We start from the raw sequence: 57,671 nt of genomic DNA, 5'->3' as shown, positions 1-57,671 counted from the left end.
GCTTGTAAGTACGATTTCTTGTTTAACCAATGCTTCATAGCGATCTCTGCTGTACAAGCCGAGGCCTTCAAGGATGGCGAACAGATTAAGATCATTCTTTACCCTCATCTGGGTGATTTGCACATATCCAAAATGAGTAATACCTGCCGCAAGTGCAGCTAACAATAACACAATGATGACCGCGATGTACATTAAGAATGCTCCTCCTCTTCATCCGTTAGATTCAGCGGGGACGAGGGATCTAATATTGACGGGAACGTTCCGTGTGACTCAATATAGAAGCGACTGCCCCGGTGACTTGACTAATGACTCATTGTAATACACAGACTAGTATCACCGAAAAGTTAAAGGACAAGTCAAGTTTTTTTAACATAAGATGATTAGATTGAACTGTACATAATTCAGGGGCGGCTTGAGATAGTTAAGTTCATCTGGATTGGACTAAAGGAGTGTCTATTGAATGTATCGATGCCATGGGAGCATACCGGAGCTTCGGGGGAGCAGACTACGTCTGAGAAGGTTATCCGTGCGTGATGCGGAATATTTGTATCCGTGCTGGGCTGACGAAAGAACAGCGCGGTACTTGTATCTGCCCCCCATAGTTGAGCAAAAAGATGCAGAGGCTCTGATACTGCTGCTTAATGAGCTATCGGAGTCCGATGATTCCATTCGCTGGGGGATCGAACTGAAAGACAGCGGAGTGATTATCGGGAGTTGCGGGTTTAACGGATGGCAGCTCGAAGGCGCCTATCGAGGAGAATTTGGCTGTGAGTTGGCAAGTTCATATTGGGGCAGAGGGTATATGCAAGAGGCGGCTTCCTTGGCAATTGAATACGGATTTCAAGTCATGGGACTGAATCGAATTGAAGCCTTGTCGGATGTCCGTAATGAACAGGCAAGTGGATTCTTTGGAAGATTCGGTTTTGCACATGAAGGCATTCTTCGGCAATATAGGCATACAAGTTCAGGATATGTAGATGTTAATGTTTTCTCGCTGCTTCGCATGGAGTGGGAGCGTGCATTATGGAGTCCTGATCTTTAGTCCATCCTAATGTTTGAAAAATGATGTCTGTCCTTCTCCCGTTCAAACCACTATAATAGTAATATTGCGCAAAATACAGGTGAAGGCGCTCCTGCTCACAGGAAGCGTCTTTTACATGATAAATATATACACTTTGGCATCATTGGGATAGCCAATTCTTACATTTCCTAAGAGGGGCTGTCTTTAAGTAAAGGAGAATTATGAGTGAATACTTTAAATCAAACCAAACGCGGCTTCATTCTTGCAGGAATACTGCTATCGACTTTTCTTGCAGCTATTGAAGGTACGGTTGTTGGCCCAGCAGGGCCCGCAATCATCGGGAATTTCGGCAGCGTTAGCCTGATGAGCTGGATCTTCACTTCCTATCTGTTGACGATGGCGGTAACAACACCGATCTTCGGGAAAATTAGTGACCTATACGGACGTAAGCCCGTGTTCTTGTACGGATCTGTACTATTTCTTATTGGTTCGTTATTATGTGGATTTTCACAAAGCATGACCCAGCTTATTATATTCCGTGCCATACAAGGTATTGGTGCAGGTGCAGTTATCCCTGTTACGTTTACGATCATTGGGGACATCTATAAATTAGAGGAACGCGGGAAGGTTCAAGGCATGCTTAGTTCCGTATGGGGAATTTCTTCGTTAGTGGGTCCGCTACTTGGCGGCTATTTCGTTGATTACTTGTCTTGGCGCTGGATCTTTGGATTCAACGTTCCATTCGGTCTAGTCTCGATCTGGCTGATCTATCGTTATCTCGATGAGAAAAGAGAAAAGCGCCACGTATCCATTGACTTCGCTGGAGCTGGGCTGTTTACGGTAGGCATGACACTGCTATTGTTCGCTCTGGCGGCAGGTGGACAGGCCTATCCATGGTCATCACCAATGATGCTAGGCATTCTGATCACATCGGTTGTTCTGTTGGTTGCCTTTTTATTCGTTGAGGCTAAGGCAGTGGAGCCTATGGTTCCCCTCAAACTATTTCGTATCCGGGATATTTCAGTGTCCACCATTGCCAATTTGTTAGTTAGCGCATTGTTAATTGGACTAACTACCTATCTTCCTCTTTGGATTCAAGGGGTAAGGGGTGGTAATGCAACATTATCTGGTCTTACACTCGCTCCGATGTCTATCGGCTGGTTGTTCGGATCTGTTGCAAGCGGAAGATTGATTATGAAGACGGGTTCACGAAAAACGGCGCTGATCGGTGTTATTGGATTAGCTGCTGGAGCGGTAGGACTTGCCTTTACACATGAAGGAACTCCGCTCATCTTGCTGTTCCTATTTACATTTGTATACGGTTTGGGCTTTGGTTATATATCTACACTTTTCTCCATCATCGCGCAATCTTCTGTTAGCTATCAGCTGCGCGGTGCATCTACTGCGCTAAACACATTCATTCGGACTTTAGGACAGACCGTAGGGGTTGCTGTATTTGGTACGTGGCTTAATAGTGGTATAGCAAGAAGGATTGCCGCAGAGCCATCCGGATCTGAGATTAGCGGAGATGATATCAACAAGCTGCTTACACCGCATGGTGACGTAAATCTTCCGGCTGAATCCAGCGGGCTACTGAAACAGGTGCTTGAGAGCAGTCTGAACTCTTTGTTTATTTTCATGGCAGTCATTGCATTGGTCTGCTTTATCATTGTTGCTCGTTATAATAATCGGCCACCTATGCCAGAGGACGAAGCGGCAGATGGACCAGATGAGCTCCATACTTCTCCAGCTCAACATTAACATCCAAAAAAAGGCTGATCTTAAATACTCCTAAACAGGAGTTCTAGGATCAGCCTTTTGATATATAATCCTGTAATCCAAGTACATTTCAGATAAAGCAGGACAAAGACCGGCGAGAATAGACCCGCCGGTAAGTTTGTGCTATATTTCACTTTCTCATCAATGGTGAGAGCTTCTCAGCTTGTTTTCCTAGTCTTTTTAGAAGATGGATCATCTGATCTTTCTCTTCTTCCGATAATCCGCTGAGAGCAAAATGAATCCGTTCCGCATACTGCGGGTATTGCTCGTTCATCAGCGCTTCTCCTTCAGGAGTTAGCTCAGCGTAAATCACTCTACGATCTTTCGGACAAGGTCTGCGAAGCAGGTATCCCTTGCTTTCTAGTTTGTCGATAACGTAAGTGACATTTCCGCTTTGGAGCAGCAGTTTGGCACCAATTTGTTGAATGGGTTGAGGCCCTTTGTAATAGAGAACTTCCATAACCGCAAAAGCTGTAGGGTTGAACCCTTCGATTTTGCTACCGGCTACAGCATGTTCACTTACACTCTTGAATGATTTGGCAAAAACCCGATATAGGTGCAATGACAACTGTGTATCGCGTTCATGTGACAGAATCATGCTTCTTCCCGCCTTTTTGGTCATGCCATAGATTTTCAGATTGCTTGAGTATAGATTACTCTAATCTGTTTAATAGGAACATGTGATTTATCACAATTAGACTTATTTTTTATATTTAAAAATAAAAAGGCCTGCTCATTTCATCCCCATGGTCAGGGGTAAACCCCTTCTTGAGACCGATACGTCATCAGATTCCGAATTCTATACTAAACTTACCAATAATTCGTAATGGTTAAGGGGATGGAATGATGGATCAGAATGTACACAAGAATAGGAGTAACAGTCTTACCCGCAATCGAAATTTCATGATGCTGCTTGCTGCACAATTCGTTTCCAATCTTGGGGAGTGGCTATACTTGGTCGCTCTTCTGACAATGGTCGGACTAAAGTGGAATGCGACCCCTTGGGAAATCACGGCGGTAACGTTAAGCATGGCTCTTCCTGTTCTGGTCGGTGGTCCAATAGCGGGCGTGATCGGGGATCGTTTTGATCGAAAAATGCTCATGATTGTATCGGATTTGGTTAGAGCGTTAATACTGGTAGGCATCTTGTTCTCAGGAAGCTTATGGCAGGTGTATATATTACTCGTCTTAAAAGGACTGATGGATGTTCTGTTTTCCCCGGCGAAGAGCGGAAAAGTGAAAGAGGTTGTTCAGCCGCAGCATCTCGATCAGGCTGTTACTTTTAGCTCATCTGTGGAGCAGATGATGAAGATCATTGGACCAGCATTAGGCGGGCTTGTGATGGCGTTATTTGGAATACGGATGTGCTTTGTGGTGACATCCATTACTTTTCTGATATCAGCGCTTCTATTGATCGGTGTTCAAGGAAGACCAAAAAGCGCTTCTGTGGGAGGAGTGGGGAACGGTATCCCTACTGAGGCTTCCAAGTCGGATACAAAATCATTTTGGCAAGACATCAGTACTGGACTATCTGTTATTTACAGTATGCCTCTTCTTCTGAGCGGTCTCGTGACTTTATGCTCCGTGCTTCTAGTACTGCAGATGGCAGATACTCAAACCGTAACGCTGTTCCGGATGATTCCTGGAGTTGCAGACAACATGCTAGGATACTGTATTTCTGCAAGTGGCTTTGGTACTTTGTTAGCCGTTCTGATTGTTCGCAAAATAGGATGGAGCACGCTTAGCAAAATGGGTGTCGGTGCAGCTGCAACGGGGATTGTATTTGCCATTTCTGCAGTCGCTGTCGTATCTCCATTGCCTGAGGCAATGGTTTACGTGATTCTCTTTACTGCCTTCTTTTTAGCGGGAGCAGGGGGCGGATTTGTATTCATACCGTTCCAAATGCTGCTGATGAAACGAACTCCAGAGCATATGACAGGTCGTGTCTTTGGGACGGTGGGAAGTTTGACGAGCGCGGCGGTTATCGTTGGACCGATGCTTGGAGGATTCTTAGTCACTGCTTGGGGTCCTGTTATGACCTTTATCATTTCTGGTATGGGCACAGCTATGCTCGGATTCATTCTGATTGCACTTAAAGGCAAGATTGAGCGGAAGGACAATAATACCTTGGACGAAAGCTTACCAGTTCAAGCTGTGAGGGAGTCAGCGCTCTAAACAATCGGTTGTAACAATTCTACTTCCCCTGCGTAATGATTAGAGATGCTTTATTATGAAGTTATATATAAACACATGAATGGCAGGGGAGAAGCGTTATGATGGAATTAGGTAAACAATACGGTCCGCTCGTGCTGGAGGTCAATATTGAAGAAGCTGGTTATGAACCAGGACGTCCACGTATTCATAATATACATTTCAACGTTTCAGCGGGGGAACTACTTGGCCTGATCGGACCGAACGGAGCTGGCAAGAGCACGACAATTAAGACGGTGATGGGGCTTCTTAAAGACGCTAAGGCCGAAGTGAAGATTGCGGGTAATCCACCGAGATATGCATATGTACCAGAGCAGCCTGTCTTTTATGATGATCTCACACTGTGGGAGCATCTCGATCTAGCAGCAGCTGCCTTTGGTCTAGACGATGACTATTTTGAGAAGCAGGCTTCCCGTCTACTTCAGCAATTCGGTATGGAACATGTCCGGGACGAACTGCCGGGCGGATTCTCCAAAGGGATGAAGCAGAAAATGATGCTTATGATCGGGTTTTTGTCTGAGCCGGACATATACATTGTGGACGAACCCTTTATTGGACTAGATCCGCGTGCGACGAAGGATTTCCTGGCGCTGCTGGACCAAGAGAGGCAGCGTGGAGCTGGAATATTGATGTCTACACATGTACTGGATACAGCGGAGAAGATTTGTGACTCCTTTGTACTTATCTCCGGAGGTCGTGTAACGACGAAGGGGAATTTAGAGGATATTCGCAGCGCCGCCGGGCTGTCAGGAGCTTCACTCTTTGATTGTTTTGATGCGCTTATATGAGAACTCCAATACATAACCCAGGGCGGCTTTTTAGACGGCGGATGCTCAGCCACTGGAAATATCAAATCTCGGTGATGAAATCGATGGTCGATTGGACCGTCATGCTATACATCTTAATCCCTTTTCTATTTATTGGCGGGGGGTTATATATGGAGCTGTGGACCTCGCCACTTCCGGCTTGGCTTCCATGGATACCTCCTCAGATAGCAGCTGTTCTTCTATTATATATGTTCTCGGGCAACACTCTCTTGTTCGTTGAAGAAGGGGATGTGCTTTTTCTGAGACAGCATCCTGATTGGATGAAGGGCCTCATGGTAAGAGGCATATCCTATAGTCTAATCATTACTGGGTTAAAGGGAATGTTGTTCTTTCTAATAGTGCTGCCCTTTCTGTACCGAGGTTTTGAACTGGATGCTGGAACATTGACAGTGTGGGTCATGCTTGCCTCGGCAGCGGCATGGTGTACCAATCTAATTGTTCATCGAATACGAGTTTCTTGCTCCGGGTTGAAACAATGGATCTACTCGATGATACTGCGAGTCGCTTCTTTTTCCTTCTATTTGTTACTGGTTGAATGGCTGCAGAATATACCGGTTGTAAGCTTTATTGCAGTATGGCTGCTCTTGATCGTTGTCATTCTATTTCTAATACAACGTAAGATTTCCATGAAGGGCAGCTTTATGGCTGATGTTAGAGAGGATGCCCGCACGCGGATGTGGTTTACGAGTAAATTACTTGTACAGGCTGTAGGTCAAGTGCCACGGGTCAAGAGTAAGACATGGATATTCCGAAAGTCAGGCCGGATTTACCGATCCAGCAGTCCAAATAAGCGTTTTGCTGAAGCGGGGGTCAAAGCATTTCTTCGAAGTTCAGAGAATCTGCTGCTCTATGCACAGTTCTCTGTGGTGAGTATTCCGGCTGTATTATTTCCACCGGCGGTCGTAAAAATAATTATATTCCCTGCTCTGATGTTCCTAATGGCTTACTTGCTATATCTGCGCTGGAACGCGTTTGCAGAAGATGAATTCTCATTAGTTCTCCCCTTCACGGGAGTACAGCAGAAAGCTGCAGGTACACTAGCGGTTCGCACATTAATGATCCCTCCTGCGTTTGTGATCTCGCTCGTGCTCGGGTTGTCTTTATGGCCTGGCCTTATAGGAGTGCTCGCGGCAGTACCGCTAACAATGTTATGTGCCATCGTCATTCCTGCATTTTTTTCATTCCCAGTCGTGAAGCGAAAATATGACTAGACCAAATAACAAAACGCGCCATTCTTCCTTAGCAGAGGAAGTAAGGCGCGTTTTATTATTAAAACCATGATACTAGGCTCGCAGCAGAGGGGCTGATTCAGCTGCATGTTTCCCCGCCGTGTAGCCGGTAGAGAAAGCGGCTGTAATATTGTATCCACCTGTATATCCATGGATATCAAGTACTTCGCCACAGAAGAATAGGCCTGGCATTAATTTCGATTCCATCGTTTTGGGTTGAATTTCTTTTAGACTCACACCGCCTCCGGTTACGAAGGCTTCTTTCAGGGAGCGTGTTCCACAGGCTCGGAATAAGAATTTCTTCAGAATCGTTGCAAATGCTGTGATGGACGCTTTAGAGACACCACTGCAGACTGTGTCACCGTCTATTCCTGCCTTAGAGAGAAGAAGAGGGATCATTCTTTCCGGTATCCATCCCTTTATAGCATTTTTGACAGCTTTTTTAGGTTCCTGCTCCAGTCGATCTTTGAATGCTGATTCCACCTCGGCAAGAGAAAGATCTGGGAATAGGTCGATGGCCATATCTACATTTACGGTATCGAATTTGCGCTGGACCTGCCTGATAAACTGGCTGCATCGCAGCGCAATTGGACCGGAAACACCGAAGTGTGTAAACAGCATGTCTCCTCGGTGGGCGATAACCCGTTTGCCTTTTGGGTTCCAGACAGATAGCTCAACATCTCTTAGTGATAGTCCTTGGAGTTCTTTCGAAGCAATCCAGGTTTCAGTTGATACAATGGGCACCTCGGTTGGATAAAGTTCGGTAATTGTGTGACCTGCGGAAGCGGCCCAAGGATAGCCGTCACCTGTAGAGCCAGTCTGGGGAACCGATTGACCTCCAGTAGCAATAATAACGCAGGGGGATTTATACGTTTTTCCTGATTTCAATTCTAAACCGGCTACCTGTCCGTTTTTATAAAGAATCCGCTCAACAGGACTATTCGTTTTTATATCGGTACCAAGCTCTTTCACTTTACCAACCAAAGCATTAACCACACTTGAAGCTTTATCTGAGACAGGGAACATACGACCGTTGTCTTCTTCCTTTAATGGAATTCCAAGTCCTTCAAAAAAGGACATAATGTCACGGTTATTCCAGTGCTGGAAAGCGCTATATAAAAAACGTCCATTTCCAGGTATATGCTGAATGAGTTCATCGGTATCTTTGGCATTGGTTACATTACAGCGTCCACCACCTGAAATACCTAACTTACGTCCAAGTTTATCTCCTTTATCGATCAGTAGGACAGATGCTCCCCGTTCGGCTGCAGCAACGCAAGCCATTAATCCAGAGGGCCCTCCTCCTACAACAATAACATCATATTGTGACATGTTTTCTCATAGCTCCTTTAGGGGTAATTCACGTATACATAACTTCTATTATAAACACAATCTGCACATATCCCAACCTATGAGGTAAGAAAGGAGGTTTGAGGATTATTTTCTTTTTCGCATAATTTTACAAGTATTGTAATCTTATGTCGCCTGTGATTTAATCAACATTATCAGAGGCTTTAAGCAATTGGGGTGATGAAGCGTTGTGTTAGTTGCATTTAAAGACATACTACTACAGATCATGCTGTCCGGTGTGTTCACCTTTCAGATTTTACTGCTCTTTAGTAAGCAATATAATGCTTCATCAAGAAATACGGTAGAGGATAGACAGAACTATCAAAGTCTCATTGTTATAACTTGTGCGGTAAGTATTCTGCTCTGCTTCGGATTATCGACTCCATATAATGGGTTGTTTCCGATTAACTTAGGGATTCTACCACTGTTTGTCGGCATTTTATATGGTAATAGAATGTCCGGCTTGTTGTTGTCGCTGCTGTATGTTGGCTGTCATGAGCTTATATTCGGATTCTCTTTAACAGGAATTTTGCTTCATACGGGACTGCCAATGTATCTCCTCTTATTCTTTTTCTCACCTCAGTTTAAACAGAGGACCGTCATGGAGAAGATTGGATGTCTTTGGATTGGACTGATTCCAGCCTTAATTATTGTTGTAGCTTCACCTATTTTGGAAGGTAGGGTTATTGCTTCGGGTCACACCTCAGAGATGATCTTGGTGACATTTTTATATGTTCTTTTGAGCATTTTTAACGGAGCACTTCTTATTTATTATATTGAAAAAGTGTATAGTCGCATTTTCCCTGATGTTCCTTGTCGAGCCGAATCGGATAAGACACTACTTAAGCAGCTTTTGGATATGATTCCTTTGGGTATGGCGGTAGTGGATCGAAAAGGCGATATAGTGATGTTAAACGAGCATTTGGTTTTGAATTACAAGCAGAACTATCCCCATTTACGCGGTGAGGATTTTATCGGCAGAGCCTTTTATGAAACGTTTGAGGGAGTAGAGCAACGAGATTTCTTGAAACAACGAATTAATAAGTCGATGCAAGGAACTCGTTCTAGCTGGGATTCGATCCGTACAGGCGGCTCTATTTACTCGGTAGGAGCTTTTCCACTATATGATTCAGTTACTCAGTATATTGAGCATTCGGTGATTGTGGTACAAGATATCTCCGAGATAGAAAAGCTTAAGAGTGAGCTTATCAATATTGAGCGTCTAAGCATGGTCGGTCAAATGGCTGCCAGTATTACACATGAAATTCGAAATCCGATGGCAGTTGTACGTGGGTTTCTTCAACTGATGAAAGAGAAGAGTCCAGAAACCTTGGATCATTACTACCGGATCGTGATGGATGAGTTGGACCGGGCAAATGGAATAATTAATGACTTCCTGTCACTCGCACAGAATCGTATTGCTGAAAAAGAAGAGTGTCATATTCATGACATCATCCATGAGCTCAGTCCTCTGCTGTGGGCAGATGCCAATCTTCGCGGACAGAGCATTGATCTGAGACTGGGTAACTATGTCCCACGCCTTCATCTTAATGCCAAGGAAATGAAACAATTGATACTTAACTTATGCCGGAATGCAATGGAAGCCATGGATGACAAAGGAAACCTGACAATCGAGACTCGTATGGCGGGGGAACGTGTAGAGCTTCGGGTTAAAGATACAGGGTTCGGTATTCCAAAAGATAAACTGGATCGTTTATTTGAACCGTTTTATACGACGAAGAGTAAAGGCACAGGGCTTGGGCTTGCTCTATGTATGAGTATCGTTCAACGTCATCATGGAACCATCACGGTTCAATCCGAAGAGGGCGTAGGGACTACGTTTACAATTTCGTTTCCTCTAGTGGACAGGGATAAAGAATTGCTGCTGAAGCCATAATAAGTTCAGAATTAAGTTAAAGGAGGCTTTCAGCATGAGTAAAAGTAATAACTCTAAACAGCAGGAGCAACAAAAACAACAGAACAAACAGCGTCAAGGTGAAACGATTCAAGACAAAAAGCTAGACGGCGTCGACCGTCCTTCAACCTAGAACCTTAGTAGTCTAGATGTTTGGAATAGGGCGGAATTCCTTTTAGGAATCCGCCCTGCTTGTCTTGCTTTCACCCTTAGGCATTGTATAATATAGAATAGCGTAAGATGTTATTATACTTAACAAGATGTTTATATAAGGAGTGAGAGCAGCATGGGTATGTCTTTTGACCGATATATGCGTGATATGGTTCAACCGATGCGGGATGAGCTGACAAGTCTAGGTATTCAAGAACTGACAACACCTGAAGAGGTAGAGGAGCAGTTGCAGGCAGCGAAAGGAACAACCCTTGTTGTTATCAATTCGGTCTGCGGATGTGCAGCCGGTCAAGCACGTCCAGGTGTAGCGCATGCGCTGCAGCACGAAGTGAAACCTGATCATTTGTTCACTGTTTTTGCAGGTCAGGATAAGGAAGCTACGGCGAAAGCTCGTGAGTATTTCGCACCCTATCCGCCATCTTCACCTTCCATCGCGTTGTTGAAGGATGGGGAACTGGTTCACTTTATCGAACGTCATCAAGTAGAGAATCGTTCTGCAGAAGAGATTGCAGCTGATCTCACAGATGCATTCGATCGTTACTGCCGATAAATCGCCAGTAAAGTATTAGGCCCCGGAGCATTCGGCGTTTTCCGAAGCCTCGGGGCTTTTTTGTTCCATCCCACCGTTGTTCAAATACGAAAGGAGTCCTCAGGATGAGTTTACAAGAACAAATCATTGCTGAATTAGGTGTGAAACCGACCATTAATGTGGAGCAGGAAGTAAGGAAACGGGTCGACTTTTTGAAATCTTACGTAAAAGATTCTGGAACATCCGGTTTGCTGATTGCGATCAGTGGTGGATTGGATAGTGCTGTGGCAGCCGGGCTTTGCAAACGGGCTACCGATGAGCTAACAGAAGAACTTGGTAAAGAATTTAAAACGCTGGGCGTATTTCAACCCTACGGAACACAATCCGATATTGAGCATAGCTATGAGACAGCGAAGGCATTTGATCTCAAGTATGTTGTAGAGACAAATATCGAAGATACGGTAAATGAGATTGCTCTTGAGGTAGAACATGCATTAAAGAATATCGGTGTTCATCAGCATATTAGCATTCCTGGCAAAGGCAATGTGAAGGCAAGAACTCGAATGGTTATGCAGTATGCACTTGCCTTTGAACAACAACTCCTCGTGGTGGGAACTGATCACGCTTCAGAAGCAATCACGGGCTTTTATACGAAGTGGGGAGATGGCGCAGTAGACATTACGCCACTTAGCACATTGAACAAACGTCAAGTTCGTCAACTAGGCGCTTATTTGGGAGTTCCACAGTCTATTTTAGACAAGGCACCAACAGCGGGACTTTGGGAAGGACAGACGGATGAGAAGGAATTAGGAATTACTTATGAAGACAACAGTGACTATCTTGAGGGTAAGGATATTTCTCCAGCATCCCGTGAGAGACTGGAAGGTCTTTACCGGAAAACAGCACATAAACGCAACGCAATTCCAGGAATTTAAGTATATTTCCTGAATGGTCCCCCGGAAGCAAGCTATCCGGGGGTTTTTGTGTATATATCCACCATTAAATATAAGCTGTCTCTCTCTTTCGCATGCAGCAAGTCACTGATACAATAGGGACATGTGTGCAATGAAGATCGGATTTCCAGAAGGAAGGAGCGGGAATACTTGATTTATGGAATCGGACATGATGTGCTTGAGATCAGGCGTGTTGAACTGTTAATGGGAGGACCCCACGGTCAAAAGTTTATGGAGAGGGTTCTCACTAAGGCAGAGCGGGCTCTAGCTGTTAACAAAGGTGGAAGCCTGACCGAGTTCGTCTCTGGGCGATTTGCTGCTAAGGAAGCAGTGAGCAAAGCTTTTGGATGTGGTATTGGTAGGACGATCGGCTTTTGGGACATAGAGATACTACCAGATAAGCAAGGAAAACCGATAGTCACGTTATCATCTTCCGCTTGGTCCCGATTAGGGATTGGTGAACCGGATCATTATGCACTGCATTTGACCATCTCGCATCAGACAGAGCTGGCATCAGCATTTTCAATCGTTGAGAAGCTAGGATGAAGTAAGGCTACAGAAGGGAAATACAGAAATGAATAACATAGAGCAACAACGATTTTTTAGCCGTGAGCTACTGGATTGGTATGGTAGGAACAAGAGGGATTTACCTTGGAGGAGACACCGAAATCCTTATTATATTTGGATCTCGGAGATTATGCTCCAGCAGACCCGTGTCGATACGGTCATTCCGTACTTCAATCGGTTTATCGAGAAGTTTCCGACGGTTGAGTCACTGGCAGATGCGCCAGAGGATGAAGTCCTTAAATGCTGGGAAGGGTTAGGATATTACTCCCGTGCTCGTAATCTACAGCATGCAGCCCGTCAAGTGAAAGAGTTATATGGTGGCGTTATGCCAAGCGGCAAGGAAGAAGTATTCGGACTCAAAGGAGTAGGCCCCTATACGGCTGGTGCGATCCGAAGTATTGCATTTAATATTCCTGCTCCAGCTGTTGATGGCAACGTAATGAGAGTCTTGTCGCGCTACTTTCTAATTGAAGAAGATATTATGAAGGGCAGCACCCGTTCACATATGGAGGAACTGGTTATGCAACTGATCCCCGAAGGAAGGGCATCGGATTTTAACCAGGCATTGATGGAACTCGGAGCACTCGTATGTACACCGAAATCACCGAAGTGTCTCACTTGTCCAGTGATGGAACACTGTGCAGCAAGATTGGAAGGTAAGGAAGAATCACTTCCGATTAAGACGAAAGCGAAGCCTCCTCGTCCAGAATACCGAGTCACCGCACTCGTAGAAGGGACGGGTGAATATGCAGGGAAAGTGCTGATTCGTAAACGTCCAAGCACAGGTCTGCTGGCTAGCATGTGGGAACTTCCACATATATCGGTAGCTCAGGATGGTGGAGCGGCGGTTGTGTCACTTCCGGATGAAGCGGCGATGGACAAGCTTGCAGGAGACTTGAAGGAAGAAGGAATCCCGATTCAACCTGTAGGTCATTTCATGAATGCGGAGCATACGTTCAGCCATATTCACTGGAATATGCGTGTGTTTAAGTGTGAGTGGCGTGATGCTACTAGTAATAACTTATATGCTGCAGAGAGTGCTGCTGCTTACGATTTGAGTTCAAATGTGGTTGGAGCTGGTGAAGTAAAGTCCGCTTCTGATGTTCAATTCCGCTGGATTTCTCCCAAGGATATGGAATTATACGCATTTCCGAATGTATTCCTGCGTATTCTAAATCATTATTTTTCTTCCAAATGAATTAAAGTTTTAGACTTTTAGTGATAAACACAAAAAAGAGCCTCCGGTTGCCCGGTGGCTCTTTCTTGTTATACATAGGCGAAATTACTTCGCGTTGTCGTAACGTTTGCCAACTTCTTCCCAGTTTACAACATTCCAGAAAGCGGAGATGTAATCAGGGCGTTTGTTTTGATATTTCAGGTAGTAAGCATGCTCCCAAACGTCCAGACCGAGGAGAGGTGTTTGACCTTCCATGATCGGGCTGTCTTGGTTAGGTGTGCTAGTTACAGCCAATTTGCCGTCTTTCAGCACGAGCCATGCCCAGCCGCTACCGAAACGAGTTGTAGCTGCTTTAGCGAAATCTTCTTTGAATTTATCGAAGCCGCCAAGCTCACTGTCGATTGCTTCAGCCAAAGAGCCGGTAGGATTGCCGCCACCGTTTGGTCCGATGATTTCCCAGAAGAGGGAGTGGTTCGCATGGCCGCCGCCGTTGTTACGAACCGCTGTACGGATGCTTTCTGGAACAGCGTCAAGGTTGCCGATGATCTCTTCCAGGGATTTGTTCTGCAGTTCAGGAGCGCTCTCAAGAGCTGCGTTCAAGTTTGTTACATAAGTGTTATGGTGGCGATCATGGTGAATCTCCATTGTTTGTGCGTCGATGTGTGGCTCGAGCGCGTTGTTTGCGTAAGGAAGTGCTGGTAATTGAAATGCCATAATGAAAATACCTCCTGTAAATTGGTTTTTTTGAATATATGAATAAAGGCCGCCAACATATGGGGAAGCCGTTATCATCCATAAGAGAAATATGTAATTCGCTTACTCTTCATATATTAAACCTTTCCGGGGGATTAAATCAACTTTTATGTTTGAAAAGTCAGAATCGTGCGGATTATATTCAAACACTCATGTTCATATGAATAACGTTCTAACTGGATTTAATGGTGAATGGTGGTTTTTTTTCCATGGCTAAAAATGTAACCGCTTAATATAAAGCGTTTTCATAAGAAAACTCGTGAATTCTAGAGTAATATGTGGTTTAATGGACAAGAAAGCAGGATTTTCGCATTTTTTGTAGTAATTATAAATGTTAGGTTTGCATTAACGGAATACTAATGTTGTAAGCCGCGTAAACCGCATCATGCTAACGAAAAGGGAGATTTTGAGATGCATGTTCGTTCCTTTCAGTTGAGTGACTGTAACCAAGTAACTGAGCTATTACAGATTGCTTTGTCGGAAGAATGCTACGAAAATACGATGGAACCTTTCTCCAGACAACTTGCCTGGGATTCTGACTTGATTATGATAGCAGAAGAGAATGGCGAAATTGTCGGTGCCTTGATTGGGACCATTGAACGTAATCACGGTTGCTATTTCCGGATTGCGATCCATCCAGATTACCGCAGACAGGGTATTGGAAAAGCTCTTATTGAAGCGATGGAGCAGCGGTTCCAATCTCGTAAAGTCAGCCGGATTCTTGTTGCCGGAGACGAGCATAATGCAGCAGCGATGCCACTTTATGAAGCTATGGGCTACGGTGCTAATAAAATCCTGACATCATTCCAGAAGCTGAGTATCGTAAGTCAGCCGTAATGATCAGATCGGATTAAACGGGTTCTTTCGGCCTTTATCGAAATTATACGCTTGAGCCGGGAAACGACATTTATTTCTATATGAAGCATATCTATCGACCGTTGCAAATGGGAGAAAGATATGCTTTTCTATTAATGTACCATTTATGTATTTGGTGCCTCTAACAGAGGTAAACTTGATAGTAAAGAAGGTGTAGCATGGGACAGATCATTCCTCCGGGTTCCGGTGATCATGAAGATGTACCGAATCCCCAAGAGACAGGTGCCGAGAAGAACAGCTGGGTGACAGAACTATGGGATTGGGTCAAGACGATTGCCATCGCATTTTGTATTATGGTTCTTCTGAACATGTTTGTCTTTAATCTGTCTATGGTTAAAGGGGAATCAATGCAGCCGACACTGGAGGCGTCCGAACGTCTATTTATTAATAAATTGGTTTATCGGTTTGCTGATCCGGACCGTGGTGATGTGATCGTGCTGAAGGATCCAAGCAATGGTCCTGACAAGAAAGAATTTCTTGTAAAGCGAATAGTTGGCCTGCCAGGCGACACGATTGAAGTCAAGGGACATATCCTTTATGTGAATGGAGAAGCGCAGGAAGAATCATATACGGATGTTCCTATCGAAGATCCTGATTTTGCTCCTGTTACCATTGAGGAAGGTCACTATTTCGTTATGGGGGACAATCGTCATCATCGTAAGAGTAAAGACAGCAGGGAGTTCGGTAGTGTAAAGGAATCAGACATTGTAGGGCGAGCCGAATTCATTCTATGGCCACTATCCAAAATAAAAGGACTATAAGTTTTAATAGGAAAGGAGGCGCTGGAGATGACTTCACGACTTGGAGCCTATGCTCCTTCTGCCTCTGTGTGGGAGGATCTGAAAGAAGAACTGAAGCAGGCCGCACCTAGTCTAGGTATTGATGACATTGGGTTTACTTCAGCAGATCCGTTTGTTTCATTGAAATCGATTTTGCAGAATCATAGGGATAAGGGATATGAGTCAGGGTTCGAAGAGCCTGATCTAGATAAAAGAGTTACGCCGTCTCTTCCGGGAACCAAACCAGCGTCCATTATCGCTATTGCGGTTGCTTATCCGTCCAAGATGAGTAACCCACCTAAATCCGAACCGGGGAAATATCGCGGCATTATGGCCCGTTCAGCTTGGGGAAAGGACTATCACCAAGTACTGCGGGATGCGATGTCGAGGCTTGAGGCGTTCATTCGTGAACGAGTTCCAGATGCAGTTCTTGAGAGCATGGTGGATACAGGAGCCCTGGTAGATCGAGCTGTTTCTGAACGTGCTGGCATCGGTTTTAGCGCCAAAAACTGTGCGATTATTTCTCCGAAGTTTGGCTCGTGGATTTATCTTGGTGAGATGGTTACGAATATTCCTTTTCCCTCTGATTCACCTGTAACGGAGGACTGTGGAGAATGCACGAAGTGTATTGATGCATGTCCTACGGGGGCACTAGTGGGACCGGGACAGCTAAATGCGCAGCGTTGCGTTTCTTTTTTAACCCAGACAAAAGGATTTCTAGACGAAGAGGTTATGCGTAAGATTGGTAACCGGCTTTATGGCTGTGATACCTGCCAAATCGTCTGCCCTAAGAACAAAGGCCTGAACTGGACACATCATGAAGTATTGCAGCCGGATCCGGAAAAGGCGAAGCCTCTTCTTCTTCCGATTCTTGATATGAGCAACCGTGAATTTAAGGAAACATTCGGCGATACATCGGCAGCGTGGCGGGGAAGAAAACCGATCCAACGTAATGCTGTTATCGCGCTGGGTAACTTTAAAGACGTTTCGGCCGTACCAAAGCTTAGCGAGGTACTGTTGAAAGATCCGCGCCCAGAGCTGCGCGGAACCGCCGCATGGGCTCTGGGCCGTATTGGAGGCGAAGAAGCTTTGAACAACTTAGAAAAAGGCATGAAATCAGAACAGGAAGAAACCGTACGAGAGATGCTTAAACAAGCATTGAATAAATTACAGCCTGAGAGCGATGCTGGTGAACAGGAAAGCGTCCCACATGTTGCAGCGGCTAACGCTGTGGTTGAAGGTGGAGTAGCTGAACAGGACGTGTCTGGAGTGGATATGAACACTCCGGCTAGTGATGCTCCCAAGGGGGCCGAGCCGATGGCCACCCCAGCGGTAGAAACGGACGTATTATACTATGATGAGATACACACGCCTATCGGGACATTGACCGTCGTAGCAACTCATCTTGGTGTTTGCTTAATTGAATTCGGTGCTTTTACCGTTAAAGAGGCTGTCCTGCAGCAATGGTCGCGTACCTGGGCCGGAGGAGCCGGATATGAACATAGCAAGGAGCGACTTGCTGAGGTATCATCCCAGATGAAGCAATATTTTGATGGGACACTTAAGGAGTTTACGATACCGCTTGATATGCGTGGTACACCATTCCAACTTCAAGTATGGGAAGCTCTTAAGGAAATTCCCTATGGAACAATTCGTTCATATAAAGATATAGCTGAAGCTATTGGGAGACCTAAAGCAGTGCGAGCTGTTGGAGGAGCTAACAATAAGAATCCTGTTCCTATTATCGTTCCTTGTCATCGTGTTCTTGGGTTAGATGGTACGCTTGTAGGTTATGGTGGGGGACTAGAAATTAAGCGTTCTTTGCTGATGCTAGAGGGATCTATTCCAGATCGCAAAGGTGTATAGAAATAAGCTTAATGGATGACTATGAGGCCTGCGTTTTTTCCATTTGCTGTCCCGAAAAGGACATGCTATGATAGGTTCGTATATGCGCCAGTAAATGGTAAATATTAGTATGAGCTAAAGGTGGTCAAGTGATGGACATTGTTATTCCGATTATTACATTGATCGTGGGTCTAGTAGGGGGATTCTTTATCGGTGTATTCTATCTCCGTAAGCAGTTGGAGAAAATGCAGAACGATCCACAAATGCTGCAGAAGATGGCTAAACAGATGGGTTACAATCTGAATGGTAAACAAATGCAGCGTGCACAACAAATGATGAAAAATCAGCCGGCACCAGGCAAAGGCCAGGCACGCAAGCGTAAATAAAGTTTAATCAGTATAGCCGTTTATTTTTTTGGAACGGGAAGGGGGAAATACCGTGGCGGGCGTGAAAGATTATGTTAACAATAAAGTTGTAGAGCAGCGTGAGCAGATAGAGTACCATGTTGAGCAGATTCTTAAACTGATCGGTGAAGATACCGAACGGGAAGGATTGCTTGAGACACCTGCCCGCGTGACACGGATGTATGAAGAGATTTTTGCCGGTTACGAAGTCGATCCTCGTGATGTGCTAGGCGTTACATTTGACGAGCAACATGAGGAATTGGTTATTGTAAAGGACATTGTGTATTATAGCCAGTGCGAGCATCATATGGCACCGTTCTTTGGTAAAGTACACATTGGTTATGTACCTAGTGGCAAAATCGCAGGTTTGAGTAAACTGGCACGCCTCGTTGAGGCCATTACTCGCCGTTTGCAAGTACAAGAGCGTATTACTTCCCAGATCGCAGACATTATGGTTGAAGTACTTCAGCCACATGGCGTGATGGTCGTTGTGGAAGGTGAGCACTTGTGCATGTGTGCACGCGGAGTGAAGAAACCTGGCAGCAAGACGATTTCATCTGCCGTACGTGGAACATTCCAGAGTGATTCAGCTCAGCGCGCTGAGTTCTTGTCTTTAATTAAAGACTAAGAAGACTTAGCTATCGATTGAGTGTTATAGAAAGGGCTCCGCCGAGATTTCGGTGGAGCCTTTTTTGAATACATAAATGCTCAATAAAAGCCTAAAATGGCTGCCACATCAGTTTCTTTGCCTTTTCGAAGCGTTTCTCGGCCTCAGGCCAGAATACAACGTTCCACCAATCATTAATGTAGTCTTTACGGTTATTCTGGTGCTTGAGATAATAAGCATGCTCCCAGACATCGAGCGCTAGAATGGGTACGACATCCCACTGGGATAAGTTTTGATGTTTCTCAGCTTGTAATATTTCTAGCCGGTGACTGCGAGGACTCCACACCAGAATCGCCCAGCCTCCGCCTTCGACCTTGTCTGCTGCTTCGGTAAATTGTTTTTTGAATTGATCATAGCTACCGAAATCTTGTTTGATCTGTTGCGCAAGGTCTCCGCTAGGAGTACCGCCTCCCTTAGGATTCATAATGGTCCAGAACAAGGTGTGAAGATAGTGACCTGCACCATTAAATGCAAGTTCACGCTCCCAGTGCTTCACTAGATCGAAGTTCCCACTTTTGCGGGCTTCCTCAAGTTTTTTTTCTGCTTTATTAAGTCCATCTACATAGCTTTGATGGTGCTTGTCATGATGGATTCGCATCGTTTTCTCGTCAATGTAGGGCTCAAGTGCATTGTATGGATACGGAAGTGGGGGGAGTCGATGCCCACCGATTGGAACAGCCGATTGATTGGGAGGGGAGGAAGAAACGCTTTGTATAACAGCTTCAATCTCTTCTTGCTGAAATGGTGTGGCTACAGGTCCCTGCGGTTCAGCAGGCATTTGTCCGTGCTTTTCAATAAGTCGCTTTATGGCCCCAGGCTGGTTAAGCTCTTTAAGGACTTCGATGAAGTATTCTGATTCTCGGATGATATGGAGTAATACGGTGTCGGCAAGGGGGACCTTTTGTACAGCAGGACTGTTATCTTTCATCCTATATAGCTGGCGTATAAATTCTCTTGATTGTTCAAGTGAGACATGAAGAATTCGTTCAATTTGGGCAATGAGCTGTGGGGAAAGTGGTCCGGAAGTAGCTAGAACCTGACGAAGTAGTTGATCGGCAGCCCTTTCAGTTTCCCCAAATACGACTGCCCACTCATTCAGCAGCTTAACGTAGGGAGGCTCAAGATCAGGCACGATAGCTTTAATAACCTCCGTATGCTCCATTTCTTGCTGCTTCCAGAATCGTATCTCTTCCAAAATTCTTGCTGGGAGCATAGCTCCATAAATATACAGCATGCGATTCGTTCCTCCTGTCATAATCTTCACTATGAAACTATATTCGACTTACAGCATGTATTATGAAGTTAGATTGCATAAACAAGCCCGTAACATCTCACTGCGATGCTACGGGCTCTAATAAACAGCTCTTATTATTGTTCTGTCACTGTGCTTCCTGGTGGATCTAGTTTCCCTAGGAAGGTGGATACCCTGCGTAAATATTCGCGCGGATACTCACGGAATATAAGTTCGTGACGAGAGCCTTCCACAATCCATGAATCCGAATCGGGATGTGTCTGATTGGAGGCAATCTTCTCAGCAATTGGATAAGGGGCTTTATCGTCATTTGTTCCATGTATGAACAAGGTTGGAAACGGATAATCATACGTCTTCACTTCGTTATATGGAATCTGATCCAGACTAGTACCGTTCAACACAGGGAATAGTAGTTCCAGAATTTCGAGCGAAGGATGACGAGGCAGATCGATTTGGTTTTTGATGTTGTGATATAGGGTGTCTGGCTCCAGCAAAAAAGTACTGTCCAAGATCATCGCATCCACATCTTTCGTTTCGAGTCCAGCTTGTAAAGCCGTTCCGGCTCCCATAGAGAAACCCCATACTACGATTTGCTTCGCACCGCGTTGCTTGGCCAACTGGATGGCACCAAGAAGCTGGCGTTTCTCTTCTTTGCCCCCGGTGGCAACTTCTTTGCTGGTCTGTGAAGCAAAGCCGTAATCGAACATCAGGACATTAAAATCCAAGTTGTGAGCATAGTGGGCTAGGTCGTACATAGGAATCCACGTCTCCTCACGATTGGCTCCATATCCATGACTCAATACAATCGTTCGTGATGAATCCGTGGCTGGAATATACCAACCGCTAAGTGTTTGCTTTCCATCAATGGAATGGAAGAGAACGTTCTCGTACTCCACCCCTTTGGCGAGCTTAGGGTTTGAATACAGTGGTGCAACGCTAGGATTCGACAAAACCCAAGCGATATAGGCATGTAGAGCTATAAAACAAAAGATTAGAAAAAAAACAACCGATAGTATGAGAGCGAGCAAAATATGTCTGAACCGGATCATGCGGGCTGAAAGCCCGGTCGGCGTATCATTCAACTGGGAGAGTGGGGCGTTGTTACCAGTGATCATACTCATGAGTGGCCCCTCCTTACCATGATATCTTACATTAAAATGAAAACGTTAAATTATTATAATCGTAATGCCGGGAATTGGTTAAGTCAATGTAAAATAAGAGATTGTTAGACAAATGTAAAATAGGATTTTCAGTTTACTTCCCGACTATTTTTTCTTATAATTCTTGTAACCAGGTTTCATGTGATGAAACAAGAGAGGGGCAAGCGGGATGGAAGACCGTAAATTGACGGTGCGTGCTGTTGAGCGTGCACTTGATATATTAATGTGTTTTACGAAGAGTCATGAACTGGCTTTAACGGAAATTTCCTCTCTGATCGGACTGCATAAAAGCACGGTTCATCGGTTGATGACCACACTGGAGGATAGAGGTTTTGTCGTTCGGGATAGCAGAACGGATAAATATCGATTGGGTATGAAAGTTTGGGAACTTTCCACACACTTATCTCATAGTGATGATCCAGCCGTGTTATTGTTGCCTGCCATGGAGTCTTTACGTGACAGGCTTGGGGAAACGGTAAGTCTCTATCTTAGAGACGGGGGAGAGCGTATTCGAATACAGGCCGTACAGAGTAATCAAGCCATACGCAGGGTTGCTCAAGTGGGAGCACGTTTGCCTTTATCGGTCGGTGCATCAAGCAAGGTGCTGGTTGCCTATGCGTCACCCTCCGATCAAGAAGAGCTGTTGAATGCTCCGGACTGGCCTCAATCTATTGATCGTAACCTCTACCGGCTTCAGTTACGTGAAATCGTTGAGAAAGGTTATGCGATCAGTATTGAGGAACGTGAACCAGGTGCTGCTGCTGTATCTGTACCGATTATGGATCGAAGTGGGAAAATCGCCGCGGCACTATCCATGTCTGGCCCTGTCAATCGACTTTCGGCAGATACATTAAGGGAATATGCACCTGTGCTGAAGGAAGCGGCACGGGAAATGGGACTGATGCTCTCTTAAAGTATATTTGTTAACGACAACAAGCAGGCTGCTTAAGGGCGTAACCTTAGGCGGCCTGCTTGTTTTTTTTAGATGGAGGAATGATTTGTACTCGGAGAGTTGTTAACCAGATAAGAGTGAAGCAGTAACAATAAGGGCAATAAGTCCGATCATAACAGCCCAAGCCCTTTTGTTCGCAAAGTTGATCGTCCATCCAATACCAAATCTCTTCTCTACAAAAAGGGAAGGATCGTACGGATTATAATACAGACCTCCGAGCTTCCAATAAGCGTCGTCATCGTAAGGCTGTACAGGTGAAGGGGTTCGCTTTGGTCCAATGCGGCTTCCACCTTGCCCAGTTATGACAGTCATAACTAGAGCTCCAATAACGATGAGAGAAGGGACAAGCAAACTTACAAGGGCGAGCATCTCGGTGTCTAAGCTCAGCATCATATTTAGCTGAATAAAGGAAAAGAGCAAGATGATAATAAGACTGGTCATGATGTTGAAGAAGGACCATCTCCGGCGGAAAATCACGTTACGTGCAGCCGAGCCTTCCGGATCACCGGGATTGATCTGTTGTTTGCTCTTTAGAATGGACCAATTGATGAATATAAACGTTATGATCATGACAGCTTGCATGATGTTTGGAAATAGGACGGTAAGGACCGATTTGTCAGCATATCGGATGACATTACCATCGAAATCAAACTTCATAGGCAATAGGTTAGGAATGTAATCGTAGTAGGAGAGGATCCAAGCTGCACTGATGGCTGTAATGATCCCGTGGATGATAAACCAACGGTTGGAGAACACAAGCTTTTGTTGTCGAAAGTTTGTTTGAAGCGCAAGTTTTTGACGTTGCTTTGGAGTTGCTGGGAAATTAGCTTTTAAGTTTTTCATTTTGAAATGGAAGGTTACATTCATAAGTAATGAGCAGATGACCATGCCTGTGATACCAATGGCAAACACAATTTCTTTTGAAACCGCAGGCCATGACATGATGATAAGAAGGCAGCCGACAATGAGGACGATGTATATCAAGCTACTTATTCCCGCGTACTGTCTGCGTAGTTTTCGCAGAGGCTCGCTATGAAAAGTCTCCTCGCTTATCGTGACGCCAAAGCTCAACGTTTCTCTCGTGAAATAAGGCATGAACACAAGCGATGCGAGCAAGGGGAGAGTCATTAACACAATAATTAGTGTTGAAATAACATACATAGTTATTCTCCTTCCTTCGTATGGGTGATCTCTTCGTGCATTTCTGAAACGACCTGCAAAATCTGATCTTTACTCATACCACGGCAGATGGCTTCCGCAATGATTGGTTTAAGATGACTACTACGCTTCTCTTCATATTCTGGGGTGATCTCTGGAAGACCGTCTGGATTAACCACGACGCCTCTTTGGCGGTGTACCTGGATGAATCCGTCCTGCTTGAGTAATGTGTAAGCTTTGTTAACTGTGTGAAGATTGATTCCAATATCGGATGCAAGGCTTCTGACAGAGGGGAGAGGTTCACCTGGACTTAAATCACCGCTAGCGATTCCTTCAATAATCTGATTGATAAGCTGGGTATAGATCGGTACATCTGATTGCATATCAAGCTGAATAATCATTTAAAACCCCTCAATTCGTTATATCTGTTATAGTCGAAGTATAACACGTATATTTTGAAAAAGGAAGTAGGCGGGAGGAATGATTTTCTAGTTATAGTACAGAGACAACACAAAACGCCTGCATCAGCAGGCGTTTTGTAATGAAACGTTATGTATTAGCGTGTCGAACGTGCTATGTTTTTCTCATTCATTTTCTGAGTTAGAATTTCATGAAAAGTCACTGGTTTATCTGGCGACTGATCTTTTTTCGTGGTGTTCACTGTTTGTGGTCGCGGATATTGATGATGAAACGGTGCCATCGTGGATATCGTTAACATGTTCATGATCCTCCTTACGCTTGAGCGACTTAAACGAACGCAACGTTTCTTAATTGTTAACCTTCGCAGTACGCTTCGAAACGTTATATTCCAAATTCAGGAGAATAGTCTCGGTAAAAAGTCTAAAACAGAAAAATCCCCATTTCCTAACAAAGGGAATGGGGATTTGTTCCTGAGGCTATAGAACCTCAGTGCATATTAGTTTTGGTTATTTGCGATCATCTGACGAAGTACCGTTTGTAGGATACCACCGTTATAGTAGTAGTCCACATCGACCATACTATCGAGTCTAGCGATCACAGGGATCTCGAACGTCGTACCATCTTCGCGAGTAGCGATGACGGTCAGATCTTGACCAGGCTTCACATCATTGCTTAGGCCGACGATATCGAACGTTTCACGTCCATTAAGACCAAGGCTGGACCATCCATGACCTTCTTGGAACTGAAGTGGCAGAACGCCCATACCTACAAGGTTCGAACGGTGAATCCGCTCGAAGCTTTCAGCGATTACAGCTTTGACGCCAAGTAGGTAAGTACCTTTAGCAGCCCAGTCACGTGAGCTTCCTGTACCATATTCTTTACCTGCGATAACGATCAGGTTCTGACCACCAGCTTGGTAGTTCATCGATGCGTCATAGATAGACATAACTTCATCTGTCGGTAAGTACGTAGTTACGCCGCCTTCAGTACCTGGAGCAACCTGGTTACGAATACGGATGTTCGCGAACGTACCGCGCATCATAACTTCGTGATTACCACGACGAGAACCGTAGGAGTTGAAGTCTTTGCGAGCTACACCATGATCATTCAAGTAAACGCCCGCAGGGCTGTTCACAGCAATGTTACCCGCTGGTGAGATATGGTCCGTTGTTACGGAGTCTCCCAGCAATGCAAGAACACGTGCATTGCGGATATCTTGGATATCGCTCAGGCCGTTTGCAAGGTTCTCGAAGAATGGAGGGTTCTGGATGTAAGTCGATTTATCATCCCACTCATACAATTCGCCTTCAGGCACAGGAATAGCATTCCAGCGTTCGTTGGCTGTAAATACGTTAGCGTATTTGCTACGGAAGGAATCAGCGCTAACCGCTTGAGCAATCGCATCACGAATTTCTGCACTTGTTGGCCAGATGTCTTTCAAGTATACAGGCTCGTTGTTCGGATCGTAGCCAATAGGCTCGTTCTGCAGGTCGATGTTCACTGTACCAGCCAGTGCATAAGCTACGACGAGTGGTGGTGAACCCAGGTAGTTTGCTTTGACTTGTGCGTGAACACGGCCTTCAAAGTTACGGTTACCTGATAATACTGCAGCAACAGTCATGTCATTGTCTGTAATAGCCTGGCTAACTTCGTCTGGAAGCGGACCGGAGTTACCAATACAAGTTGCACAGCCGTAACCTGCAACGTGGAAGCCAAGTGCTTCAAGGTAATTCATAAGTCCAGCTTTCTGCAGATAGTCTGTTACAACAAGGGAACCTGGAGTCAAGCTGCTCTTCACGTAGCCTGGTTTTTTCAGACCACGTTCAACTGCTTTTTTCGCGAGTAGACCTGCTCCTAGCATAACGCTTGGGTTGGATGTGTTAGTACAGCTAGTAATCGCTGCAATTACAACCGCTCCTGCGCTCATTTCGCTTGTTGTACCGTCTTTATGGTTAACGGTAACTGTCTCTGCGATCTTCTCATCGCTCAGACCGTAACCGCCTTTATCGATCGGTGTACGAATAATGTCATTAAAGTTGTTCTTCATATTCGTAAGTTCAATACGGTCCTGAGGACGCTTAGGTCCAGCCAAGCTCGGTACAACGGAAGCGAGATCAAGCTCGATTACGTCTGTAAATTCAGGATCAGCCGTTTCAGCCGTACGGAACATGTTTTGCGCTTTATAGTATGCTTCCACGAGTGCAACCTGTTCATCAGGGCGACCTGTGTTACGGAGATAAGCGATTGTTTCGTCATCAACTGGGAAGAAACCAACGGTAGCTCCGTATTCTGGTGCCATGTTCGCAACTGTTGCGCGGTCAGCAAGACTGATATTAGCAAGGCCTGGGCCATAGAATTCAACGAATTTTCCAACAACGCCTTTTTTACGAAGCAATTGAGTGACTGTTAGTGCAAGGTCAGTTGCCGTAGCGCCTTCTGCCAGACTACCAGTCAGTTTAAATCCAATAACATCAGGTGTTACAAAATAAAGCGGTTGGCCAAGCATTCCTGCTTCAGCTTCGATACCGCCAACACCCCAGCCAACAACACCAAGACCATTGATCATGGTTGTGTGTGAGTCCGTACCAACGAGGGAGTCAGGGAAGACGAATGTTTCACCGTCAACCGTTTTGGTTGCTGCTACAGAAGCGAGGTATTCAAGGTTAACTTGGTGAACAATACCCGTTCCTGGAGGAACAGCGCGGAAGTTGTTAAACGCAGTTTGGGCCCAGCGAAGGAAACGATAACGCTCTTCGTTACGCTCGAATTCAACCTGCATATTGTATTCAAGAGCTTGGTCAGTACCAAAGGCATCAACCATTACGGAGTGGTCGATAACGAGATCGACAGGTACCAATGGGTTGATCTGCTTCGGATCTCCACCGGCTTTCTTAACAGTGTCACGCATCGCTGCAAGGTCTACAACCACAGGTACACCGGTGAAATCTTGCAGTACGATACGAGCCGGAATGAATGGGATTTCCTTGTTGCTGTCAAGACCTTCATTCCATTTAGAGAGCTGCTTCACATGCTCCTCTGTAATCGCGCGTCCGTCAAATTGACGAACAGCTGCTTCTAGTAGCACCCGGATCGAGAATGGAAGCTTTGATACATCGCCGTGTCCTTGCTCTTCAAGAGCTTGTAAGCTGAAATAACGGTAATTCTTGCCGTCCACCTCTAGCGTGCGGGAGATGGAGAACTGGTCCTTAACTGACATAAGTGAACCTCCTTGAGTCGTATCAATAATTCCAAAATCGTTTCACTAGGTGAAACACAATTTCATAATTAACCTACAATAATTATAACGTTTACAAGCCTTGGCGTAAAGCATTTTTTGCAGAAAATGACGCATTTCGTCAAGCTTATTCGCACCTATTTTTACTTGGAATTCCTGATGAAAAGCGTGGTTCATAGCGACGACCTTTTCTTCATATATTGGTTATAGATATCTTCCCGGATTATGGCGGGCGATTGAAAGTCCGGAAAGGGGCGAGAATAGGATGGTTAAAATCGTTAAAGCACAGCGGCCTTGGAAGAACGCTTTGTATACGTATGTGGATCAGCATAATCAGAGTAAGGTGGAATACGGATCAGGTCTGAGAGAACAAATCGTAACAGATCTTAATTATTTAATGGAACGTGGGGAGAGACAAACACGAATACAAGCGTGGTATTCAGAACGGGAGGTAACGCCACTAAAGAGTGAGACTAGAGCGAAGCTCCTGCGGATCGTTCGTGAAACTGAGGATGACGTCGTAGCAGATGTTCGTTTGCACAGTGTGTTCTTCTATGAGAAAAGAGGTGTAACCCACCGTGAGGATGTCATTAGCCGAGAACGATTGTCGGTTGTGCGTGACGGCGATGCTTGGTTGATTGTTAATATAGAGCGGCTTGAAGATGAACGACATCCGCTTAATGAGCCGTATAAGGATGCTGATAGCCATCATGAAGCTCCTGTCCCAGTCCCTTCAACTCCGTTAATTAATTATGGTGTGTACTCAGCAGGAACCCATTCGCGTGCAGGTCGATATGAACGGGAAGCGGCTGCTGCCTATGCGGATCGATGGTGGGATTCAGGCAATCCAGAGTTTACGACATTTGCTGTGGACTGTACCAACTATATCTCACAATGCCTCTTTGCAGGCAAAGCCCCAATCCACTATACTGGTAAAAGAGAAACGGGTTGGTGGTACAAAGGTTATGTGAGTAACCGGGAATGGTGGAGTTATAGCTGGGCTGTCTCGAACAGCTTCGCCCGGTTTTTGAATACAAGCACTTCAGGTTTAAGAGCAGATATGGTGGAACGTCCGGAGCAGCTGATGCTTGGAGATGTTATCGTTTATGATTGGGACGGCGATGGTGCATTTCAGCACAGTACGATTGTTACGGCGTTTGATGCAGGCGGTATGCCGCTAGTGAATGCACATACAGTCAGCAGTAAACACCGATACTGGGATTACCGTGATTCTTATGCTTGGACCGATAATACGGTGTACCGTTTTTACCATATTCCTGATTATTTTTAATCGAACAGCATGAAATGCTGCAATTCGTAAAAAGAGAGGTTTGGCATGGGACAGGACAAATTAAGAGTAGGATTAGTTTATGGCGGTAAATCGGGAGAGCATGAAGTATCACTTTCAACAGCCTTTGCTGTCATGAATGCTTTCGATTTTGATAAATACGAAATTATCCCTTTCTATATTACGAAGCAGGGTACTTGGAGAATCGGCAGCAAGCTGTCGGCACCTTTCGCAGATGCTGCTGAATTGAAGCTTGAGAATGGGGAAGGCACGCAGAGCGCACTCAATGCTGTATTCAGTAGATTGTATGGTAGTGAGGAAAGCATCGTTGATATTATGTTCCCACTTCTTCATGGTACTTTTGGCGAAGATGGCACGATTCAAGGACTTTTTGAAATGGCGGATATTCCTTACGTGGGTACAGGTGTGCTTGCATCCGCTGCTGGTATGGATAAAGGCATCATGAAAAAGTTGTTTGCTCAAGCGGAGATTCCACAATGCGAATATAGTTATTTTAACAGATCCCAGTGGGAACGCAGCAGTCATGATCTACTGCAGGGCATTGAGGACAAACTGGGTTATCCGTGCTTCGTAAAGCCTGCTAACCTTGGCTCAAGTGTTGGTATCTCGAAGGCCAGAAATGCGGAAGAACTGAGAAATGCGGTTGAGACAGCGCTTCGTTTTGACAACAAGATTATTGTTGAAGAATTCGTAGATGCACGTGAGGTTGAAGTCAGCGTACTCGGAAATGATGAGCCGATGGCATCCATACCGGGTGAAATTGTCTCCTCTAGTGAATACTACGATTATGCTGCCAAATACATCAATGGACAGTCTGAGATGATGATCCCAGCCCCTGTTGAACCAGATACGGCAGATCAGCTGCGCGAGCTTGCGATTTCGGCCTTCAAAGCGATTGAAGGAAATGGTATTACGCGGGCAGATTTCTTTATCCGTCGCTCAGATAATGCTATTCTTATTAATGAGGTGAATACGATGCCTGGCTTTACTCCGTTTAGCATGTATCCGCTGCTGTGGAGAGAAACAGGCGTCTCATATCGTGAACTGCTTGATCGTATGATTGAGCTCGGACTTGAGCGATATAGCCGCAAGCAAGCATTAATTTACGAGAATGAAGCTTAATAACTAAAATGAAGTATAATAGGTATTGAAAACCAAGGGGAGTCCGCGCATATCACGGCTCCCCTTGACTCTAATCTTTTACACCGGAAAGGGAGGCTGGCGCATGGGATTTCAAACCGAGTTCAATTCCGTTTGCAAGTTTAAGAATGATCAGGAGCTTTATGAGCTTCTGGAATATGGTCGTGGGAAAATGCTGAAGGAAGGACTTCGTGTGTTTCCTACAGGTCAAAAGGTAATTGCTTATACACCTGATAATAAAGCGGTTGCTATCGTCCTGATTACTGCTAGTGTAGCGGAGATTAATTTCCAGGGACGTGAGGTAACCTCCGTCGAGTTACAGCTTGTCCGCAAGCTGACAGATGAAGAGTCTAGAGTGCAGACCGATCTTGCTTATGAGATGTTCTTTGGGAACCAAGCATGATCGTCCGCTTTGGTTATGTGGCTATGTCGACGGTTATTCAGAACGCATCGCCATCTAGAACGATGACGATGAAGAGCTTCATGAATCTGAATGACCGTGAGGCCGCGATCCGCAAACTGGAGCGTCTGGCCGCTGAGAACTTGCACAATACACTGCGTCTTTTAAAACATAGCATCGCTCATGATATTCGAGTATATCGAATGACATCTAAGCTCATTCCTCTAGGTACACACGGGGATTTAAGTGAGTGGGACCCTTATCCAGCGCTGAAGGAAGGGTTTGCGGAAGTTGGTCAATTTGTGAAGAAGCACGAGATGAGAGTATCCTTTCATCCGGATCATTTTACCGTGTTAAGTACACCAAGGGCAGAAGTTCTGACCAGTTCGATTCGTGACTTGAGACATCATACGAACATGCTGCAGGCGATGGGATTAAGTGCCGCAATGAAGAACAATATTCATATTGGTGGTGCTTATGGGGACAAGCCTTCTGCTGCTGCCCGGTTTGAGGAACATTTTCATCAGCTGGATGAAGACATCAAGGAACGGATTACGCTGGAGAATGACGATAAGACTTTTAACGCGATCGAAACTCTTGCAGTGAGTCAGAATTTAGGGCTTCCGATGGTGCTCGATATTCACCACCAGTGGGTGAATAATGAGGGAGAAGATCCGTGGGATCTTTGGCCAGACGTTCTAAAGACATGGGAGACGCCTTTGGCACAAGCTGGTTCAGAGCCAGACAAGCCTTTAGCGCCTAAAATTCACGTTTCGAGTCCGAAGAGTCCTACCGATATTCGAAGCCATGCTGATGGTGTCGATGTCGTACCGCTTCTCTCTTTTTTACGCAAAATTGCAGGAAGTACATCGCAGGTCGATGTTATGATTGAGGCGAAGAAGAAAGATGGAGCCTTGTTCGCTTTAATGGAGGAGCTTTCAGGTTACGGGAACGAAGGAGTGAAGATCGTGGATGGGGCGACGATTGAAGTAACTCCTTAAGAATATCGCTTGTAAAGTAGATGTGTTTTTAAGGGAAACGCGCCCTAGCTTCTCTCGTAATACATGAATAGGATGAATAAGTCTCTTAATATAGATTTTTTTGGAAAGTAGAGTGAGCATATTGAATGACAAAGAAAATGTACCCTACGTAGTCTCAAGTAAAAGCTACACTGCGGTTGCGATCAATTGTGCAGCTAAAGCAGGGGAATGGATTCAGAGCAGACTTGGAACGGTTAAACAGCTAAGTACGAAGACATCTGCACAGGATCTCGTGACCGAAGTAGATAAAGGGGCAGAGCAGATGATTCGCAAGCTGATTCTGACTCATTTTCCGGATCATGCGATTCTTGGTGAAGAAGGTGTTGAACCAGGTGCTGAAGCTTCTACCAAAGCTTTGGAGGCCGTGAAGGATGAACCTTACTTATGGATTATTGATCCGATCGATGGTACAACCAATTACGTTCATGGCTTCCCATTTTATTCGGTATCCATTGCTCTAGCCTACAAAGGCGAGGTTATCGTTGGTGTGGTGTATGATCCATCTCGCGATGAACTGTTTATTGCAGAGAAAGGTAAAGGAGCCTATGTTCATGGTAACCCTACCTTGGTTTCTAAGGAGACAACGTTATCTGAAAGTCTAGTAGCGACAGGTTTTCCAATGGATACTTCGGTTAATTTTCCTAAGAACATGGCTGGTATTCATGCTGTTGTTCCGAAAGTCCGTAATTTACGTACAGGGGGCTCTGCTGCACTGCATATGGCGTATGTTGCGGCCGGTCGTTTGAGCGGTTATTGGGAACAAGGATTGAGTGCATGGGATGTTGCGGCAGGAGCGCTTCTGGTTCAAGAATCAGGTGGAAGGGTAACGGATACCCTTGGGCGGCCTTATGATCTGTCGGTACGTAATCTGATGGCAACCAATGGTGCGATTCATGACAGTTTGCTGGATACGTTATCCGAGGCTGAGGCAACGGGTTTTACGAAAGAATAGAAGTAGGTCCTCTTCACAACAGATAAAGGAGTGTCACAAGATGAATGATAAGAAGGATCATGATTTGGAGCAGCAGCTCAGTGAACTGCTCATGGATGGTGAGATGGAATCTAAGAACGAGGAAGAAGAGGGACGCCGTCTCATCCCACCGAAGTATGAAATTCGTATTCAGACGACACAGGACCCTATCGTAGAGGAAACGCGTAAATACCGCAGTATCGCCAAAGAACTTGATGATCGCTATGACAAGTACATGAAGCGGGTGAATCTTGTTGATGATGATACTGCTGGGTCCGGCAGCAACAACTCATAAATATATCTGGGGCGTTGAAGTCTCCTACCTGCCGAAGGCAGTTCCAACTCTGGGACTGCTTTTTTAGTTCGTTTCTTTGTATGATTTACCGTTCAAATGCGCCATTTCAATGGTATCTAAGTAAGCTAGGGAGTGATAGAATAATAATCAGATTGACTTTGGATAAATTAACCAAGAGAGAGGTGGTTGTTTTAATGCTGAAATTTTGGGAAAAAGCTCTGGCTCCAGCCACTAGTATAATGCTGATAGCTGTGCTGCTGCTTGGGCCATGGGCAGGAAGTTCTGTATCAGCACAGGAGCAGCTAACAACAAGAGATACATACCGAATTGTATCACTCGGGGATTCACTTACAGTGGGTTACGAACCAGGAATGGATATGAACTCCAAACCATACGGCTTCATAGATCGACTGCTTGTGCAAGGCTTGTATCATGGGCGTACGGAAGTCGCTAATCTGGGTATATTGGGTTTGAAGACAAAAGGGCTTGATCAATATGTGCAGGCTATCGTAGATGAACGTGCAGTATCTGCGGATGAAATCCAGAGTGGACTTAAGGATCCACGGGCTGCTGCAATGGGAGCAGAAGCTGCTAAGGCTAAATCGGTTATTGCCGGAGCAGATTTGATTACCGTAACCATTGGTGGTAACGACATGTTTGAACTTGTTAAGACAGCGGGAACGTTAAAGACTGACGAGCTTGCCAGTCGTGTTCAGGAGTTGTTTACTGTCTATAAGGACAACGTTACATCCATCGTGAATAATCTACATAGCATAAATCCGGATGCTGTTATTGTATTGGCAGATCAGTATCAACCCGTACCGGAAATTGCTGATAAGGCCACTTATCCGAAACTGCAGGAGTCGGCGGCGCAATTTACGAAGCTTATCGACGGCATGGCGGTTACTTTTAATGAGAATGGCATTACCCTCAAGGTCGCTCATGTTGCTAAAGAATTTATCGGCTCTGAAATAACGATGACTCATATTTTGAAGGAAGATATTCATCCGAATCAGTACGGTTATGAGGTAATGGCGCGTATCTTCTCTGAGACAATCTGGGGAAGTTATACGAAACCAGTAGTGTATGAGGCAGACCAGCCAATGGGGATCATCGTCAGTGGCAAGGAGTTAAAGACACCTTACAAGCCAGTTATTGTGAAAAATCAGAATTTCGTGGCAATTCAAGATATCGTAACGGCCGTTTCTGCAACATCGGTGTGGAGTAACAAAACATCCAGCGCTACAATCACGTATGGAGATAAGAAGGTGATCATCAAGATCGGTTCGAAATCCGTTAACGTGAACGGAACTTCGGTTATAATGGATACACCTGCTTTCTTGAACAAAATAGGCAAAGAGCAGAAGACATATGTACCGCTCGCAGTGCTAGCGTCTGGACTTGGCTTTGATGTGCAGTATAATGCTAAGCTTAGAACTGTATTTATTAATCCCTAATAATAAACAAGATCAGAAAAAAAGGGCAGTCCCAGGTCAAGGTCATTCAACCTTATGGGACTGCCCTTTCATTTAGTTAACCTTTCATGGCTTTAAATGATTCTTCAGCAGCTTCGAGTGTAGCATCGATGTCAGCATCGGTATGTGCGGTGGTCAGGAACCACGCCTCGTATTTCGATGGTGCTAGATTGATACCACGGTCAAGCATGTGACGGAAGAATGCAGCGAAGGCTTCACCATCTGTATCCTGAGCTTCGTCGTAGTTCGTTACAGGGTGGTCGCAGAAATGGGCCGAGAACGATCCGCGAATGCGGTTAATAGTCAGCGGTATGCCGTATTTATCTGCGGAAGCCTGTAGTCCCTCAGTAAGCTTAATCGTTAAGCGTTCCATTTCTTCATACACCCCATCGCCTTGAAGAACTTCCAAGCAAGCGATACCTGCGGAGATGGAAGCTGGATTACCTGCCATCGTTCCAGCCTGATAGGCTGGGCCGAGAGGAGCGACTTGTTCCATGATATGCTTGCGGCCGCCGTAAGCACCGATTGGAAGTCCGCCGCCGATGACTTTACCAAGAGCCGTTAAATCGGGCTGTATAGCCTCGTGGTTATCAAGTCCAGCGTACGTTTGAGCAGAACCATAATGGAAACGGAAGGCTGTGATGACTTCATCATAGATGACGAGAGATCCGTTATCATGCGTCAACTGACAAAGACCTTCAAGGAATCCGGGTTCCGGCATAACCATACCGAAATTACCGACGATGGGTTCAACCATAACAGCGGCTACATCGTCGCCCCACTTATCCAGTGCTTCTCGCAGTCCTTCTAAGTTGTTAAAGGGAACGGTTATGACTTCATGAGCGATGCTAGTCGGAATACCAGCACTATCCGGGATGCCTAGCGTAGAAGGGCCTGAGCCTGCCGCAACAAGAACAAGGTCGGAGTGGCCATGGTAACATCCAGCGAATTTAATGATTTTGTTTCGTTTCGTATATGCACGTGCAACACGAATCGTTGTCATTACAGCTTCTGTACCGGAATTGACGAAACGAACCTTATCGAGTGAAGGGATTGCCTCTTTAAGCATTTTGGCGAGCGTGATTTCAAGCTCGGTTGGTGTGCCATAGAGCGTACCATTCTCGACAGCTTTCGTTATTGCTTGTGTTATATGAGGATGAGCATGGCCCGTGATGATGGGACCGTATGCTGCAAGATAATCGATGTACTGGTTCCCATCTTCATCCCAGAAGTGGGCACCTTTAGCACGTTTCATAAATACAGGTGCTCCACCTCCAACGGCTTTGAAAGAGCGGGAGGGGCTGTTTACTCCACCAACGATATGTTGAAGAGCTTCTTGATACAAAACTTCCGAACGTTTTCTGGATTTGGACATGGTAAAACTTCCTTTCTTCATGAATCAGGACAGGCTGCGATTTGCTGCCTGTCCTGATCTCGATATAAGATACTAATTACGCTGGGAAGATGAACTTGAATCGGAGGATTTATCCGTAGGTTCACCAGTTGAATCTTTACTACCATCTGCGTCGGGTTCTGTTACCGGAGGGTTTAGTATATCTTGGATATACTGTTTAAGAGTATCCGGGTTTCTTACCGTCAGAACGGCAGCGCCACCGATATTAGCTTCAACCAAGAGTTTCATTGGCGGAACTTGTTCGCTGCCTTTCATTTTACTCTGATATCCCACATTCGCAAGTTTCCACATGTCATTGACGTCCATATTCGTGTCAATATAAGGACTTACCGAATTTAGAATATCCGGTAACTTCATAATGGAGGTAGTGGACTGCATTTTTTTAGCAACAGCCTTAATCAGCTCACGCTGGCGTTCGGTTCGGGTGAAATCGCCCATTTTATCGTAACGAAAACGTGCATACTGTAATGCCTTATTACCATCGAGATGCTGCATACCTTGCTTTAGATCAATATCATATTCATTCTTATCCGCTTTACTTGAATATTTCATATCTTTCTCAACGTAGAACTCAATACCACCGACGGCATCTACAAGTTTCATGAAGCCCTGAAAGTCGGTGTACACATAATACTGGATAGGAATGCCGAGCAGGTCGCCTACCGCCTTCATGGCCGTATTCGGGCCGTGGGTAATCGCAGTATTGATCCGATTTTTGCTATGGCCTGGGATATCCGTATATGTATCTCTCAGGATGGAGAATAAATTCATTTTCTTTTGGACAGGATCGATGGAGGCTACAAGAATACTGTCTGAGCGAGGAATCTCACCTTCTTCAAACCCTCGAGCATCCACACCCATGAGCAAAATGTTGACCGGTTCCGTTCCTTCCCATTTTGGAGGCTCAGGTGCCTTAGCATCAACTTGTGCAAGCTCTTTGAAAGGGGAAGACTCTCCTTTCTTCTGTAGTCCTTCAAGACCGCTGTAGATGGTTGACACATAATAAGTTCCATAGCCTAGAATACCGGCAATGATAATGCTGACGGTCCATAGTATTGTTTTCCTTGTTCTTTTGTTCATTGAGTTCTTCCTTTCGGAGTACACTTGTTGAATACTTCACTTGGTAAAGATTTGAATAATCGACATTCATTCTATTATAATTTCTTTCGAAAAGACAATCAATTTTACGGGGGTTCCCCCGCTCATCAAGGAGATGATACAACTTATGACTCAAACTCAATTGCAGATTGGCAGCGAAGTACCTAACTTTACTCTACCAGCCTCGAATGGAGAGCATGTTTCTTTAAGTGATTACCGGGGAAACAAGGTCGTGATCTATTTCTATCCGAAAAACATGACACCGGCATGTACCAACGAAGCATGCGGTTTCCGCGATAACTTTGGAAGCCTTCAGCAGGAGGGGGCGGTGGTTCTTGGTATCAGTACGGATCCACTGAAGTCACATAATAAGTTTATTCAAAAGTATGACCTTCCTTTTCTCTTGTTATCCGATGAAGAACATAAAGTCTGCAACTTGTTCGGTGTATGGCAGCTTAAGAAGTTGTATGGACGAGAATATGAAGGGATTGTCCGCTCTACGTTCCTAATCGATGAGGTTGGTGTACTCGTAAAGGAATGGAGAAAAGTAAAGGTAGCGGGTCATGTTGAAGAGGTGCTTGAAGCAGTACGTTCATATTAATGATATAAGAAACGGTTCCTTAACATGCCTTTAAGAGGTAGTTTTGGAATCGTTTTTTTTATATTGAAGATCAGAGAATCTAGTCTTTTTTTGAAATACGCTCCATATAATCTATCAGAACGCCAAACGAAAACTCATAGAAAAGAAATGGTGGAGGTAGATTATATGTATAAAAATTTGGTAGTAATCACTCGAATTGCACTATTATTCGTTCTGGCAGCAGTCCTGATTCTAAGCGCTATGACAACCTCCTTGCAGTCCCAACATGCTCAGGAGGACATTGCAGAAGCAATCCCTTCACAGGTAAAGGAGAAAGATCGTATGGTGCATACCGTGTATAGCGGAGCGGAGAGCGTAACGACACAGCCCGTATTATCGTCTGCTTCTACAGTTAAGGAGAAGAAACAATCGAAACGAACAGTGTACCTAACCTTTGACGATGGTCCATCAGGGCTTACGGGAGAGGTGCTTGATATATTGAAAAGAGAAGAGATCAAGGCTACATTTTTTGTGCTTGGGGAGCAAGCAAGTCGTAGACCGGAATTGATTCGAAGAATCCATGAAGAAGGGCATATCATTGGGAATCATACCTTTAATCATGATTACAATAAGCTCTATGAAAAGTTCCAAACGTTTTGGAATCAGATTAAACAAACCGAAGAGATCGTAAGACTGATTACAGGAGAGAGACCGCAGCTCGTTAGAGCTCCAGGAGGGACAGCAGGTAAATTCGATGAGACGTATTTTCGCTTGCTCCAGGAAGGGGGATACCGTGTGTTTGACTGGAATGTGGACAGCGGTGACTCTAAGCGTAGAGGAGTTCCAGCAGAGGAAATTCTAAAAGGAGCTACGACCCGAGTAAATAGTGAGGAATCGATTGTGCTACTTCATGATGGGGCGGGGCATGAGGAGTCTGTTAAGGCACTTCCGGATATCATAACTTATTATAAAAAGAACGGGTACCAATTTGATGTTCTGACTCCGGAAATGGAACCTGTTCAGTTCAAACTTCAGAGTAAAGTGAAACCGAAGCTTGACCAACCAGGCGCAAAGTGGATTGCTGAACACGTTAGTGTAAATGCAGCTCTTTTCAAACCAGGAAGGATACTTAAGGTAGATATGTCAGGTTTTGCTACAGAATTCGCTCCAGGAGAATACAGAATTGTAAATAGGAAAATAATGGTCCCTTTAAGAAGTGCTGTAGAAAGACTAGGAGGAGAAGTTTCATGGAATGTTAACAATAAAAAAGTAAAAGTGTCATTGACGAACACGAAATGGGAAGCCGACCCAGAAACGAATACGATGGAGGTAAGTGACGGTAGCGGGAAAACTATTATATCTGAAGTTACATATGTCGGACATACGATTTGGGTGCCGATTCGAGATGCTTTTGAAATATCTGGACATCCGGTTAAAGATGTTCTTTCTGACTCTGATAAATACAGAATTGTAACTTTGTAGGGAAATAGTTGTATTTTGTGTTTGTAATTATGTCACACAAGTTATAGACTAGGATATGTTAGAGATATTTATCACAATCCCACGCGAACGTGTTTTATAAAGGAGGGGGCGGATACTTTTCCCCCCTGCTTTATTTTGGCGCGAACGAGAATATTGGAAGTTCTCACTTTGAAAGTGATGCATAATAACCACCGGTTATCCGTGAATTTCTACTAATCGGTTCTATCGCAGCCAAGTTCTTCATGGGAACTCATTTAAAGTAAAGGAGGCAATTCTTATGACAGAAACATCCCGTCCGCAACAATCCGAAGTTTCGGAGACCGTTGCTGAAAATCAAGGAGCTCCGGTGACGGATCGCCTCGATGTGTTCGACCAATTGATGAAGCCAGAAGTTCAGGAATCGCTGACTACACTCGTGGACAACCTTCCAAAGCTTACTGAAATGCTTGCGTTCTTTACGAAAGCTTATGATTTCGGTAAGTCAGTAGCAACTGATCCAGTGCTTGCTGAGGACACTATGGCCTCTCTTACAGGTTTTACGAAGCCTGTGACAGATACCCTGAAGAACGTATCTTCTGCAGCGATTGAAGCTGGAGACCGTGTACACAATCAGAAAGATCAAGGAGCTATCAGCGTATTTGGTTTGATGAAGATGCTGAAAGATCCACAAGTTCAAAAAGGCTTGCGCTATGCACAAGCGTTTATGGACGTTATGAACGAACGCGAACAAAATAAGCGATAAGTCATTTTATTATTCAAAGAACGGAGGATGGTCATGTCTAAACACATTTTAATCTTGGGCGGAGGCTACGGCGGTTTGCTGAGCGCTCTTTCAGCCCGAGAACATTTTGGCGTAAATGACGCTAAAATTACACTCGTTAACCGTTTCCCTACGCACCAGATCATTACGGAACTGCATCGCCTGGCTGCAGGCAACATCTCGGAGAAGGCCGTTGCCCTCCCGCTGGATAAACTGCTCCGTGATGCTAATGTAGATCTGCGTATCGGTACTGTAAAAGAAATCAAGCCGGATGAGCGTGCTGTATCTTTGGAAGATGGAAGTAAGTTGTCTTACGATATGCTGGTTGTTGCCTTGGGCAGCGAGACTGCATTTTTTGGCATTCCAGGACTTCAAGAACACAGCTTCATCCTCAAATCTGTTAATGATGCTAACCGCCTGCGTGCGCACGTGGAAAGCCGCATTGCAGAATACAGCAAAACAAAGAACAAAGCAGATGCTACCATCGTTGTTGGCGGCGGCGGCTTGACTGGTGTTGAGCTTGTTGGTGAGTATGCTGACATGAAGGGCGAACTTGCACATAAATACGGAATCTCCCCTGATGAGATCACCCTGTATTGTGTTGAAGCAGCTCCTTCAATCTTGCCAGGTTTCCCACCTGAGCTGGTTGACCGTGCAACAACTAGTCTTCAAAAACGTGGTGTAACGTTCTTGACGGGTCTTCCGATCACGAAAATGGACGGTACTACTGTTGAACTGAAAGACGGAAGCACGTTTGAAACTAGCACACTCGTATGGACTGGTGGCGTACAAGGTAATTCTGTAGTTGCGAACTGTGGAATTGAAGTGAACCGCGGCCGTGCAGTAGTTAACGAGTTCTTGCAATCCACATCCCATCCAGAAGTATTCTTGGCTGGTGATAGTGCGGTAGTTATGCCTCCAGAAGAAGGCGCACGTCCGTATCCTCCAACTGCTCAACTAGCTTGGCAGATGGGTGAACTTGTTGGATACAACATGTTCGCTTATTCTAAAGGCGGAGCAATGGCTTCGTTCGTTCCTGTGTTCTCCGGTACACTAGGAAGCTTGGGTCGTAAAGACGCGATCGGTACGATCGGTGCTAACAAGACTCAACTCAAAGGACTGCCTGCAACCATGATGAAAGAGGCAAGTAACCTGCGTTACCTGTCCCACATCAAAGGTCTGTTCACACTGGCTTACTAAGCCTTGTCTAAACATAATAAGCAATGAAACTAACCGAGCCCTTGAAAGGGCTCGGTTTTTTAATGTTAACAGCGTGAATCCTGTAGCAGCCATAAGGCTGTTTTTTTTTGATTGACAACGTTTTTAGCTTTTGGAGTCTATCTTTTTGCATTCTTGGAAAACCTATTCATAGAGTACGAACAAGAAGCGGAGGTTTGAGCCATTGTATAGTTCATCTATGTTTCAAGAAGAGACGCCTTACCCGGAGTGGGCTCCAGAATTATTGAATAGAGTGATGAACCGGGTTGGTAGTGTAATTGTCGGGCATGACGAACAGATTCGATTGACATTTATAGCTATGCTTGCTGGAGGACATGTCCTGTTAGAGGATGTTCCGGGTGTAGGGAAGACGATGCTAGTGCGTACGGTGGCGGCTTGCCTTGGTTGTGATTTTGGCCGTATTCAATTCACATATGATTTAATGCCAGGGGATATAACAGGAACTTCGGTCTATTATCCGCATATGGGTGAGTTTGAGTTCAGACCGGGGCCAGTTCTCTCTAATATAGTCTTAGCCGATGAGATCAACCGTGCTTCGCCAAGGGCTCAGTCCGCCCTATTGGAGGCTATGGAAGAGGGCAAGGTGACAGTGGACGGACAGAGTTATCCTTTGCCAGCTCCGTTCTTTCTATTGGCTACTCAGAACCCTTATGAATTTGAGGGGACGAATCGTCTTCCGGAAGCTCAAATGGATCGTTTTCTCATGCGGCTATCTCTAGGTTATCCGGGAATAGATAATGAAATGTTGATGCTTGAGCGCGGACAGAGTAAGGATGTGCTTGAAAGTGTAAAACCACTTATGCTTGGCTCAGAACTCGTATCAATGCAGCGAACGGCCGCTCGGGTTTATGTAGATGAAAGTATCAAAAAATATTTAGTCGCAGTAGCCGATGCCTCACGTAGGCAGCAGGGGGTTCGCTTAGGAATTAGCCCAAGAGGAACATTAGCTTGGATGCGTGCTTCCCAGGCCGCTGCCTTCTTGGAAGGCCGAATGTACGTAATACCGGATGATTGCTTACGAGTAGCAGAACCCGTTCTCTCCCATCGTATTCAATTAGCTTATGATGCACGATCGGCAGGGGTGGGACAGAAAGAGATCATACAGACTCTGCTTAAGCTATTCGAGCTTCCTAGGCAGCGTAGCCGCAAAGGAGGCCGGACATGAAACGTCAAAGTCTGGAATGGGCCAGAGCCTTATGCATATGGTTGGCTAGTTGGGGGCTTTATGCCTGGCTTGGAGGACAAGCGTTACAGTTTCTATGGTGGATCTGTTCCGCTATACTCCTAAATGGAGCGCTTCTCAAAGTACTTGGCCCCTCTTGTATTGATATAGAGCGAATCATCACTCCCAAATGTCTGTACGCAGGGGAAGATACGGAGGTGACGGTAACGATTCAATTCAAGTCTTGGATGCCACTGCCTTGGATCATGCTGACAGATCACATCAGTGATCAGACGATCCAGAAGCTTTGGTTCCCTGGATTTCGCCGTTTAGTTAGTTATTCGTATACCCTTCATCCATTGAAGCGAGGTAATTGGACAGAGGTAGAATCATTTGTGGAGTGGGGAGATATGTTTAGCTGGTTCCGCTCTAGTAGAAGGGTAGTAACTCATACTGAATTCATTGTTTTGCCGCGTCCACTGAGTTTGCGAGGGTTGGTGGATTTACCATATGGCCCTGATGGGGATGCAGAGGGGATGCGAAAGCCTACCTATTCAGCTCTGCCAGGACAAGGACTCCGAGATTATATTCCAGGGGACCCTTTAAACCGGATTCATTGGAGAAATTCCGCTAGGCTTGGGCGACTACAGACGATTCTACCTGAGCCAGGCCGGATACTGGATCGCTGTATTATTCTAGATACGTCAAAAGCGGGTTATCCCTTGAAAAAAAGTTCGAAAGCGGAGTCCGAAGTCTCCTTCGATTGTTTTGAGAATGCAATTGCAGCGACAGCAGGACTGCTATATTCCTCCACAGTTACGCTTGGAAAACCGTCCCTGTGGACTGGGGGGAGGGGAAGGGATTCGGTTCGGTCTGAACGAACGGAGTGTAAGGACGAACAGGAAATGTTGATACCTCTGGCGAGCCTTCCTTTTCAGCCAGATAATAGTACAGCAGCTGAAATTCTTGAACATGCTGCACAATATGAGGGTAAAGAAACAGAGCTGCTTCTTGTGACGGGAACGATGGATAAGGGATTGATGGAGTCCTCCATCCAGATCGTCGCATCGGGTAGGAAATTAAGTGTTTTCTGCATAAGCCCTCCACCAGAACCGAGTGTATCGCCTTTAACCAGAGAGATGGCAGAAGATCAATTCCTTCAATTAGGAGGGCGACTCATGTACATACACGAGGGGGATGTATACGAGATCACCATGTCGAGGGGAGGTGGCGAGGATGGAGAAATTCAGCAGCATATTAGATAGATCAGGCACTTTTGCTGGTAGAGCAGTCCCTAATTCGCTACTTCGTATCCTAAAGCGCACATCCCCCGGCCCCTTTTCCTTGAGACTATTCATAACATTGCCTATTTTGGGTTTGTTTATGGAATGGCTTCTTCCGCTTCAAGGGATGGGGGGAGACAACGGCCCGGTAATGTTGCAGACGCTAGCGATCTTAGCGGCTCTATTGCTCATGCAGGGTCTTTTTGTTATTCGAGGATGGGTATGGTTCCCGCTCAATGCTTGTGCTGTCCTGCTGCTCTGGGGACGGCTCTTTGGTTCGGAACATGCTTTGTTTTGGTTACTTAGGTATATCGTTGATGTTCTTCCTCAGGATGTGAATGTACTTGGAGAGCGATGGCTCTTTAATGATCTCAGTGATGAGACGAAGGCCCTTATCTTACTTCTAGGTTGGGGAGTTATGGTCTCTGCTGTACATATGTTGTCATTATACCGGGGGACAGTATGGTTGTTCGGTGGAACAACGATTGTGTATTTAGCGGTGATGGAAGCTGCACTGGAACATCCGGTGATTGATAATATGTTCAGGTCAGTCTGTTACATACTAGTAGCACAGGGATTAATGCTTCTTCTAAATCTTAGAACGGAAGAGAGTGCGGATTCTCGTATTCGTGGTACTGCATTCAAACTGGATATAAAAGCTTTAATTCGTTGGAGTGTGTATGTTCTATTTCTAACGGCTTCATTGACCGGTTTAGTAGGAGCCCTAGGTTATATTGTTCCTGCGAGTAAGGGGTCTGGAGTTACGGTATCTGCCTTGGCTGACAAAATTCAAGAATGGTCTTCCGGTCTTTCGAATCGAAATGCGATTCCTACAGCGAGTATGACGGGATACGATTCACTTGGTTCTGAAATGGGGGGGCCACTAACGCTCAGTAACGAGCCTTATTTCACGGCAGAGACACCTGTACCGACATATTGGCGGGGAGAAGCCCTTAGTTACTACGATGGAAGGCGCTGGATAACAGAGCGACATGATGGAAGTCATGTAGATATTGGGGAGAAATTGCAGGACATGCTGTTAGATGCGGGCGATCAGACAGATCAGGTGACACAGAGAATTATACTCGAATCGCCGCCATCAGCAGGTCTTCCGCTTTTCTCTGGTGCGACTATTGCTAGAATTTCCGAAGTGAATGGGCTGGATGGTACAAAACTAGAACCCATGATCAGTGCTGATCCTAAATCGGGGACCCTTCGGTTTCAAGAGGAAGATCTTCGTGTTATGGGATATACGGTGGATTCAACGCTACAAGCATCTAAGGAAAAATTACAGGAGGCTTCCTTTGGGGTAGATCCGGAGTCAATCAAGAGTACGTATTTACAACTGCCGGCCTCATTGCCAAGGCGAGTGCGTGATATGGCTCATGATATAACGACCCAAGCCACAGGCAGGTATGAAAAAGCAGTTGCTGTTAAAAACTATCTGGAGCAGGAGTATTCTTATACACTTAAAACGAAGATTCCTCCGGCGAATAAGGACTTCACCGATCACTTCTTGTTTGATTCGAAGGAAGGTTACTGCACACATTTTGCAACGGCAATGGTGATATTATTACGCTCACAGGGGATTCCGGCGCGCTATGTAATGGGCTTCGCTCCGGGTGAAAAAGTTCAAGGAACAGAAAATATTTTTCGAGTGACACAGCAAGAAGCTCATGCCTGGGTAGAAGTGTACTTTCCTGGTGAAGGATGGGCAGCTTTCGACCCAACACCTGGTTATTATGCTGGAGAAGATGAGGTTTCTAATGCAGGGATATCAACGGGTCAGTCCTCTAGTAACTCGCTTCGATTTACGGAAATGATGCAAACCCTAATGACTTCTGCACAGCGCTGGTTTACAGGAGTATCGCTTACGAGGGTTGCCTTGCTTTCACTCATACTGCTGCTTGGTGTGATGGCAGTAATAATGATCAAACCTTTACGTGGGCTGAATTTAAGAAGTTCAGGTGCTTCTCGGGTAATGAATGAACGGGATAAACTCACTTTTATTTCTGACAAAGTATGGAAGTGTATAGAGAAAAGATACGGTGCAATGGAACCGGGAGTTACGGTGAAAAAGTACATACAATCCGTAAGCATTAGTGATGACAATTTTCGCGCTGAACTGGAAGTGTTTGCAAGCCGTTGGGAGAAGGTAGCTTATATGAAAGAACCTTTATCACGTACAGAGAAAAACCTCTATATACGGCAGTGTCGTGAAATTGTAAAAAATCGGGTGTGAAAACTAATCTCGCTTTTCTTGACGGTACGAATTAGGGTTGCGTATAATTAATCTCAGTAATTAAGGGAGGCCCGTTAATGAATAAGCCTAATGAAATCATCGTCGTTTTAGACTTCGGTGGACAGTATAATCAACTAATTGCACGTCGCATTCGTGATCTTGGTGTATACAGTGAGCTATTGCCTTACAATACACCGGTCGACAAAATCAAAGCTCTTTCTCCACGAGGTATCGTGTTCTCTGGTGGTCCATCCAGTGTGTATGCTGAAAATGCACCACATGTAGACCCAGCGATTTACGATCTCGGACTTCCGATTTTCGGAATTTGTTACGGTATGCAGCTGATGGCTCAGCAGCTAGATGGTAAAGTTGAGCGTGCATCTAAGCGTGAGTACGGTAAAGCTGATCTAGAGTTTAATGAAGGCTCTACATTGGTACAAGGATTAGAGCAAAAGCAAACGGTATGGATGAGTCATGGTGACCATGTCGTGACCTTGCCAACTGGTTTCAAACTGGATGCTGGTACGGAGTCCGCTCCGATCGCAGCAATGAGTAATGAAGACAAGAAACTTTACGCGGTACAGTTCCACCCAGAGGTACGTCACTCGGTGAACGGTAACGAAATGATCCGCAACTTCCTTTATGAAGTTTGTAAATGTGAAGGTACATGGTCTATGGAGACTTTCATCGAAGATCAGATTCGTGAGATCCGTGAAGAAGTAGGAGACAAGAAAGTACTGTGTGCACTCAGCGGTGGGGTAGATTCCTCTGTTGTAGCTATGCTCATTCACAAGGCGATCGGCGATCAATTAACTTGTATGTTCATTGACCACGGTCTACTGCGTAAAGGCGAGGCTGAAAGCGTAATGGAGACGTTTGTCGGTAAATTTGACATGAAAGTAGTCAAGATCGATGCGCGTGATCGTTTTATGTCCAAGCTTAAAGGTGTAGATGATCCAGAGCAAAAACGTAAAATCATCGGTAACGAGTTTATCTATGTTTTTGACGAAGAATCAAGTAAATTTGATGATTTTGCATTCTTGGCTCAAGGTACGCTATACACAGACATTGTTGAGAGTGGTACAGAAACAGCTCATACGATTAAATCCCATCACAATGTTGGTGGATTGCCTGAAGATATGAAATTCAGCCTTATTGAGCCACTCAAAGCTTTGTTTAAAGACGAAGTTCGTAAAGTAGGCGAAGAGTTGGGTCTTCCAGAAGCAATCGTATGGCGTCAGCCATTCCCAGGTCCAGGTCTTGCGATCCGTGTACTTGGTGAAGTTACAGAAGAGAAGCTTACGATTGTTCGCGATTCTGATTATATCTTGCGTGAAGAAATCATTAAAGCTGGCCTTGATCGCGAGATCTGGCAGTATTTCACAGCGCTGCCTAACATGAAGAGTGTTGGTGTCATGGGTGATGCTCGTACGTATTCCTACACAGTAGGTATCCGCGCAGTAACTTCCATCGATGGAATGACTGCGGACTGGGCACGTATCCCTTGGGATATCCTAGAGAAAATCTCCGTTCGTATCGTAAACGAAGTGGATAATGTAAACCGTATCGTTTATGACGTAACATCCAAACCACCAGCAACGATCGAGTGGGAATAGGATATTTTTTAATTGATTTGTAGCCAAGAATCTTTGCTGTGCAAGGGTTCTCGGACAATGCAATTAAATTATCCATCCCAAAAAGAGCTAATCGATTTTTAAATCGGTTAGCTCTTTTTATTTTTCTATTTATTCACTGCTTTTTCACTTGCGTTCTTTCGCGGCTCAGTCTCAGCAGGATGTTTAGTTATTGCAGCGTAAAGTAACATTTTTCCCTTGATCGATTAAATGCTTCGTGTGAGACTCTCCCCAAAGACATAAAATATCCAGTATATCCCCTAATGATTCTCCATATTCACTCAACGAGTATTCAACTCTTGGTGGAACCTGTTGATAAACTTTACGAGTAACAATCTGATCCCTTTCTAATTCTCTCAGTTGTTGAATTAACATTTTTTGACTAATTTTTGGGATTTTTCGCAGCAAATCGCTCGGTCTCAAGGATTCATAACGTAAATTGCACAGAATGATAGGCTTCCACTTTCCGCCAATCACATCCATCGTTGCCTCGACACCGATATTGTAAATTTTCTCCTCCATAGCACCTTCAACCCTTTACTGACTTAATACTTACTTTTTAGTTACTATAGCACAAAAAAGTGGGTACTAGATTAATTTTCTGTTTGAAGTGTATATTAATTGATGTAAACAGGATCAGTCATAAGGAGGATACAGAAATGATTTATTCTTTAAAAGATAAAGTTAAATTAGCTAGTGGTGTCGAAATTCCTGGGTTTGGTTTAGGGGTATTTCAGGTACCTGATAATGAAACAAAAGATGCAGTAAAGGAGGCCATCCTAAACGGATACCGCCTGATTGACACTGCTCAAATATATGGTAATGAAAAAGGCACAGGTCTTGGCATTCAGGAGGGACTGGATGCTACAAACCTAAAAAGAGAAGATTTATTTGTAACGTCGAAGGTTTGGAATAACCATTTATCCTATGACGAGACGATTGCTGCTTTCGAAGAAAGTTTGGAAAAGCTCGGATTGGATTATTTAGATTTATACCTCATTCACTGGCCAGGTCACGATGCGTTCAAGGAATCTTGGAAAGCACTCGAACATTTACATCAGAGCGGCAAGATCAGATCAATTGGTGTAAGCAACTTCCAAGTGCATCATTTGGAAGAACTATTGTCGTTTGCCACAGTGAAGCCGGTATTGAACCAAATTGAATTACATCCAAAACTGACTCAAAATGAATTAAGAGAGTTTTGTCAAAAACATCAAATTGCTATTCAAGCGTGGTCACCATTGATGCAAGGTCAAATTTTGACAAACCCAACTATTAAGTCACTAGCTGAAAAATATGGTCGTTCAGCTGCTCAGATTGTTCTGCGTTGGGATGTACAGCAGGATATCCTCTTGGTATCCAAATCAACAAAACCAGAAAGAATAAAGAGCAATGCTGAAGTGTTTGATTTCCAATTGTCTGATGAGGACATGAAAACAATCAGTGCGTTGAATGAAGACTTGCGCGTAGGACCTGATCCGGATCAATTCAACTTCGTGATGTAGTTCACCACAACATGTTGCAGTCTTTGAACCTTGTGAAAGAAAGGAGTGATTGTAATGGATTTAGGCTTAAAGAATAAGCGTGCGTTAGTGACCGGTTCCACAAAAGGGATTGGAAAAGCCATCGCCATAGAACTGGCACGTGAAGGAGCGGACGTGATTATCAATGGCCGTCGGCCGGATGATGTCGATAAAGTTGTACATGAAATTCAGGAAATGTTTCCGAATACGAAGCCAAAAGGCGCTCCGGCGGATTTAGCAGATTCTTCGGATCGAGGAACGCTTTTAAGGGAACACCCAGAGGTTGATATTTTGATCAATAATATGGGTATTTTCCAACCGATGAGTTACTGGGATATCGAAGATGAAACTTGGGATACATTTTTCAGGGTAAATGTTATGTCTGGAAATGCATTAGCTAAACATTATTTGCCTCATATGTTGAAACGGAATTTTGGGAGAGTAATTTTTATTGCCAGTGAGGAAGCGCTGATGCCTTCAGGTGAAATGCCTCAATATAGCATGACAAAAACGATGAATCTTTCCCTGGCGAAAAGTCTGTCAAAGCTTACGAAAGGAACTCAAGTCACCGTGAATACCATTATGCCTGGGTCAACACTAACGGAAGGTGTCCAGGAAATGTTGGAGAACATGTATCAAGACAGTTCTATCGCACGTGAAGACTGGGAATCAGATTTTATGAAAAATCACCGACCTCTTTCACAGATTCAACGGCTAATAAGACCAGAGGAGATTGGAAGATTCGCAGCTTTTGTATCCAGCCCATTTGCTTCTTCTTTCTCAGGGGCAGCATTGCGTGTTGATGGCGGATTGGTTCCCACCATTTTTTAACTCATGGTATAGATTTATCTCCATTATTTGCTATTAAGCAAATAATGGAGATTTTTTTTATGACCATTTAAGATGAAATATGGATTAGGAATGAAGGGGGCGATGATAAGGGGTTATTGAGTTGTTCATTATTTTACTTTCACGCTCTGTTATGTTCTTCATCAGAGTTGAGTACGCATCGAGAAAAACGAACATGAATGGAGAACTACATCATGGAAAACACAGCAGTTGTCTTGATTTTATTATTAATATTGGCAACGATCGGATTTATTCTAGGGATAGTTAAAGGGAACATTAAGTTCTTAGGAATGGACGGTAAAAAGAGAAGTTTATACTTATTAAGTACGTGTTTTGTAGTATTTTTTATTAGTGGATGTGGATTGGTAGTACCTGAAGATGAAAGTACAGTTACTCCACATATTAAAGAAGCCACAAGTGAAAGTGGTAATCTTATAGTGCATTACATAGATGTTGGCCAAGGCGCAAGCCAATTAATCTTAACACCGAGCGGAAAAACAATGCTTATAGATGGGGGGAACAATGACGATGAGGGTCGTGTTGTGAATTACCTCAAAAAAGAAGGGGTTAAGAAAGTCGATGTCTTGATTGGAACACATCCAGATGCAGATCATATTGGCGGATTAGATGCTGTTGTAGATGCATTTGATATTGGTTATATATACATGCCCAAAGTAAGCTCGAACACAAAAACTTTTGAATCTTTACTAACATCTATTGCAAATAAAAATTTGAAAGTCTCAACAGCTAAAGCAGGAATTGATATTAAGCTGGATGAACAATTGACAGTGAAAATGTTAGCTCCAGTTAACACTTATAACGACAAGAACAATATGAGTGCAGTGATCAAGGTTACGTTTGGAAGCAATTCATTTTTATTCACTGGAGATGCAGAAGCAGAGAGTGAGCAGGACATGGTTTCTAGTGGTACTGATCTAAAAGCTGATGTATTGTTGGTTGGCCATCACGGGTCTAATTCTTCAACCAGTCAGTCTTTTTTGAATGCCGTTAATCCTAAATATGCAGTGATTCAAGTTGGAGACAACAATTATGGCCATCCTACAGATCGTATTCTAAAACGGCTTACTGACAAAAAGATTAAAATATACAGGAACGATAAACAGGGGAATATCATTTTTACGTCCAATGGGAAGGATATTACCCGGTCATCAAAATCTACAACAGAGGTTGAAACTTCGATCAAGAAAGAAGAGAGTCAGGAGACTTCTGTGTACTACAAGAATTGCACTGTCGTGAGGGAAGCGGGAAAAGCTCCACTTTACAAAGGTGACCCTGGCTATAGTGCAAAACTTGATCGAGATGGAGATGGAATCGCTTGTGAGTAAAATAAGGAGTGGGACAAGATGAAGGGGATTGTTGACAGGCTTGAGGAAGAGTATATGGTCATTGAAGTCGAAGGGAAAACAATCGATGTAAACACGAAGGAAATAGCTAAAGATGTCAAAGTTGGAGATGTTGTTGTATTCGTTGATGGCATATGGTCAACCGATAAGCATGAAACGAAGCAACGTAAGTCACAGATAACAAAGCTGATGAATCAAGTTTGGAAAGACTAATTATAAATAATACATAGCTTGGAGAGCCTATTTTAATGAATAGGTATCTGCCAAGCTTTTTTTTATGTGTAACGATGTTTCGTGTAATGGCTTGTTGTCGTTACGGCCCATTATACACAGTATCCGTGATTAGTATTTTGAATTTGCTGATCATATTTCAGACTACAAATTGTCTTTATGAAAGTGCTTGCACAAAACATAAAGATATGCTAAATTTGACTTGTCTAAAAAATAGACAGGATAGACAAGTTAGACAAGTTGTTATTATTATCTACTAAAGGAGCAAATGCAGACAATGATTACTACCAAAGAGACACCTCATATTAAACCGAATGGCGTAGAAATTGCTGAAACTATTCTGTTACCTGGAGACCCTTTAAGAGCTAAGTTTATTGCGGAAACCTTCTTGGAAGATTACCAGTGCTTTAACGAAGTGAGAGGAATGCTCGGATACACGGGTACTTTTAAAGGGAAGAAAATTTCTGTCATGGGTACCGGTATGGGACCAGCGAGCATGGGGATTTATTCTTGGGAATTAATCAATGTATTTGGTGTTAAGAATCTTATCCGGATTGGTACGTGTGGTGCAATGCAAGAAGACATAGAGCTTTATGATGTTATTTTTGGTATGGGAACTGCAACGGATTCCAATTACGGTCATCAATTTAAATTACCTGGACAATTTCCATTAACCGCTTCTTTTGACCTCTTGCAGAAAGCTAAGAAAATTGCGGATGAGAAGGGCCAAAAGGTTCATATCGGTAATATTTTATCTAGTGAAATTTTCTACAGTGCTGATCCAAATGCTATGGATAATTGGCGTAAAATGGGAATACTCTCTGTTGAGATGGAATCCGTAGCACTTTATTGGAATGCGATCCAAGCCCGTGTCAATGCATTGTGCATTCTCACCGTGAGTGACCATTTGATTACTGGAGAACAAACGACAACCGAAGAACGTCAGAAAGCATTCACTAAAATGATGGAGATTGCTTTGGAATTAGCATAAGATAATCAATTTCTTCTAGACAAGTCTTCCTTTACTTCAATCATATGAGGTAAAGGGAGTTTTATACACCCAATGTAAGCGCTATTATCACCTTTGACTTCTCATCACATATTGGAGGTATACCATGAATAGTTCAGCCCCAAATAAGCCCGTAGTAAACTTAGGGAAAATCGTCCCGGTTATATTGCTTTTGATGATTTTTTCCCTTGTTATCGATAACTCGTTTAAGATTATCTCTCCAGATTTAGTTGATTACTTTGGCGTTTCAGCAAGTACAGTAAGTTGGCAAGTCACGCTTGCCGGACTTGTTATTGGAATTGGTGCCGTTGTATATTCATCTTTATCAGATTCGATCAGTATACGGAATCTATTGACGGTAGGTATTTTGCTTATATGCATAGGATCTCTACTCGGTTATGTTACACATACGAATTATTGGTTGATCGTTTTTTCAAGAATTGTTCAAGCTGCAGGTTTAGGTGCAACAGAAACACTTTACCTCGTATTCATTACTAAGTATGCATCAGAAGCAGACCAGAAGAAGTATATGGGTTACAGCACAAGTAGCTTTCAACTTGCAACGGTTATTGGTACGTTAACAGGTGGATTTGTAGCTACGTATCTAGCTTGGCAGAACCTATTCTTGATTCCTTTGCTTAGCTTATTACTCTTACCGTTCATTCTTAAACATTTACCTAAAGAAGAGAACAAGAAGAACAATTTAGACTTTATAGGGCTGTTCATTGTTGCTATTATTGCAACTTCTATTATGCTGTATATGTCTTCATTCAACTGGTTATTGTTCGCTCTGTTCGTTGTCTCAGTGATCACGTTCTTGCTGTATATTAGCAAAAATAAGAATGCATTCATCACTATCGATTTCTTTAAAAATAAACAGTTTTTATTCGCATTAGTGGTTGCATTTATCATTAATACACTGTATTCCGCTTATGCGCTAAATACTCTTTCGTTTTTGTTAACGAGCGTTTATAACATTAAACTTGATAGCGTATCGTTAATGTTCATCCCTGCATGTTTGCTAGCTGCATTAGTTGGTGCTCTCTCTGGTAAAATTGGAAAACGCCTGAACAGCAAACAATGTGTTTATCTAGCCTTTAGTTTGATTTTGTTCAGCTTATTGCTAGGTGCCTTTTTCATCAAAACATCCATTGTCGTCTTTGTGATATCTTTGATTTTGTTTTCTTGCAGTTTTGCACTGCTGTATGCTCCGCTTATCGATATCAGTCTTAGAAAAGTACCAACTGAAAAATCAGGAACTGCACTGGGATTCTATAACTTATGCCTTAACATTGCGATGTCGGTTGGTTTCACCTATTCTGCTTTGTTGATTGATAAGAAGGATTTACAATTCAGCTTCTTACGTTTTGTAACAGAGGATTCAGCAGCATTAAACTATAGCAGTATTATCCTCATTCTTGCAGTGATTGCAGCAGTATCAATCGTATTGTTCTGGTTCTTATTAGGTCGTAAAGTAGATAGACGGACTCCGCAAAACTAGAACAGAATTTGAGAAAGGACTGAAGTAGCATGGGAAAATTTAAACGTGTACATTTAATTGTGATGGACTCCGTTGGTATTGGTGAAGGAAAGGATGCAGCCGCATTTAATGATGTAGGTTCCCACACCTTGTTACACATTGCTGAACATATGAGCGGATTGAATCTGCCTAACTTGGCAAAATTGGGTCTTTCCAATATTGAAGAAATTCCAGGTGTACCGAGAGCAGAGAAACCTCTGGCTTATTACACAAAATTGCAAGAAAAATCGGTTGGAAAAGATACGATGACTGGACACTGGGAGATCATGGGGCTAAATATTGATAAGCCATTTAATGTGTATCCGGACGGATTCCCAGAGGAACTCATTCAACAAATCGAAGACGTAACAGGTCGGAAAGTCGTAGCGAATAAACCTGCAAGTGGGACCGCAATCATTGATGAATATGGCGAACATCAGATGAAAACAGGGGATCTCATTGTATACACATCTGCTGATCCTGTGCTACAAATTGCTGCACATGAAGAGATTATCCCTCTTGAAGAGCTATATGATATTTGTGAGAAAGTACGGGAAATCACTAAAGACCCTGCGTATCTGATTGGCCGAATCATCGCAAGGCCTTATGTAGGTGAGCCAGGGAACTTTAAGAGAACTTCGAATCGTCATGACTATGCATTAAAGCCTTTTAATAAGACAGTCATGAATAGCTTGCAAGATGGTGGCTACGATGTCATCGCTATCGGAAAAATCAATGATATCTTCGACGGTGAGGGTGTTACAGAATCCGTTCGTACGAAAGACAATATGGACGGTATGGATCAATTACTTGAAGTTATGAAAAAAGATTTTACAGGAATGAGCTTTTTGAATCTGGTGGATTTCGATGCTCTATACGGTCATCGGCGTGATCCTGAAGGGTACGGTAAAGCACTAGAAGAATTCGATAAGCGCCTTGATGAAGTATTCGACTCCATCCGTGAGGATGACCTATTGATTATTACGGCGGATCATGGGAACGATCCAACCTTCCCGGGTACAGACCATACTCGTGAATTCATTCCCGTGTTGGTGTACTCCAAGCAATTAAAAGATAGTGGCAAATTACCTGAGCATGATACCTTTGCTGATATTGGTGCAACGATTGCAGATAATTTTGAAGTTACAATGCCTGAATACGGTGAGTCATTCTTGAATTATCTAAAATAATCTACTAGTGCAAACCTCCAAAATTTATTTTTGGAGGTTTGTGTGTTGCTTTGAGATAGGAAAGTTGGCATTTCTTGTCGTCTGGAAAGTGGTGTGTCATAATGGGGCCATGATCCATTTTAAATTAAAGAAAAGGACATACAAAAATAATGAATTCAAATAAATCCGATAAATTGAAACGTCCGCTTTATATAAATGTTTACGATGAACTTCTTCTTCAGATTACAAAAGGGGAGTTCCCGATAGGCTCCAGACTTCCTTCGGAACCTGATTTAGCCAAAGAACTTGGGGTTAGTCGGGCCACACTGAGACAGGCTCTAGTCCTTTTGCAAGATGATGGATTGGTAAGAAACATCCGCGGCAAAGGTAATTTTGTTATTGAAACATTTAGTAAGCAAGATGACGTTCAATTAGAAAAGCTAAGTAATCCTATGCATAAATGCCATGTCAGCACATTTGACCGAATTGATTTACATTACCGATTGGACCCAGATACGGAGCATACTAAACAAGTATTAAAGAGGGATTCGACGGCTGTTCTAGCTTTGGAACGTATGTATAGGAAGGGAGACGAATTACTCGCTTATGCTTTTACTTTTATCTCCATGCAAACAGTAGAGAGCCTATCGTTAGACCTCGAGAATAATGAGCAGTTACTCCAATTTCTAGAGGAGGAAGCTTATCTTATGGCCAATCATGGAGATATTGAGATCAGGTATACGCATACCGTTAATTTAGCTGAACGAAAAGAGAAGTTAGTCGGTCACAATGAGTGCTTCTTATTACTCGAAACGCTATACAGTGTTACAGAGTCAGATCAGCCCTTAATGTATACTAAGTTTTATATTCCGCAGGAGTTTTCCAATATAAAGTTAAACGCTTATAAGAGTTAATTCTACAGCGCCTCTTTTGGGACGAGCTGATCTGCAATGCGGGTCGCTTCGCCTAGTTAGGGGTGTTTTTTTGTTGAAAATAGTACTCTTTGACTATTTCTGATCAAATGCACAAGCTGATTTCCGAACATTGCTTTTGATATAAAGTGATAATATTCGCTTTTGTTGTTGACAAGATTCGCGCTTCGTCCTAGAATGAGTTTATCAAATGACAACAACGATAAGTGCTTTTTCGTATAATCCCGGGAATTGGCCCGGGAGTCTCTACAAGGTCACCGTAATGATCTCGCTACGAAAAGAAGAGCGGCAATAGTGCAGTAACGAAGCATGCTGCATCCGGAGTGTGAATGAATAAGTTTGTTCAGGTCCCGGATGGAAGTGTGATAAGCGATGTGCGGTTGTTAAGCAACTCTTTTTAGAAGCAGGTGCCCTGGGAGAATTCTTCTCAGGGCTTTTTCGTCGTTAGTCACTAATTTTAAGGGGGATATCTCAACAATGGAGCGTTTCTTTAAACTAAAGGAACACGGAACAAATGTTAGAACCGAGATTATCGCAGGATTGACGACTTTTATGACGATGGCGTACATTCTTTTTGTCAACAACCTGTTTCTCGGACCTGATGGTGCGGGCATTCCGCAAGAGGGCGTATTTTTCGCCACAGCAATTGGTGCGGGTCTCGTAACGATTGTGATGGGGTTGTTCGTAAACATTCCTATCGCACTTGCTCCTGGTATGGGTTTAAATGCATACTTTATGACTGTCGTATTAAGCTCTAACGGAGCTATTACTTGGCAGGCAGCTTTGGGAGCGGTTTTCCTCTCCGGTATTGTTTTTATCATTCTTACAGTAACGAAAGTTCGGCAGATGCTTTTAACAGCTGTTCCTAACAATCTTAAAATCGCAATCACTATTGGTATTGGTCTGTTTATTACGATTGTGGGATTGAAGCTTGCTAACCTTGTTATGGTTAGTGTTAATCCAGGAACGGATATTAGTCATCCGGTAGCTGGAGGAGCTTTTAACCTTGCACTTGGTAACTTTGTTGAGCAAAAGGATACATTGCTTGCTTTGATCGGACTTTTCTTAATCGCAATATTAATGGTTCTTAAAGTAAGAGGAGCTTTGCTAATCGGTATCGTAGCTACAACGCTGATCGGTATTCCAATGGGCGTTACGGATCTCTCGGGTCTTAGCGGTGCGAGCTGGATTCCTTCGTTTGATAATCTTGCGGTAGGCCAATTGGATATTAAGGGCGCTATTGGCATTGGTCTTTTGGAAGTTATCTTCATCTTTACATTCGTTGAGTTGTTTGACACCTTTGGTACTCTTGTTGGTACTGCGGGCCGTGCTGGTCTTTTGAAGGATAAAGAAGGCGAGAAGAAACTTGGTAAAGCGATGCTGGTTGATGCAGGTGGTGTCAGCGCAGGTGCTTTCCTTGGAACAAGTACAGTAACAACATTCGTTGAAAGTGCATCGGGTGTTGCTGCAGGTGGACGTACAGGTTTGACTGCTGTCACTACGGGCGTATTGTTCGTATTCTCTTTGTTCCTTGCTCCATTGGCGTTAGTAGTTCCTTCGGCAGCTACAGCTCCAGCGCTTATCATTGTTGGTGTTCTGATGATGAGCCAGATCGGTCAGATCGACTGGGATGATTTCTTCGTAGCTTTCCCAGCATTCTTGACAATCATCTTAATGCCTTTCACAGGCGGAATTGCTAATGGTATCTCAGCAGGTATTATTTCTTACGTAATTCTCTCAGTATTCGCAAAAATGACTGGTCGTCGTGATGTAAAGGTTCATGGTCTGATGTGGGTATTGTTCGTGATCATCGTTCTGCGATATGCATTTTTAGGCATCGAGTAAGTCATGATGTTGAAGCCATCTCTTCTTACAAGAAGAGATGGCTTCTTTTATTGTGTGATGATGTAAGAAACGAACGATCAAATTACGGTACATATAATGAAGGGAAATTTCTGAGAATAATTGTTTTATTCTCTTTTGAAATTTTTATAGAAAAACAGTTGCAATCGAGGTTAAAGTCATGGTATATTATATTTCCGGCCGAGAGAGACATGCGGACGGCATACGAAATGAAAGATAGCAAGTTGAACTGAATTGAAAAAAACGATTCAAAAAAAGCTTGCAAATCTCGAAAGAGTATGATAAGATATAAGAGTTGCTGCGGCGAACGAGATTCGCGAGTGACACTGAAGAATTGACCTTTGAAAACTGAACAACGAGTGAGTTAAACTGATCTTACCGAGGTAAGATCAAAAATGAGAATTTTTAATTCTCGTCAGTTTTTCTAAATGAGCGAATCGCTCTTTAAATGATTTGGAA

The 57,671-nt window shown here is 44.1% G+C and carries 53 protein-coding genes and 1 riboswitch (1 of these 54 running past the window's edge); of the genes, 40 read left to right on the top strand and 13 right to left on the bottom strand.

Translation table 11 applies throughout. From position 1 onward, the window contains the following. Positions 1-192 carry the start of an alpha/beta hydrolase gene (locus AC3WJJ_RS15900; protein ID WP_492542172.1) on the bottom strand. 789 nt of this gene lie to the left of the window's left edge, so only the first 192 of its 981 coding nucleotides appear in the window; its start codon is at positions 190-192; its stop codon lies beyond the left edge, outside the window. A 268-nt stretch (positions 193-460) separates the two neighbouring features. On the opposite strand from AC3WJJ_RS15900, the gene AC3WJJ_RS15895 reads away from it, so the two are divergent. Together AC3WJJ_RS15895 and AC3WJJ_RS15890 are read left to right on the top strand one after the other, a co-directional pair. Further along, positions 461-1,042, top strand: a complete 582-nt coding sequence (locus tag AC3WJJ_RS15895) for a GNAT family N-acetyltransferase (RefSeq protein WP_492542171.1) — start codon at positions 461-463, stop codon at positions 1,040-1,042. Positions 1,043-1,246: 204 nt separating this feature from the next. Continuing rightward, positions 1,247-2,782 (top strand): MDR family MFS transporter, encoded by a 1,536-nt coding sequence (locus tag AC3WJJ_RS15890; protein WP_492542170.1) that lies wholly within the window; start codon positions 1,247-1,249, stop codon positions 2,780-2,782. Between the two features lie 148 nt (positions 2,783-2,930). On the opposite strand, the gene AC3WJJ_RS15885 is transcribed toward AC3WJJ_RS15890, so the two are convergent. Continuing rightward, positions 2,931-3,398 (bottom strand): MarR family winged helix-turn-helix transcriptional regulator, encoded by a 468-nt coding sequence (locus AC3WJJ_RS15885; RefSeq protein ID WP_422659699.1) that lies wholly within the window; start codon positions 3,396-3,398, stop codon positions 2,931-2,933. 248 nt (positions 3,399-3,646) lie between these two features. Between AC3WJJ_RS15885 and AC3WJJ_RS15880 the strand changes: the two genes are divergently transcribed. The 3 genes from AC3WJJ_RS15880 (at position 3,647) to AC3WJJ_RS15870 (ending at position 7,049) form a co-directional block, all read left to right on the top strand. Further along, entirely contained in the window at positions 3,647-4,975 is a 1,329-nt protein-coding gene (locus AC3WJJ_RS15880) for an MFS transporter (protein ID WP_492542168.1), read from the top strand. Positions 4,976-5,076: 101 nt separating this feature from the next. After that, positions 5,077-5,799 (top strand): ABC transporter ATP-binding protein, encoded by a 723-nt coding sequence (locus tag AC3WJJ_RS15875; RefSeq protein WP_492542166.1) that lies wholly within the window; start codon positions 5,077-5,079, stop codon positions 5,797-5,799. Beyond that, positions 5,796-7,049, top strand: a complete 1,254-nt coding sequence (locus AC3WJJ_RS15870; RefSeq protein ID WP_492542164.1) for an ABC transporter permease — start codon at positions 5,796-5,798, stop codon at positions 7,047-7,049. The genes AC3WJJ_RS15875 and AC3WJJ_RS15870 overlap by 4 nt, the downstream gene beginning before the upstream one ends. 72 nt (positions 7,050-7,121) lie before the next feature. On the opposite strand, the gene AC3WJJ_RS15865 is transcribed toward AC3WJJ_RS15870, so the two are convergent. Beyond that, the gene (locus tag AC3WJJ_RS15865) at positions 7,122-8,399 is read right to left on the bottom strand and encodes a BaiN/RdsA family NAD(P)/FAD-dependent oxidoreductase (protein WP_492542162.1); all 1,278 of its coding nucleotides are present in this window, start codon (positions 8,397-8,399) and stop codon (positions 7,122-7,124) included. Between the two features lie 208 nt (positions 8,400-8,607). Between AC3WJJ_RS15865 and AC3WJJ_RS15860 the strand changes: the two genes are divergently transcribed. The 5 genes from AC3WJJ_RS15860 to mutY all read left to right on the top strand — a co-directional run bounded on the left by AC3WJJ_RS15860 (position 8,608) and on the right by mutY (position 13,750). Next, the gene (locus tag AC3WJJ_RS15860; RefSeq protein WP_492542161.1) at positions 8,608-10,314 is read left to right on the top strand and encodes an ATP-binding protein; all 1,707 of its coding nucleotides are present in this window, start codon (positions 8,608-8,610) and stop codon (positions 10,312-10,314) included. A gap of 304 nt (positions 10,315-10,618) precedes the next feature. Continuing rightward, complete coding sequence (locus AC3WJJ_RS15855) at positions 10,619-11,053, top strand: BrxA/BrxB family bacilliredoxin (RefSeq protein ID WP_492542159.1); 435 nt, start codon at positions 10,619-10,621, stop codon at positions 11,051-11,053. Between the two features lie 104 nt (positions 11,054-11,157). Further along, positions 11,158-11,967 (top strand): NAD(+) synthase, encoded by an 810-nt coding sequence (gene nadE / locus AC3WJJ_RS15850; RefSeq protein WP_422659706.1) that lies wholly within the window; start codon positions 11,158-11,160, stop codon positions 11,965-11,967. A 168-nt stretch (positions 11,968-12,135) separates the two neighbouring features. Further along, the gene (acpS, locus tag AC3WJJ_RS15845) at positions 12,136-12,531 is read left to right on the top strand and encodes a holo-ACP synthase (RefSeq protein WP_492542157.1); all 396 of its coding nucleotides are present in this window, start codon (positions 12,136-12,138) and stop codon (positions 12,529-12,531) included. A 28-nt stretch (positions 12,532-12,559) separates the two neighbouring features. Then, a complete protein-coding gene (gene mutY, locus AC3WJJ_RS15840; protein ID WP_492542156.1) occupies positions 12,560-13,750 on the top strand; it encodes an A/G-specific adenine glycosylase in 1,191 nt (396 codons plus the stop codon). A gap of 84 nt (positions 13,751-13,834) precedes the next feature. On the opposite strand, the gene AC3WJJ_RS15835 is transcribed toward mutY, so the two are convergent. Further along, entirely contained in the window at positions 13,835-14,443 is a 609-nt protein-coding gene (locus AC3WJJ_RS15835) for a superoxide dismutase (RefSeq protein WP_492542154.1), read from the bottom strand. A 450-nt stretch (positions 14,444-14,893) separates the two neighbouring features. Between AC3WJJ_RS15835 and AC3WJJ_RS15830 the strand changes: the two genes are divergently transcribed. The 5 genes from AC3WJJ_RS15830 (at position 14,894) to folE (ending at position 19,014) form a co-directional block, all read left to right on the top strand. Further along, positions 14,894-15,319, top strand: a complete 426-nt coding sequence (locus AC3WJJ_RS15830; RefSeq protein WP_422659714.1) for a GNAT family N-acetyltransferase — start codon at positions 14,894-14,896, stop codon at positions 15,317-15,319. 197 nt (positions 15,320-15,516) lie between these two features. Beyond that, the gene (gene lepB, locus AC3WJJ_RS15825; protein ID WP_492542152.1) at positions 15,517-16,119 is read left to right on the top strand and encodes a signal peptidase I; all 603 of its coding nucleotides are present in this window, start codon (positions 15,517-15,519) and stop codon (positions 16,117-16,119) included. Between the two features lie 27 nt (positions 16,120-16,146). Then, on the top strand, positions 16,147-18,003 hold the full coding sequence (queG, locus tag AC3WJJ_RS15820) for a tRNA epoxyqueuosine(34) reductase QueG (protein WP_492542150.1): 1,857 nt from the start codon (positions 16,147-16,149) through the stop codon (positions 18,001-18,003). A 131-nt stretch (positions 18,004-18,134) separates the two neighbouring features. After that, positions 18,135-18,368 carry a YneF family protein gene (locus AC3WJJ_RS15815; RefSeq protein ID WP_492542148.1) on the top strand — a complete coding sequence of 78 codons (234 nt, stop codon included), beginning with the start codon at positions 18,135-18,137 and terminating at the stop codon, positions 18,366-18,368. Positions 18,369-18,420: 52 nt separating this feature from the next. Beyond that, entirely contained in the window at positions 18,421-19,014 is a 594-nt protein-coding gene (gene folE / locus AC3WJJ_RS15810) for a GTP cyclohydrolase I FolE (protein WP_492542147.1), read from the top strand. Positions 19,015-19,105: 91 nt separating this feature from the next. Here the strand turns inward: folE and AC3WJJ_RS15805 are convergent, their stop codons facing one another. After that, positions 19,106-20,287 (bottom strand): Fe-Mn family superoxide dismutase, encoded by a 1,182-nt coding sequence (locus tag AC3WJJ_RS15805; protein WP_492542145.1) that lies wholly within the window; start codon positions 20,285-20,287, stop codon positions 19,106-19,108. 134 nt (positions 20,288-20,421) lie between these two features. Continuing rightward, positions 20,422-21,426, bottom strand: coding sequence for an alpha/beta hydrolase (locus AC3WJJ_RS15800; RefSeq protein ID WP_492542143.1), 1,005 nt, complete (start codon positions 21,424-21,426; stop codon positions 20,422-20,424). Positions 21,427-21,634: 208 nt separating this feature from the next. Here AC3WJJ_RS15800 and AC3WJJ_RS15795 point away from each other — a divergent pair, with 208 nt between their 5' ends. Next, complete coding sequence (locus tag AC3WJJ_RS15795; RefSeq protein ID WP_422659721.1) at positions 21,635-22,378, top strand: IclR family transcriptional regulator; 744 nt, start codon at positions 21,635-21,637, stop codon at positions 22,376-22,378. A gap of 102 nt (positions 22,379-22,480) precedes the next feature. On the opposite strand, the gene AC3WJJ_RS15790 is transcribed toward AC3WJJ_RS15795, so the two are convergent. The 4 genes from AC3WJJ_RS15790 to acnA all read right to left on the bottom strand — a co-directional run bounded on the left by AC3WJJ_RS15790 (position 22,481) and on the right by acnA (position 27,212). Next, positions 22,481-23,578 carry a DUF1648 domain-containing protein gene (locus AC3WJJ_RS15790; RefSeq protein ID WP_492542140.1) on the bottom strand — a complete coding sequence of 366 codons (1,098 nt, stop codon included), beginning with the start codon at positions 23,576-23,578 and terminating at the stop codon, positions 22,481-22,483. 2 nt (positions 23,579-23,580) lie between these two features. Further along, positions 23,581-23,976: a GntR family transcriptional regulator gene (locus AC3WJJ_RS15785; RefSeq protein WP_492542139.1), complete on the bottom strand. Its 396-nt coding sequence runs from the start codon at positions 23,974-23,976 to the stop codon at positions 23,581-23,583. A 155-nt stretch (positions 23,977-24,131) separates the two neighbouring features. Continuing rightward, the gene (locus AC3WJJ_RS15780; protein WP_492542137.1) at positions 24,132-24,293 is read right to left on the bottom strand and encodes a hypothetical protein; all 162 of its coding nucleotides are present in this window, start codon (positions 24,291-24,293) and stop codon (positions 24,132-24,134) included. Positions 24,294-24,491: 198 nt separating this feature from the next. Further along, positions 24,492-27,212, bottom strand: coding sequence for an aconitate hydratase AcnA (gene acnA, locus AC3WJJ_RS15775; RefSeq protein WP_492542135.1), 2,721 nt, complete (start codon positions 27,210-27,212; stop codon positions 24,492-24,494). Positions 27,213-27,495: 283 nt separating this feature from the next. Between acnA and AC3WJJ_RS15770 the strand changes: the two genes are divergently transcribed. From AC3WJJ_RS15770 to AC3WJJ_RS15740, 7 genes are all read left to right on the top strand, one after another. Continuing rightward, positions 27,496-28,521, top strand: coding sequence for an amidase domain-containing protein (locus AC3WJJ_RS15770; protein WP_492542133.1), 1,026 nt, complete (start codon positions 27,496-27,498; stop codon positions 28,519-28,521). A gap of 45 nt (positions 28,522-28,566) precedes the next feature. After that, the gene (locus AC3WJJ_RS15765; RefSeq protein ID WP_422659727.1) at positions 28,567-29,661 is read left to right on the top strand and encodes a D-alanine--D-alanine ligase; all 1,095 of its coding nucleotides are present in this window, start codon (positions 28,567-28,569) and stop codon (positions 29,659-29,661) included. 103 nt (positions 29,662-29,764) lie between these two features. Continuing rightward, positions 29,765-30,082 (top strand): hypothetical protein, encoded by a 318-nt coding sequence (locus AC3WJJ_RS15760; protein WP_422659728.1) that lies wholly within the window; start codon positions 29,765-29,767, stop codon positions 30,080-30,082. Next, on the top strand, positions 30,079-31,080 hold the full coding sequence (uvsE, locus tag AC3WJJ_RS15755) for a UV DNA damage repair endonuclease UvsE (protein WP_492542131.1): 1,002 nt from the start codon (positions 30,079-30,081) through the stop codon (positions 31,078-31,080). Before AC3WJJ_RS15760 ends, uvsE begins: the two co-directional genes overlap by 4 nt. A gap of 121 nt (positions 31,081-31,201) precedes the next feature. Beyond that, positions 31,202-32,071 carry an inositol monophosphatase family protein gene (locus AC3WJJ_RS15750; RefSeq protein ID WP_492543046.1) on the top strand — a complete coding sequence of 290 codons (870 nt, stop codon included), beginning with the start codon at positions 31,202-31,204 and terminating at the stop codon, positions 32,069-32,071. A gap of 40 nt (positions 32,072-32,111) precedes the next feature. Beyond that, positions 32,112-32,384, top strand: a complete 273-nt coding sequence (locus tag AC3WJJ_RS15745) for a hypothetical protein (protein ID WP_422659730.1) — start codon at positions 32,112-32,114, stop codon at positions 32,382-32,384. 194 nt (positions 32,385-32,578) lie between these two features. Further along, positions 32,579-33,841, top strand: coding sequence for a stalk domain-containing protein (locus AC3WJJ_RS15740; RefSeq protein WP_492542128.1), 1,263 nt, complete (start codon positions 32,579-32,581; stop codon positions 33,839-33,841). 76 nt (positions 33,842-33,917) lie between these two features. Here AC3WJJ_RS15740 and AC3WJJ_RS15735 read toward each other — a convergent pair whose 3' ends face one another. Both AC3WJJ_RS15735 and AC3WJJ_RS15730 read right to left on the bottom strand, forming a co-directional pair. Continuing rightward, a complete protein-coding gene (locus AC3WJJ_RS15735) occupies positions 33,918-35,234 on the bottom strand; it encodes a glutamate-1-semialdehyde 2,1-aminomutase (RefSeq protein ID WP_492542126.1) in 1,317 nt (438 codons plus the stop codon). A 72-nt stretch (positions 35,235-35,306) separates the two neighbouring features. Beyond that, on the bottom strand, positions 35,307-36,353 hold the full coding sequence (locus AC3WJJ_RS15730) for an LCP family protein (protein WP_492542124.1): 1,047 nt from the start codon (positions 36,351-36,353) through the stop codon (positions 35,307-35,309). A gap of 145 nt (positions 36,354-36,498) precedes the next feature. Between AC3WJJ_RS15730 and bcp the strand changes: the two genes are divergently transcribed. From bcp to guaA, 8 genes are all read left to right on the top strand, one after another. Next, positions 36,499-36,972: a thioredoxin-dependent thiol peroxidase gene (bcp, locus tag AC3WJJ_RS15725; RefSeq protein ID WP_492542122.1), complete on the top strand. Its 474-nt coding sequence runs from the start codon at positions 36,499-36,501 to the stop codon at positions 36,970-36,972. A gap of 165 nt (positions 36,973-37,137) precedes the next feature. Beyond that, positions 37,138-38,433 (top strand): polysaccharide deacetylase family protein, encoded by a 1,296-nt coding sequence (locus AC3WJJ_RS15720; protein ID WP_492542120.1) that lies wholly within the window; start codon positions 37,138-37,140, stop codon positions 38,431-38,433. A 277-nt stretch (positions 38,434-38,710) separates the two neighbouring features. Continuing rightward, positions 38,711-39,175, top strand: coding sequence for a DUF1641 domain-containing protein (locus tag AC3WJJ_RS15715; protein WP_492542118.1), 465 nt, complete (start codon positions 38,711-38,713; stop codon positions 39,173-39,175). Between the two features lie 33 nt (positions 39,176-39,208). Continuing rightward, positions 39,209-40,393 carry an NAD(P)/FAD-dependent oxidoreductase gene (locus AC3WJJ_RS15710; RefSeq protein WP_422659737.1) on the top strand — a complete coding sequence of 395 codons (1,185 nt, stop codon included), beginning with the start codon at positions 39,209-39,211 and terminating at the stop codon, positions 40,391-40,393. Between the two features lie 202 nt (positions 40,394-40,595). After that, complete coding sequence (locus AC3WJJ_RS15705; RefSeq protein WP_492542115.1) at positions 40,596-41,597, top strand: AAA family ATPase; 1,002 nt, start codon at positions 40,596-40,598, stop codon at positions 41,595-41,597. Next, entirely contained in the window at positions 41,594-42,859 is a 1,266-nt protein-coding gene (locus AC3WJJ_RS15700) for a DUF58 domain-containing protein (RefSeq protein ID WP_492542113.1), read from the top strand. The genes AC3WJJ_RS15705 and AC3WJJ_RS15700 overlap by 4 nt, the downstream gene beginning before the upstream one ends. Next, positions 42,831-45,119 (top strand): transglutaminase TgpA family protein, encoded by a 2,289-nt coding sequence (locus AC3WJJ_RS15695; protein ID WP_492542111.1) that lies wholly within the window; start codon positions 42,831-42,833, stop codon positions 45,117-45,119. The genes AC3WJJ_RS15700 and AC3WJJ_RS15695 overlap by 29 nt, the downstream gene beginning before the upstream one ends. 77 nt (positions 45,120-45,196) lie before the next feature. After that, positions 45,197-46,735 (top strand): glutamine-hydrolyzing GMP synthase, encoded by a 1,539-nt coding sequence (guaA, locus tag AC3WJJ_RS15690; protein ID WP_492542108.1) that lies wholly within the window; start codon positions 45,197-45,199, stop codon positions 46,733-46,735. A gap of 183 nt (positions 46,736-46,918) precedes the next feature. On the opposite strand, the gene AC3WJJ_RS15685 is transcribed toward guaA, so the two are convergent. After that, entirely contained in the window at positions 46,919-47,275 is a 357-nt protein-coding gene (locus tag AC3WJJ_RS15685; protein WP_492542107.1) for a winged helix-turn-helix transcriptional regulator, read from the bottom strand. Positions 47,276-47,412: 137 nt separating this feature from the next. On the opposite strand from AC3WJJ_RS15685, the gene AC3WJJ_RS15680 reads away from it, so the two are divergent. The 9 genes from AC3WJJ_RS15680 to AC3WJJ_RS15640 all read left to right on the top strand — a co-directional run bounded on the left by AC3WJJ_RS15680 (position 47,413) and on the right by AC3WJJ_RS15640 (position 57,194). After that, positions 47,413-48,258, top strand: a complete 846-nt coding sequence (locus AC3WJJ_RS15680) for an aldo/keto reductase (RefSeq protein WP_492542105.1) — start codon at positions 47,413-47,415, stop codon at positions 48,256-48,258. Between the two features lie 54 nt (positions 48,259-48,312). Beyond that, positions 48,313-49,107 carry an SDR family NAD(P)-dependent oxidoreductase gene (locus AC3WJJ_RS15675; RefSeq protein WP_492542103.1) on the top strand — a complete coding sequence of 265 codons (795 nt, stop codon included), beginning with the start codon at positions 48,313-48,315 and terminating at the stop codon, positions 49,105-49,107. A 212-nt stretch (positions 49,108-49,319) separates the two neighbouring features. Beyond that, positions 49,320-50,471 carry an MBL fold metallo-hydrolase gene (locus AC3WJJ_RS15670; protein WP_492542101.1) on the top strand — a complete coding sequence of 384 codons (1,152 nt, stop codon included), beginning with the start codon at positions 49,320-49,322 and terminating at the stop codon, positions 50,469-50,471. Between the two features lie 18 nt (positions 50,472-50,489). Next, on the top strand, positions 50,490-50,702 hold the full coding sequence (locus AC3WJJ_RS15665) for a DUF3006 domain-containing protein (protein ID WP_492542100.1): 213 nt from the start codon (positions 50,490-50,492) through the stop codon (positions 50,700-50,702). A gap of 295 nt (positions 50,703-50,997) precedes the next feature. After that, the gene (gene deoD / locus AC3WJJ_RS15660; RefSeq protein ID WP_492542098.1) at positions 50,998-51,711 is read left to right on the top strand and encodes a purine-nucleoside phosphorylase; all 714 of its coding nucleotides are present in this window, start codon (positions 50,998-51,000) and stop codon (positions 51,709-51,711) included. A 124-nt stretch (positions 51,712-51,835) separates the two neighbouring features. Beyond that, on the top strand, positions 51,836-53,230 hold the full coding sequence (locus AC3WJJ_RS15655) for an MFS transporter (protein WP_492542096.1): 1,395 nt from the start codon (positions 51,836-51,838) through the stop codon (positions 53,228-53,230). Between the two features lie 29 nt (positions 53,231-53,259). After that, a complete protein-coding gene (gene deoB / locus AC3WJJ_RS15650) occupies positions 53,260-54,438 on the top strand; it encodes a phosphopentomutase (protein WP_492542094.1) in 1,179 nt (392 codons plus the stop codon). Between the two features lie 149 nt (positions 54,439-54,587). Further along, positions 54,588-55,331, top strand: a complete 744-nt coding sequence (locus AC3WJJ_RS15645; RefSeq protein ID WP_492542092.1) for a GntR family transcriptional regulator — start codon at positions 54,588-54,590, stop codon at positions 55,329-55,331. A gap of 212 nt (positions 55,332-55,543) precedes the next feature. Continuing rightward, a riboswitch (purine riboswitch) is annotated at positions 55,544-55,643 on the top strand. Between the two features lie 183 nt (positions 55,644-55,826). Next, positions 55,827-57,194 carry an NCS2 family permease gene (locus AC3WJJ_RS15640; protein WP_422659748.1) on the top strand — a complete coding sequence of 456 codons (1,368 nt, stop codon included), beginning with the start codon at positions 55,827-55,829 and terminating at the stop codon, positions 57,192-57,194. Positions 57,195-57,671 lie beyond the last annotated feature (477 nt).

The sequence above is a fragment of the Paenibacillus sp. FW507-14B1B genome, assembly GCF_058781425.1.
Note: the sequence above shows the minus strand (reverse complement) of the source record. Positions and strands in the feature narration are given on the sequence as shown.

Excerpts from the sequence above, each read along its gene's own strand:
- AC3WJJ_RS15865 (WP_492542162.1), bottom strand. The coding sequence starts at position 8,399 with ATGTCACAATATGATGTTATTGTTGTAGGAGGAGGGCCCTCTGGATTA.
- AC3WJJ_RS15835 (WP_492542154.1), bottom strand. The coding sequence starts at position 14,443 with ATGGCATTTCAATTACCAGCACTTCCTTACGCAAACAACGCGCTCGAG.
- AC3WJJ_RS15785 (WP_492542139.1), bottom strand. The coding sequence starts at position 23,976 with ATGATTATTCAGCTTGATATGCAATCAGATGTACCGATCTATACCCAG.
- AC3WJJ_RS15830 (WP_422659714.1), top strand. The coding sequence starts at position 14,894 with ATGCATGTTCGTTCCTTTCAGTTGAGTGACTGTAACCAAGTAACTGAG.
- acnA (WP_492542135.1), bottom strand. The coding sequence starts at position 27,212 with ATGTCAGTTAAGGACCAGTTCTCCATCTCCCGCACGCTAGAGGTGGAC.
- AC3WJJ_RS15720 (WP_492542120.1), top strand. The coding sequence starts at position 37,138 with ATGTATAAAAATTTGGTAGTAATCACTCGAATTGCACTATTATTCGTT.
- queG (WP_492542150.1), top strand. The coding sequence starts at position 16,147 with ATGACTTCACGACTTGGAGCCTATGCTCCTTCTGCCTCTGTGTGGGAG.
- AC3WJJ_RS15655 (WP_492542096.1), top strand. The coding sequence starts at position 51,836 with ATGAATAGTTCAGCCCCAAATAAGCCCGTAGTAAACTTAGGGAAAATC.
- AC3WJJ_RS15680 (WP_492542105.1), top strand. The coding sequence starts at position 47,413 with ATGATTTATTCTTTAAAAGATAAAGTTAAATTAGCTAGTGGTGTCGAA.
- AC3WJJ_RS15780 (WP_492542137.1), bottom strand. The coding sequence starts at position 24,293 with ATGTTAACGATATCCACGATGGCACCGTTTCATCATCAATATCCGCGA.
- lepB (WP_492542152.1), top strand. The coding sequence starts at position 15,517 with ATGGGACAGATCATTCCTCCGGGTTCCGGTGATCATGAAGATGTACCG.
- AC3WJJ_RS15745 (WP_422659730.1), top strand. The coding sequence starts at position 32,112 with ATGAATGATAAGAAGGATCATGATTTGGAGCAGCAGCTCAGTGAACTG.
- uvsE (WP_492542131.1), top strand. The coding sequence starts at position 30,079 with ATGATCGTCCGCTTTGGTTATGTGGCTATGTCGACGGTTATTCAGAAC.
- AC3WJJ_RS15875 (WP_492542166.1), top strand. The coding sequence starts at position 5,077 with ATGGAATTAGGTAAACAATACGGTCCGCTCGTGCTGGAGGTCAATATT.
- AC3WJJ_RS15715 (WP_492542118.1), top strand. The coding sequence starts at position 38,711 with ATGACAGAAACATCCCGTCCGCAACAATCCGAAGTTTCGGAGACCGTT.
- AC3WJJ_RS15695 (WP_492542111.1), top strand. The coding sequence starts at position 42,831 with ATGGAGAAATTCAGCAGCATATTAGATAGATCAGGCACTTTTGCTGGT.
- nadE (WP_422659706.1), top strand. The coding sequence starts at position 11,158 with ATGAGTTTACAAGAACAAATCATTGCTGAATTAGGTGTGAAACCGACC.
- AC3WJJ_RS15675 (WP_492542103.1), top strand. The coding sequence starts at position 48,313 with ATGGATTTAGGCTTAAAGAATAAGCGTGCGTTAGTGACCGGTTCCACA.
- AC3WJJ_RS15735 (WP_492542126.1), bottom strand. The coding sequence starts at position 35,234 with ATGTCCAAATCCAGAAAACGTTCGGAAGTTTTGTATCAAGAAGCTCTT.
- AC3WJJ_RS15770 (WP_492542133.1), top strand. The coding sequence starts at position 27,496 with ATGGTTAAAATCGTTAAAGCACAGCGGCCTTGGAAGAACGCTTTGTAT.
- deoB (WP_492542094.1), top strand. The coding sequence starts at position 53,260 with ATGGGAAAATTTAAACGTGTACATTTAATTGTGATGGACTCCGTTGGT.
- AC3WJJ_RS15665 (WP_492542100.1), top strand. The coding sequence starts at position 50,490 with ATGAAGGGGATTGTTGACAGGCTTGAGGAAGAGTATATGGTCATTGAA.
- AC3WJJ_RS15795 (WP_422659721.1), top strand. The coding sequence starts at position 21,635 with ATGGAAGACCGTAAATTGACGGTGCGTGCTGTTGAGCGTGCACTTGAT.
- AC3WJJ_RS15670 (WP_492542101.1), top strand. The coding sequence starts at position 49,320 with ATGGAAAACACAGCAGTTGTCTTGATTTTATTATTAATATTGGCAACG.
- AC3WJJ_RS15870 (WP_492542164.1), top strand. The coding sequence starts at position 5,796 with ATGAGAACTCCAATACATAACCCAGGGCGGCTTTTTAGACGGCGGATG.
- AC3WJJ_RS15700 (WP_492542113.1), top strand. The coding sequence starts at position 41,594 with ATGAAACGTCAAAGTCTGGAATGGGCCAGAGCCTTATGCATATGGTTG.
- AC3WJJ_RS15685 (WP_492542107.1), bottom strand. The coding sequence starts at position 47,275 with ATGGAGGAGAAAATTTACAATATCGGTGTCGAGGCAACGATGGATGTG.
- AC3WJJ_RS15730 (WP_492542124.1), bottom strand. The coding sequence starts at position 36,353 with ATGAACAAAAGAACAAGGAAAACAATACTATGGACCGTCAGCATTATC.
- AC3WJJ_RS15855 (WP_492542159.1), top strand. The coding sequence starts at position 10,619 with ATGGGTATGTCTTTTGACCGATATATGCGTGATATGGTTCAACCGATG.
- bcp (WP_492542122.1), top strand. The coding sequence starts at position 36,499 with ATGACTCAAACTCAATTGCAGATTGGCAGCGAAGTACCTAACTTTACT.
- AC3WJJ_RS15805 (WP_492542145.1), bottom strand. The coding sequence starts at position 20,287 with ATGCTGTATATTTATGGAGCTATGCTCCCAGCAAGAATTTTGGAAGAG.
- AC3WJJ_RS15895 (WP_492542171.1), top strand. The coding sequence starts at position 461 with ATGTATCGATGCCATGGGAGCATACCGGAGCTTCGGGGGAGCAGACTA.
- AC3WJJ_RS15640 (WP_422659748.1), top strand. The coding sequence starts at position 55,827 with ATGGAGCGTTTCTTTAAACTAAAGGAACACGGAACAAATGTTAGAACC.
- AC3WJJ_RS15765 (WP_422659727.1), top strand. The coding sequence starts at position 28,567 with ATGGGACAGGACAAATTAAGAGTAGGATTAGTTTATGGCGGTAAATCG.
- deoD (WP_492542098.1), top strand. The coding sequence starts at position 50,998 with ATGATTACTACCAAAGAGACACCTCATATTAAACCGAATGGCGTAGAA.
- AC3WJJ_RS15710 (WP_422659737.1), top strand. The coding sequence starts at position 39,209 with ATGTCTAAACACATTTTAATCTTGGGCGGAGGCTACGGCGGTTTGCTG.
- AC3WJJ_RS15880 (WP_492542168.1), top strand. The coding sequence starts at position 3,647 with ATGGATCAGAATGTACACAAGAATAGGAGTAACAGTCTTACCCGCAAT.
- AC3WJJ_RS15885 (WP_422659699.1), bottom strand. The coding sequence starts at position 3,398 with ATGATTCTGTCACATGAACGCGATACACAGTTGTCATTGCACCTATAT.
- guaA (WP_492542108.1), top strand. The coding sequence starts at position 45,197 with ATGAATAAGCCTAATGAAATCATCGTCGTTTTAGACTTCGGTGGACAG.
- AC3WJJ_RS15800 (WP_492542143.1), bottom strand. The coding sequence starts at position 21,426 with ATGAGTATGATCACTGGTAACAACGCCCCACTCTCCCAGTTGAATGAT.
- AC3WJJ_RS15645 (WP_492542092.1), top strand. The coding sequence starts at position 54,588 with ATGAATTCAAATAAATCCGATAAATTGAAACGTCCGCTTTATATAAAT.
- AC3WJJ_RS15790 (WP_492542140.1), bottom strand. The coding sequence starts at position 23,578 with ATGTATGTTATTTCAACACTAATTATTGTGTTAATGACTCTCCCCTTG.
- AC3WJJ_RS15815 (WP_492542148.1), top strand. The coding sequence starts at position 18,135 with ATGGACATTGTTATTCCGATTATTACATTGATCGTGGGTCTAGTAGGG.
- mutY (WP_492542156.1), top strand. The coding sequence starts at position 12,560 with ATGAATAACATAGAGCAACAACGATTTTTTAGCCGTGAGCTACTGGAT.
- AC3WJJ_RS15760 (WP_422659728.1), top strand. The coding sequence starts at position 29,765 with ATGGGATTTCAAACCGAGTTCAATTCCGTTTGCAAGTTTAAGAATGAT.
- AC3WJJ_RS15740 (WP_492542128.1), top strand. The coding sequence starts at position 32,579 with ATGCTGAAATTTTGGGAAAAAGCTCTGGCTCCAGCCACTAGTATAATG.